This is a genomic window from uncultured Victivallis sp. (assembly GCF_944391105.1).
Classification (GTDB): Bacteria; Verrucomicrobiota; Lentisphaeria; order Victivallales; family Victivallaceae; genus Victivallis.
This window is the reverse complement of record NZ_CALXSK010000028.1, coordinates 1-49,629: the sequence shown is the minus strand read 5'-3', so window position 1 is coordinate 49,629 and position 49,629 is coordinate 1. Positions and strand designations below refer to the sequence as shown.

The window sequence follows — 49,629 nt, the reverse complement described above, 5'->3', positions numbered from 1 at the left end:
GCCACATAGTTAATATCCTTATATTTAATCAATTATAAATATTCTGTGGTGAGGTGGTGAGGTATATTGGAATAAAGTAGTATATATGGAGTATGCAATGTGCAGAGATTGCATACATAATTGATAAATACCAAAAGGTTTTAGAGAAGCCTCGCCACAGAATCGAATAGTTGATACGCCCCTCTGAGTGGAAAAGGCCGAAATCTGAAACAGTGTAATCCCGGCCTCGTAATACCTGTTTTAACAGCAGAACAACCCACTTCAATGCGGACAGAAACGGATAAACTTGAACGAACCAGTTTTTTTTATACCAGGGGCAACTTTTCTGAGATTTCTCCATGGTATTACAAGCTATCTCACTCTGTCTGATAATGAGCCAATTCTTTTCTTTCCATTTCAGCAAGTACAAGAAAATTTACTCCTTAATCGAAAGAATGGAGATGTGTTATTAGCTTGAAAAAGTTGAAAAAAAGTTTGGAAATCCTCTGTCAAAATCCAACCATAACAGGTACTTTATAGGTATAGCAGGCTCCTTTCTGGGGCACAAATGGGGCACAAATGGGTCACAATTGCGGGATTTTGGGACCTGAAAACAGGAAAAACAGCCGTAAAAAGAAATTTTTGAGGGAGAATTGAAGAAGAGGGTTCTCATCCCGATGGGGATGCCAATTTTTTCGTCTCTTCACCGGCTCTGGTCATAAACTCCGCTTCTTTCCCGCTTGAAATTTCAGGGGAGCAGATCGATTTTCAACTTGAGGCATTCACGATCTCGAACGTTTATTGTTGAATCCTTCCTTTCTGGCATTGCTGATATGCCGGAATGGCCAGAAACAGGTAATTGCGGCCGGTGCGGTCGGGCATGATGGCCTGATGAAAAACACCCGCAGAATGAACCCGGGCAGGGTGGGCGTTTTATGAGAAAGAGGATGATCCGGGAGTCAGGCGGACGGCAGCGCTCTTCCGCGTTCCGGGCAAAGGCGAAGTATTTCGTCAGATGTCACTTGCCGGAGGCTTCGCGGATCATGTCGGTGAATTCGTCGCGGGAGAGCTCGCCAAGCGTCTTGCCGCGGCGGGAGAGTTTCTCATTGAATTTGACCGCAGTCTCGGTCATCTTCTCGTGCGTCTCCTCCGAGCCGCCTACCAGGCAGAAGTTGTCGCCTTTCGTGATACGGCGATGGCCGTCTTTGCCGTCCAGTCCCAGCCCGAGCAGCAGCGCAGCGTTGTTGTTCGTTTCGTCGGTCATTCGGAAAAGCTCCTTTCGTTCTTCTACAATATAATGCTTTTCCGGAAAAAATCCACTCCGCCCGGAAACGTTACGGCTCCATCTCCCGGAGCTGCTTCTTTTTTCCATCCGCATCGACTGCCACAAACGTGCACTCTCCGCGCAACGCACGCTCTCCTCCAACCCGCGCCTCCAGGAAAAACGTCACGCTGCTCCTCCCCCGGCGCACCTTTTCCGCATAGAAGTCGAGAACCTCTCCCGCCTTCACCGGCCGCGTGAGGTAAAACTCCGAAAACCGGTAGCCGACCAGATGCCCCTCTCCCGTGCTCCTGGCGGCGTGAATCGCCCCCTGTTCGGCCGCCATCTCCAGCAGCCGCCCGCCGTAGAGATTCTCTCCAACACCCAGGTCCAGCACCTTTACCAGCCGCGAACCGAGAAAGACCATCTTCGTCTCCCCTGTCGGTTTTGTCTGCACTTCCACCATTTCGGGCCTCCTTTTTTCCCGGTAATATAGCGCAGAAGGCGTGGCGGAGCAACCGGTTTTCCCTCAAAAATGAAAAAAGTATAAAAATATAGATGTTTTTTTATCAAATAGACTTGATTTCTGTTTCCGGCAGATTATGTTGAATAACAGAAGATCGGAAATTCTATTCCCGGAGTTTCCGGAAACTTCTTTCCCTATTCCCTTTTTCCCGAGCCGGATGTTTTCCCAGCATCCGGCTTCCTTTTGCTCTCGTTACCGAAGTGGAGGTAAGCGGGATCGAGCAGATATTCCGCCTGAACGTTGCCGAGTGAACGGAGCATCTGGCTGCGGAGGTTCGGTATCCGTTCGGCAAGCTGGTCGAGCAATCGGCGGAAGTAGGCGCGGTCGCCGTCTGCAAGCCGTTCCTCGTAGCGGCATTTTCCGGCTTCCGGCAGTTCGCGTTCGTCACGGCAGCGGATGATGAGCGATTCGGGTGCGAGCGCGAGCGGACGGATGATCCGGATCTGCTCCTTCGCCTTCGCTGCGACGTTCGGTCCCATCGTGGTCAGGCCCTGCCCGCGGCAGAGGCTCATCAGAAATGAGACGGCGATGTCATCGAAATGCTGGCCGAGTGCGAGTTTCCCGCAATGTTCCTCTGCGGCGAGGCCGTAGAGTTTGCCGCGCCGCAGCCGGGAACAGAGGATGCACGGCGTCTCTTCGAACTGCTTTTCCGCAAGGAGCGCGGCGATGTCGAGCCGGATGATCCGGTGCTCCCATTTTCTTTCCCGGCAGTAGGCGGCGATTGCACCGGAGTTGAACTCCGGATACCCGGGGTCGAAAGTCGCCGCAATCAGGTCGAACCGGACCGGAGAACGGCGACGCAGAGCATGCAGCACGTGCAGCAGCAGAAAGCTGTCCTTACCGCCGGAGAGACCAACCAGAATCCGCTCCCCCTCCCCGATCATCCGGTAACGGGCAATCGCCTGGCCCGCGAGGCGGCAGAGTTCGCGGAATGCCGGAGTCCGGTCGGGATCACTCTTCATTGCGGTTCTCCAGTTGCAGATTCCGGGCTGCGCGCGTGAGCGAGCGGTTCAATTCGTCGATCATCAGATCCGCGTCGTCGGGACCGAGTTGCGTCGGTGTTTCATGGAACAGCCGCCGGAAGAACCCGAAGATCGAAAGGCGCTTGCGCTGCATTTCCTCCAGTTCCCGGCGGACACGGAGAAGTCTCTGGCTCGGGACCCGCCGCTTTCCGATTCCGATCGCCGCACGGTAGTGGCGGGCGGCTGCTCCGAATTTTTTCCGCACGGCGAGCGTGCGCGCGAGACAGACCCGGAACACCACATTCTGCGGCGCCGCCGCGACCACCTGCGCAAAACAGATCTCCGCATTTTCGAAACGGTTGTGGCGGAAGTGATCGCGTCCTTCGCGGTAGGCCATGAAGATCTCGGTTTTGCGCAGGTCGGCCAGCAAAGTTGCAAGCGAACTCTCCGGCGGGGTGTGGTTGCCGACGATCAGCTCCTCAAGGATGTCGTCCGCCTCGGAATCCATGATCGGTTCTTCGGGGCGGGTGCGGTCGCAATGGATCAGCTCCGAGTCGGAGAGCAGCGAGCGGTCGTACCGGCGCCGTTTTTCCGCATCGGAGAGCGTGTCGAAAGCGAGAGCGAGCATCTGGAACTCCCGGGTTTTTTCCGGAGCGTTGCGGAAGAGGTCCGGATGACATCGCTTCGCCTGCCGGTAGTAGGCGCGCTTGAGCTCGGCGAAACCGGCCCGGCTGTCGACGCCGAGGATTTGATAGTAAGTTAATGCCATTTTTCTCAATATAATGGTTCTCGTGCTTGCCATTCGTCGGGAAATCGAGTATAATATATACATGAATTTCCCATATCGCCAATGGGAGTCGGAAAGAAAGAGGATTTTTCCGGAATTGCCTGCCGGTGAACGGTCATGGAGTTGTTTCCCGATATCCGGCGCGACATGTTGTAAAGAGGAGTCAATTGAGTTCATGGATACGAAAATGAATGCCCTGCCGGGCGGGAACGAGACGATCCTGATCGTCGACGATCACGAAACGATCTGGGACTTTCTGATTGAGGCGCTGCAGAAACTCGGATATTCCGTGCTTCTGGCGGAGAACGGTCTTGACGCCGTGGAGATTTATGAGGCGAACCCGTCGGAGATCGACCTGGTTCTGCTCGACATGATCATGCCGAAACAGGGAGGGCATCAGACTTTCTTCCGGATTCGCGCGATCGATCCGAAGGCGAAGATCCTGCTTTCCAGCGGATTCGTCTCGGAGGCGGAGGTGCATGATCTGCTCAATCAGGGAGCTTGCGGATTCCTGCCGAAGCCGCACCGGCTGCCGACTGTGGCCAAAGCGATCCGCGAGGTTCTCGACACCGGGCGCATCGCCGGCTGACCGGATTCTCTTCGAGATTTGTGATTTTATGGACGACTGGGTTGAGATCAACCGCGATGAGCGGCACATCAAACGGGAGCGCGCCAAGGCGCGCGAACTGCGTAACACGCCCTATTTCCGCAACCTGTTTCAGCAGGGGATCTGTCACTACTGCCGGAAGAAATTTCCGCCGGAGGAGCTGACGCTCGATCATATCGTGCCGGTGGCGCGTGGCGGAAGGAGCACGCGCGGCAATCTCGTCGTCTGCTGTCGCGCCTGCAACCAGGCGAAAAAGTTCCTGACCCCCGCAGAGATGGTGCTCCGCCAGCTCGAACAGGAGGGGGAGGAAAACGGAGATTCGTGATTTCCCCGTTTTTTATCCGTCACATTTCCGCCGTTTTTTTGAGGGGAAATGGTCGGCTTTTTCGTGATTTCCCCGTTTTTTTGATCTTTATTTTCCGTGTGCCGAACGGTAACGGCCGGGGGCGATGCCGGTTTTCCGCTTGAACATTGCAGCGAAATAGTATTCGTCCGAAAAGCAGAGCTGCTCGGCGATTTTCTTGATCGCCATCGGCGAGCCGCGCAGGAGCATCCGGGCGGCTTCGAGTTTGCGTTCGATCAGGTACTGGACCGGGGTTTCGCCGTATTCGCTTTTGAAAATACGGATCGTCTGGCCGCGGGAACGCGAGATTTTTGCGGCCATTTCCTGCAGCGTGGGGGCGGGTGCGAATATCTGCGTATCAAGCCACTCCCGCAGAGCCGCGGCTTCAGGTGAGCAGTGGGACTTGCGGTTCGCGGCACGGAGATCGGCCGCCATGGTCACGACCAGCCCCATCAGGAATTCCGGCCCGATCCGGGTGTGCGCTTCCTGCGGGTGAAGCCGCAGCTGATGATGGGCGTTTTTGAAGAGTTCCGGCCGTGAAAAATTCGGGACATGACAGACTCCTTCAAGCCGGTAGAGCCGCACAAGTTCCGGCATCAGCGCTCCAGAGAAGTTGATCCAGTGTTTGACCCACGGTGACACCGCGCTGGAGGTGTAGGTGTGGTGACTCATCGGCGGAACGAGGTAGATATCGCCCGCGGAAGGGTGGCAGGTCACCCCTTCCACGGTCAGCGTTCCGGTGCCGGATTCGATGAATTCGGCGACCCAGAGGTCTGCTCCGTTCCGCTCAATCGAGTAACTGCCGTCGCACCAGCTGCTCCCGGCCAGCAGAATCGCTACCGGGGAGTCGGCCGGAGGTGTTCCGGAAAAGATGAACTCTTCTCTCATGCGTCGCGTCGTTTCAGTTGATTTCCCAGATGACGACCGCTGTGGCGTAGGCGGCTTCGTGACTCAGGGAAACGTGCAGTTTTCCGCCGCCATGGATTGCCGCGAACTCCGCGGCTTTCCCGCACAGTTTCAGCTGCGGCGCGCCCGAGGCGTCGTTTCGGATTTCCAGTTCCGTGAAAGCGCAGTGTTCGCCGATTCCGCAGCCGAGGGCCTTGGCGGCGGCCTCTTTTGCCGCCCATCGTCCGGCGTAGTAGGTCGGAGCGTGATTCCGGCGGGCTCCCTCGGCGAGTTCCGCGGGGGAGCAGATCCGTTCCCGGAATGCTTCGCCGAATTTCGCGAGCATTTTTTCGATACGCGCGATTTCGACGATGTCCGTGCCGACCCCGGCGATCACTTCGAAGCCTCTTCCGGTGCGGCCGGTGTTGCCTTTTCGGCCGTTCCAGCGGGCGCGGCGGCTTCCGGCGTCAGCGCCTGCCGCGCCTTTTCCGCTTCGATTCGTTTTCCCTCAAGCTCGTTCAGGAGGCGGCGCAGCTGTTCGAGTTCCTGTTGTCCCTGAGAGAGTTTTTCGCGGGCGTTTTTCGCTTCGTTTTCGGCCTGCTGGCGGAGAGAGTCGGACTTCGCGGTTGCGGCCTGCGCCTCCTTGAGTTTCTTCTCGTGGGCGTCGACGAGTTTCTGAAGTTCCTGCTGCTGTTTGCGGGCGAACTCCTCCTTGAGTTTGATGATCTGCGCCTCGGTGCGGGTGGCGGCATCCTTCTCCATCTCGCGGATTCGCGCTTCGAAGCTCTCACGCTGTCTGCCCATCTCATCCCGGAGCCGGGCGAGATTGGTGGTGAAATCCTCGCGCGACTTGTCGAGAATGACGGTCATCTCATCGAGTTTCTTCCCCGATTCGCGGGTTGCCTGCTGAGCTGCCTCGCGGTTGCGCTGCTCGATGCGGCTGAATGCCTGATACATCACCAGCGCGAGTATGAGAATGAATGCGACCAGCCCGAGCAGCAGTACGGTCATGATGATCCGCATGCGCTGCACCAGGCGCCGGCGCTGGTGTTCCGCCTCTTCAAGCCGGTCCGCGAGCTTCAGAAACTCCGTGTTGATCTGGACGCTCATCTGCTCGAACGCCGGGCGCAGAGCGGGGAGCGTCTCGCCGGACGGCTCTCCCGGAACGGTTGGAGCGGGGAGCGTTTCGCCGTTTTCGCGGACAGGGGCTGCCGGGGTGTGCGGCGCAACTTCCGGACGGATGCCGTAGCGGGAGGCGAGCAGCTGTTCGATTTCGAAGGAGCTCTTCCCCTCGTTGCGCATGCCGGAGATCTCCTTGAGAATCCGCAGGGATTTTTCCGAATAGACCTTGCGCTTGCCGCGGGTTTCGACTTCGAGGTAGTCGGCGTAGCGCATGAGCCAGTCGTTGATGGTGCTGCGCGGCAGCCCGAGTTCGCCCGCCAGATCGCTGGCCAGATAGGTTCTGCTCTCCATATTGAAAATCACCTTTTTGAGTTGGATGAATGTTGTTCGAAAAAACAGCGGATCTGCGTCACGTCCAGACTGATCTGTTTTTTGAGCGCTTCCGGATCGGGGAAGGTACGCTCCTCGCGCAGATAGCGCAGAAACTCCACGCCGAGCTCACAGCCGTAAAGATTCCCGGAGAAGCCCAGCAGGTGGATTTCGACCCGCCGGACGGCGTTCTCCCAGCCGAAGGTCGGGGCGAACCCGATGTTCACGGCGGCCGGATACGGGACGCCGTCGCGATACGCGGCCGCGGCATAGACTCCGTCCGGCGGCAGCACTCCTGCCGTGAACGCGAGATTCGCGGTCGGACAGTCGAGCCGGTCGCTCGCGGCGTGGTGACCCCGCTCCACCGTGCCGATGAGCCGGTAGGGGCGGCCGAGCATTTCGGCGGCCCGTTCCAGTTTCCCCGCGGAGACCGCGCGGCGGATCGCGCTCGAACTGACGGTTTCCCCGGCGAGTTCCAGTTCGGGGCAGCCCCGGAAGCGGATGTTGCGTTCGGAGGTATATCGTTCGAGGAAGGCGCAGTTGCCCGCGCCGCCGCGTCCGAATCTCCAGTGCCGGCCGACGCAGATTCCGGAGACGGTGATTTCGGGGCATCCGAGCAGCCGGTCCAGGAACTGTTCCGGTTCGAGTTGTGCGAACTCCGGCGTGAACGGCACGACCCAGACCAGTTCCGCCCCCGCTTCCTGCAGCAGCCGCACGCGTTCCCTGAGCGGCACGAGCAGCATCGGCGACTCATCCGGACGAAGCACGGCCCGCGGATGCGGGTCGAAAGTCATCGCCGCCGGAATCGAACCGGTCTCGCCCGCGGCGGCCAGCACTTCAGCAAGGATCAGGCGATGGCCGAGATGGACGCCGTCAAAGACGCCGATCCCGAGGGAAAGTTTCCGCTTTTGCCGGCTTTCTCCGGGCAGCCCGAGGTGTCCGGCCTCGGTGAATTTCAAAAGATTGTCCGCCATAAACTCAATCGAATCCGAAAGTAAAATCCGGTTCTCCCTTGCATAATGTCAAATTGTAACGTATATTAAGATACACTGACTATAACCGCTCGTCAACAACTCTACGACAGGAAATTCCGATGAAAACCGTATTATACCCCGGTTCTTTCGATCCGTTCACGAACGGCCATCTGGATCTGGTGGTTCGCGCGGGGCGATTGTTTGACCGGGTGATCGTTGCGATCGCCGTCAACTCCCAGAAGTCCCCGATGTTCACGATGGAGGAGCGCAAGGCGCTGATCGAGCTCTGCTGCCGGGAGATCCCGCATGTGCAGGTCGTGGCGTTTCGCGGGCTGCTCGTCGATGCGATTGAGGAGTTCGGCGCCAACGCGGTGCTGCGTGGACTGCGCGCCTTCTCCGACTTCGAATACGAGCTTCAGATGGCGCTCATGAACCGCAGTCTGCGCCACTCGTGCGAGACAATCTTCATGACGCCGACTCAGGAAAATTCGTTCGTGAGTTCCCACATGGTCAAGGAGGTCGCGATGCTCGGCGCGGATTTCAGCGCCTACGTTCCTCCGGCGGCGGTTCCTGTGATCGCCGCGAAGATCCGGGAAATGAAGAGGAAGGAGGAGGGAAAATGATCCGCTTTTCCGTTGCGCGCGTGGAGAAGGAGCCGGTCGAACTCGTCGGAGATGAGCCTGCGGAGTGGCTTGAAGTCGAACCCTCCGAACTGCTTTCCGTGACAGCTCCCGTCCACTACGACCTGCTGGCGAAGGCGGTCTCCGGCGGCGTGCTGGTCGAGGGGAAGGTGAGGACGGACGTTGCCGGGCTCTGCGGCCGTTGTCTTGAGCCGGTGGCGAAGAAGATAGAAAACTCCGGCGTCTGCCTCTTTTATGAGCAGCCGGAGGAGGATGAGCTCGACATCACCGAGGATGTCCGCGGCGAAATGCTGCTTGAACTGCCGATGAACCTCCTTTGTTCCGAAAGTTGCCGGGGGCTCTGCCCGCACTGCGGGAAAAACCTCAACCGGGGAAACTGCTCCTGCACCGACGACGACGAGACCGACGACCGCTGGTCCGCTCTCGACAACCTCAAGCTGTGACGCCCTCTGCGCGGGAGAGAAAAAGCGCGATCTGCAATCCCGCCCCGACGACGACCGGAATCGAAAAGTTGTCGTCGACGTGGAGCTGTCTCTCGAAGAGTTCCGCCGCACAGGCCGGAAAAAGCGCGATCGCTCCGCCGAGATAGAGTGCGGCGGGCGCTCCGATCAGTGCGAGATAGGTTCCGAGTGCGATTCCCGAGACGACAAGGAAGGCGGCGACCCCCTCCCAGCTCTTGTTGTTCGGAGCCTTGTGTCGTCCGAAGCGGCGGCCGATGAGTGCGGCGGCCGCGTCTCCGGTGAGCATGACGGTCATCGCGCCTCCGGCGGCCTCGCGTTCGTAAAGCACGGTCACGAGCAGCGCAGCCATGAGAACGTAGCTTCCGCCCGAGACGATCCAGGCTCCGGGCTCGGGTTTTTTGCGCAGCATGCGGCCGAAGAGGAATCCGTAGAGTGGTGCGAGTACGGGCCAGCCGCAGGCGTAGGCGTGTTCGGAGATGAGCGTCGCTGCGAGCAGGAACGCGAAGAGTCCCGCCGCGACCGGGCGGCTCGGGATCAGATACACCGCGAAAACCATCCAGAGCGATGAGAGGTGAATGAGCTTGCGCTTGAGTTCTTCACCATAGGTGATTTCAATACCGGGCACGGGAATTCCTCCATGGGGTGTGGTTTTCGGAAAAAATATCACGTGAACGGAAAATATGCAACCTGCGTGCGGCTTTTTCCTTGAAATTGTACGGGGTTGGCTGTATATTGTTCCCCTGTTGATGAAACCAGGGAAAGAGAGTGGGAGACATGAGCGAAAATACCGTTGACATAAACAGTTCCGCATCCGAATACAGCGCCAGTAAGATCACCGTTCTCGAAGGGCTTGAAGCCGTCCGGGTCCGGCCGTCGATGTATATCGGCGATACCGGTCAGCGCGGTCTGCACCATCTGGTCTACGAGGTCGTGGACAACTCGATCGATGAAGCGCTGGCGGGATATGCGAGTCACATTGCCGTGACGATTCACGCGGACAACTCGATCACGGTCGAGGACGACGGGCGCGGCATCCCGGTGGATCTGCATGAGAAGGAGGGGAAACCCGCCGTCGAAGTCGTGCTGACGATTCTGCATGCGGGCGGCAAGTTCGACCATAACGCCTACAAGGTTTCCGGCGGTCTGCACGGCGTCGGCGTCTCCTGCGTGAACGCGCTTTCCGACTGGATGGAGGTGGAGGTCTACCGCGGCGGGATCGCCTACCAGATCCGGTTCGAACGCGGCATTACGACCATGCCGCTGAAACAGCTCGGACCCACCGCGAAGCGCGGGACGAAGGTTTCGTTCAAGCCGGACGGGACGATTTTTTCCGACACGGTCTATGTGCGCGACATCCTTGCGCGGCGGCTGCGCGAACTTGCGTTTCTGAACAGCGGGATCCGGATTCTTTTTACCGACGAGCGGCTTGAGCCCGACAATCCGCAGCGCAGCGAAGTGTTCCATTACGAGGGCGGCATCCGCGAGTTCGTCGCCATGCTGAACGCCAACAAGACCGTCATCAATCCGGACGTGATCTACTTCCATCGCGAGCGCAACGGCATCGACGTCGAAGTGGCCATGCAGTACAATGACGGCAATACCGAGAACGTCTACAGCTACGCGAACAACATCAATACAGTCGAAGGCGGAACCCATTTGACCGGGTTTCAGATGGCGCTGACCCGCACGATCAACAACTACACCCGGGAACGCATGAAAAACGACACGACGCTCTCCGGCACGGACGTGCGCGAGGGGCTGTCGGCGGTCGTGAGCGTGAAGGTGCCCGATCCGCAGTTCGAAGGGCAGACCAAGACCAAGCTCGGGAACTCCGAAGTGCAGGGGATCGTGACATCGGTCATCAACGAGGAGCTCGGCGACTACCTCGAGGAGAATCCGCAGATCGCCCAGAACATCGGAAACAGCGCGATGCTGGCGGCGCGGGCCCGTGAGGCGGCCAAGAAGGCGCGCGAGAGCGTCCGCCGCAAGGGCGCGCTCGAAGGCCTCGGGCTGCCGGGCAAGCTCGCGGACTGCTCGAACCGCGATCCTTCGAAATGCGAACTCTACATCGTCGAGGGTGATTCGGCCGGCGGCTCGGCGAAATCCGGGCGGGACAGCAAGATTCAGGCGATTCTTCCGATCCGCGGCAAACTGCTGAACGTCGAGAAGGTGCGGATCGACAAGGTCTTTGCGAACAAGGAGATCCAGTCGCTGATCTACGCGATCGGCTGCGGGATCGGAGAGGAGTTCGACGTATCGAAGGCACGTTACCACCGCGTGGTCATCATGACCGATGCCGACGTCGACGGTTCGCATATCCGCACGTTGCTGCTGACCTTCTTCTTCCGGCAGATGAAGCCGCTCATCGAGGCGGGCTACGTCTACATCGCCAAGCCGCCGCTCTTCAAGGTTACGCGCAAAAAGAAGGAGCAGTACATCGATACCGAAGAGCAGCTCGACCGTTATCTGGTTCAGCTCGGAGAGGAGGATCTGACCGTGAAGAGCGCCGCCGGGACGCAGCTTGCGCCGGAGGAGCTCACTGCGCTCATCGAACTTTACACCCGGGCATCGCACGTGTCGCAGGGGTTGCGCCGCTGCGGTATCGATCCGCATGAGTATTTCGACGCGATCCGGGAGGACGGCAAGTGTCCGGTCAGCCATATCACGGTGCGCGAAGCGGACGGGACGAACACCCAGAAGTATCTCTACTCGCCGGAGGAGCAGCACGCGTTCCTGCATGAGGCCGAGGAGCGGCTCGCCGGGCCGGCTCCGGCGGTGGTTCCGGGCGACGCCGCGTCGGAAGCTGCTGCCGCAGAGCGTGCGACGGAGCTGGCTCGCCACTTCGACATCATCGACATTTTCGAGGCGGCGAACTGCGAGGAGCTCGTATCCGCACTGGCGGAGCACGGCCTCAAGCCGAACAATGTGTTCGACAAGGGAGAGGCGCTCTATTTCGTCTCGACCGGCGAGAATGTTGACGCGACTCCGGCGGAGTCGCTCGAAGAGCTTTTCCGGCAGGTTCGTGCGAACGGGCAGACCGGGCTGCGGATTCAGCGGTACAAAGGTCTCGGCGAAATGAACGCCGAACAGCTCTGGGAGACGACGATGGATCCCGAGACGCGCAAGATGATCCGGGTCACCATGGAGGATGCGATCGTTGCGGATCAGATGTTTACGCTGCTGATGGGCGACGTGGTCGAACCGCGCAGGGAGTACATCGAAAAGCATGCCGCCGGCGTGAAGGATCTTGATATTTAAATTGCAACACCATATTCATATAGGGAGTACGGAGCATGGCGGAAAAGGAAGCGAAGGCTGCCGACAAGGCGAAGACCGTCGATAAGGATACCGGCAGAGAGAAGAATCTCCAGATCGCGATCGGACAGATCGAGAAGAGTTTCGGCAAAGGTTCGATCATGCGTCTCGGGGATACCGGAGCGGCGCAGCGGGATGTTCCGGTCATCAGCACGGGTTCGCTGGCGCTGGACCTTGCGCTCGGGATCGGCGGGGTTCCGGCAGGGCGCATCGTGGAGATCTTCGGACCCGAGTCGAGCGGAAAAACCACGGTCTGTCTGCATGTGATTGCGAATGCTCAGGCGAAAGGGGGCAGGTGCGCGATCATCGACGCGGAACATGCGATCGACCCGGGATATGCGAAAAAAATCGGCGTGGACATCGATAATCTGCTCATTTCGCAGCCGGACTGCGGGGAAGATGCGCTGAATATCGCGGACATGCTTGTCCGCAGCGAGGCGATCGACGTTCTGGTGGTCGATTCGGTGGCGGCGCTGGTGCCGAAGGCGGAGATCGAGGGTCAGATGGGCGAATCGCACGTCGGGCTCCAGGCGCGTCTGATGTCTCAGGCGCTGCGGAAGCTGACCGGTGTGGTGGCGCGTACGGGCACGTGCATCATTTTCACGAACCAGATCCGTGAGAAGATCGGCGTGATGTTCGGCAATCCGGAGACCACGACGGGAGGCAATGCGCTGAAATTCTACGCGTCAATCCGGATGGACATCCGCAAAACCACGGGGATCAAGGATCCGGCCGGGAACATCATCGGCAACCGGGCGCGCGTGAAGGTCATCAAGAACAAGATGGCGCCCCCGTTCCGGCAGGCGGAATTCGACATCATGTACAACGAGGGAATTTCGAAGGCCGGTTCGATGCTTGACGTCGCGACCGACATGGGGATTCTCGAAAAGCGCGGAAGCTGGTTCAGCCTCGACGGCGAACAGCTCGGGCAGGGACGGGACCAGACGAAGGCGCTGATCGTGGCATCTCCCGAGCTTCAGCAGAAGCTTATGGAGAGGATTTACGCGAAGGTCCGGGGCGGCGAACCCGTGCCCGAAAATCTTTCCGGAGAGACCGGGGCGGAATCCGCTGCGGGAACCGGGGAGTAATCCGGCGGTGACAATTTGAGAAGAGGACTTTTCATTGCGGCGGCGGGGGTGCTGTTTTCGGCGCTCCTGCTGCCGCTTTGCGCGGATGAGGCGTCGGAGCGGCGTCTCGGCGAAGAGGCTTACGCGAAAAGCGACTACAAAAACGCCGCGCAATATTTTGACAACGCCCGGAAAGTCGCTGCGAACGATGTGGAGAAATGGGGCGCGAATACGCTCCGGATGGCCGACGCGAAGTTGCGGGAGGGAGAGGTCGGGGAGGCCAAACAACTGCTGGCCGAATACCGTTCCCGTCTGCCCGCGCACGGAGCCGGGATGCTGCCCGGCCGGATTCTGATGGCGGAAAAACGGTATGCGGAGGCGGAGGAGTTCTTTGCGTCGCTTGCCGCCGGGGCCTCAGATCCGGAGGCGGCCTGTGAAGCGGCGCTCGGTGTCGGCGAAGCGCGCCTCGGGCAGAAAAATTACAAAGGCGCGATCGAACAGTTTCAGCGGATTGAGAATGAGAATGCGGATCTTCCCTTGTGGGCACGGCGTGCGCTGGAAGCGAGGATCTATGCGCTGATCGAATCCGGTGACGTGAAAACGGCGGCCGGACTGCTGGCTGCGGGAAAATTCCGGAAGGAGAATCCTGCACACTGGCGCAGTCTCGATCTGCTTGCTGCGTTGCGGAACGGATCGTTCGATCGCTTTCAGGCGGACTGGACGACATTGCGCCGGGGGGACGAAGGGGAAGTTTCTCCGCCGATTCTGCATGAGCTTGCTGTCGGCGGAGCGCGCCTGGCGATGGAACGAAAACAAACGGCGGCGGCCGAGTCGCTCTGGGCGGATGCGTTTGAACTGGCCGACACCGATGCGGAGCGGCAGAATGCGTTGCGGGAGCTCATCAATCTGCAGTCCGGACACGATCCCGGGCGTGCGGCGAAGACCTTGCGGCGCTATTTGACCTTTTATCCGGAGGCGGCCGATCGCGTCGGCCTGCTGTTGCGCGGAGCGCGCCTGCTTGTGAAAGCCGGCGATGTCAAAGAGGCCATGGAGCTTTATTCGCGGATCACGGGGGACAACCGGGTTCCGGCAGCGGAGCGCCTGACGGCGGCGCGGGAGGCGGCGGTGGCGGCATCCGGGGCGAAGCTGTACGATCTTGCCGAGCCGATGTTCCGTTATCTGGTCGAGCAGTCTGAAACGCCTGCGCAGAAGGAGGAAGGGGAGCTGCTGTTGGGCGAGCACTGTTTCCGGCGGGGGAATTATGCGCAGACGGCGGAGCTGATGCGGTCGGTGGCGGATGTGAACGGTGCTCATGCGGAGGCGGCGCGCTTCTGGCTGCTGCAGTCGTTGATTGCGCTCGGGGAGTACGCCGAGGCGGTTCCGGTGGTGGAGAAACTGCGGGACGCGAAAAACCCGGAATATCGGGTCGCCGCGGAATATTTCCGTGCGTTTCTGCAGGAGAAGCGGGGGCAGTCCGGCGCGGCGCGCAGCGGTTATGAACGATTTCTGATTTTGCATCCGGATTCAGATTATGTTCCTGCCGCGATGCTGGCTGCGGCGGAACTGGCGCTGGCGCAGCGTGATTATCCGGCTGCGGCGGGTGGTTTTTTCCGTTATGCTGAGCTCGAACCGGTGCCGTCCGATGCAATGCGGGCGCTCTATCTGGCGATGCTTGCGGGGTGCTTTGGAGGAAGTCAGGAGGATGTCGACCGGGCTTTGAAACTGCTCGATGAAAAATTTCCCGGTTCTGCCGGCGGCGTGGAGGCGCGGTTGCAGCTGGCGGATTATCTGCTTGCCGGCGGCGACCCGATGGAGGCGGAGCGGCAGCTTGCCGAACTTGAAAGACGCGGTGTTGTGAAAGACCCCGAAGTTGCGGCGGAGCTGCTTTACCGGCGGGCGCAGATCGCCCTGGTAAAAAAGGATTTCCAGCAGGCGAGGATGCAGCTGGATGCGTTGCTGGCGGATTATCCGGCCAGTTCGTTTGCCGCGGATGCGGCGTTTCTGGCGGGGAATCTCGAATCCGATGCCGGACGGTACAAGACGGCGCTGGAGTTTTACCGGAAGGCGCGGGATCTCCGGCCGGATGGTTTGTTCGGCCGGATCGCGACGGGCCGCATCGCCGATGCGCGTTTCAGCGTTTATGCCGAGACGCTCGATCCGGCCGATCTGAAGGCGGCTGCGGAACTGTACGGGGAGCTGGCGGAGGATTCCGCAGATCCGAGATTGCGGCTTCAGAGTCTTTACAAGCTCGGCAAGTGTCGCGAACTTTTGAATGAATCCGGCGAAGCTCTGGCGGCGTATAACCGGGTGCTTTATCTTGCGCTCGATCAGAAGCGAGGCGGAGTGATGCCGGATCCGGTCTGGGTCGGCAAGGCGGGGTATGCCGCGGCGCTGGCCTATTTGAAGATGGGTACGCCCGCGGGGGCGCGCGAAGCGTTGCGGGTGATCGGAATCCTTGAAGATCTGCAACTGCCGACCGGCGAGGATTTCGATCGGATTGAGCAGGAGATTCGGCGAAAATACAATTTACAGGGGAAACAGTGAAATGTTACTGATCTTGAAGTTGATGGAGGACGGCGGTCCGATCATGTGGGTGATTCTCTTCTGCAGTCTGGTGGCGTTGTTCATCTTTCTGAAGAAGGTGTTTCAATTCCATCGGGAGGAGATCAATGTCGGCGAGGTGCTGCGGGGATTGTTCAATGTATTGCGGCGGGACGGGTTTGTGGAGGCGTTGACGCTCTGCGATCATACGCCGGGTCCCGCTGCCCGGCTTCTGGCGGCGGCGATCCGCGCCTATGAGCGAGGGGACAGCGATATCCGCAAGGCTGTGGACGATGCGGCGCTGGAGGAGATTCCGAAGCTTGAGCGTCATATCAATCTGCTCGGGACGCTTGGGTTTGTCCTGCCGTTGATCGGGTTTCTCGGAACGGTGCTCGGGATGATGCGGGTGTTTGAGGCGGCGCAGGGCAGTGAAATGTTTTCCGCCTCGGACATCGCGGGGGCGGTGAACATGGCGCTTCTGACGACGGCGGCTGCGCTTGCGGTGGCGATTCCCTGCTATCTGGCCTACAACTATCTGGTGGCACGGGTGGATTCGATTACATTGGACATGGAGAAGGCATCTCTTGAGATGCTCGGCTTCATGGAGCGGCGCCGTCGGGAGTCCGGCGCGAAACCGGAGGCGGAACGTGAATAATCCGTCATCGATCGGAGGGCGACGTTACAAGCCGGGACTCAAGCCGAAGAGCGGTTGGCCGGAGTTGACCGCGCTGATCGACGTGTTGTTCCTGGTGTTGTTGTTTCTGTTTTTGTCGAGTTCGTTCGTGCGGGTGACGGGAATCCGGGTAAATCTGCCGCGGGTGCGGCCGTCAAGTTCCGCGGATCTGGAGCGCTTTGTCGTAACGATCACGCGTGGCGAAGAGGGCGGGCGGTTGCTCTACTTCAACGACCGTCCGGTCACGCCGGAGGTTCTCAAGCAGCAGTTCAATGAAGTGCACGGTCGCAGCCGGAATGCGACGATCATCATTCTGGCGGACCGCGGGGTTTCACTTGAGCAGTGTGCCGAGGTGATGGCGCTGGCCGAGGCGGCCGAGTTGGCGAGTTTTCTGGTGACGGTTCCTCCCGGTGAGCGGCAGGAAACGGTGTTCGGGCAGTGAGCTTCGGGGATGAGGTGACGCATGGCGAGAATTCCGAACTATCTGCTGACGCGGCCGGTTACGCCGGGCTGGGTTTATACGGTCGAGGCGCTGGTGCTGGCGCTGCTCGTGCATGCGGCGTTGTTTTTTCTCGCCGGTTATCAGCCGGGGAAGCGTCCTCCGGATGCGCGGCGGAGCCCCGGAGTGACGCTTCTGACGCCCTCCGGGGTGTCGGAAGAGGAGTGGCGTGAGCTGCTCGCATGGACGCGGGTTCACGATTCTTCGCAGTTCATCCGCTCGAATGCGGGGTCCGGGTATGCGGCGCTGTTGGAAAAGCACCGTCCGCGTGCGGTCGGTCGTGCAGAGGATGAGCTGGCGGGGATTCTTTCCCGGCCCGGATTGCCGGTTCTGCCCGGATATACGCCGCTGTCCCGGGTGTCGGAGTCGGGTCCGGAACCCTATCGGGGCGGAGCTTTTGACGAGCGGACGCCGGTTCCGATCCCGGCGGTGAGGAATCCGTTTGTGATGGACGGGGAGGGAAAACCTCTCACGCTCGACCGGCTGCGACTGCCGGAATCGTTTGACGGCGGGATGATTTCCGGGCCTTCGATCGTGACCGTCCGGGGGAGTTCCGGCATGATGCGGAGCCATCTGGCCCGGTCTTGCGGGGTTCTGACGCTGGACAGGGCGGCGCTTGAAGCGGTGGCCGGAGAGCGGTTTGATTCGCCTCGGACGGTTGTCGTCTACTGGCCGGAGCCGGAGCGGAAGGAGGTGGCGCCATGATTGGACTCTCCTATGCCGAGGCGATCTTTGGATTTTTTGCGCTCTGGCTGATTTTCATCGGGATTCTCTGGTGGCGTGAGCTCTACCGGGTCAAGCGTTACAGTTGGAATTTGAGCAACAGTACGCTGTTTCACTGCGACAACTGCCACCACTCTTTCATCATCAAGGAGTCGGTGAACCTCACGCGCTGTCCGCGCTGCAACTCAATCTGCATCTGCCGGAAGCGGCGGGATCTGGAGTAGGGAGGATGGGATGAAGTGCGCCGCTGCCCTGTGGGGAACGCCTGCGCTGCTGCTGGTGGCAGGCTGCTGCTGGATGCTGCCGCCGGGAACGCCGCCGGATGGGGCGATCGTGACGGAGGAGGTCCCGGCGGCGCGTGATCTGCGCGGCGCGGAGAACGATCTGGTCACGTCTCTTTTTGCGTACACCTTGCAGAACTGCCCGGGCGCGGCGGTGGCGGTTGAGGCGGATGAACCGCTTCTGCCGCTCGCGCGCCGGGTGATTGAACGGACGGGGGCGATCAGCGGAATCTTTTTCGCTCCGGAAGGGCGCTATCTGCTTCGGGCACGCATGGAACGGAATCTCCTGCGCTGTTCTCTGACTGATTCGTCGACGGGCGCGACGGTCTGGAGTGAGAGTGTCGCAGTCGCACCGGAAACCCGCTGATTTCGTTCCGTTTTTCCCGCTTTGTGAAACCTGCATTTTCCCGGAGACGCTTGCATTTTCAGGGAAAAATGGTATATTATCCCGTTATGGTTGAACGGACAAAGGGAGGGAAACAGGAGATGGCGGAAGCGGCGGCGAAGTATGACGGCAGCTCGATTAAAACGCTGTTGCCGCTGGAGCATATCCGCCTTCGCCCCGGCATGTACATCGGCCGTCTCGGTGATGGAAGCCATCCCGAGGACGGAATTTACGTGCTTGTCAAGGAGATCATCGACAACTGCATCGATGAATTCACGATGGGGGTCGGCAAGCGCATCGAGATCACGCTGGACGCCGGAAGCGTCTCCGTTCGCGACTATGGGCGCGGAATTCCGCTCGACAAAGTTGTGGCGTGTGTTTCGGAAATGAATACAGGCGGCAAATATGAGGGGGGGGCGTTCGCCTTCTCCATCGGGCTCAACGGTGTCGGAACCAAGGCGGTGAATGCGCTGTCGGAGAAGTTCACGGTTCGTTCGTATCGCGACGGGAAGTTCCACGAGGCCCGGTTCGAACGCGGCGTCCTGCAGGGCGAAGAGGAGGGAGAAACCTCTGAGCGCAATGGGACGTTCGTGGCGTTCACTCCGGATTCGGAACTGTTTCCGGGTTACGCGTTCAAGCCGGAGTACCTCGAAAAACGGCTCTGGATGTACGCCTATTTGAACAGCGGGCTCTCGATCTATCTGAATGGCCAGCTCTATCTGTCGCGCCACGGGCTGGAGGATCTGCTGGAAAGTGAGATCGGCGAGGACAAGATCTATCCGATCATCGCACTGAAAACTCCGACGCTCGAATTTGCATTGACGCACAGCGACAACTACGGGGAAACCGCGTTCAGCTTTGTAAACGGGCAGTATACGAACGACGGGGGCACCCATCTCTCCGCTTTCAAGGAGGGCGTTCTGAAGGCGATCAACGAGTTTTCCGGCAAGAGCTACAAAGCCGATGACGTGCGTGACGGCATGGCCGGAGCGGTCGCGATCAAGCTGCGCGACCCGATTTTCGAGTCGCAGACCAAGAACAAGCTGGGAAACACGGATGTGCGTGGTCCGGTGGTTTCGGCCGTACGCGACGCGATCGTCGATTTTCTGCATAAGAACAAGGAGGTTGCCGAGATTGTTCTGGACAAGGTTTCGCGCAACGAGCAGATCCATCGGCAGGTTCATGCGATCCGGAAGAAGGGGGCGGCCGCGGCGGTCAAAAGCAAGCTGCGGATTCCGAAGCTCAAGGACTGCAAATTCCATCCGGGCGACAAGTGGCCGCGCGGTGTGACGCCTTCCGAGACGATGATTTTCCTGACCGAGGGCGACTCTGCCGCCGGTTCGCTTGAGGTGTGCCGGGATGTGAACTGTCAGGCGATCTTCGCACTGCGCGGCAAGCCGATGAACAGCTACGGCGAAAAATTTGAGAAGATCTACACGAACGAGGAGCTGACGTTTCTCATGCAGGCGCTCGGGATCGAGGAGTCGGTCGACAACCTGCGCTACGACAAGGTCGTGCTTGCGACCGATGCGGACGTGGACGGGCTGCACATCCGGAATCTGCTGATCACGTTTTTCCTGATGTTCTTCGACCAGCTTGTGCTTTCGGGACATTTGTACGTGCTTGAGACGCCGCTTTTCCGGGTGCAGGCTCCGAAGCAGTCGCCGGTTTACTGTTACAACGAGGCCGAACGCGATGCGGCGGCGCGAAAACTCGGAAAAAAGGCGGAAATCACCCGGTTCAAGGGGCTTGGAGAGATTTCTCCGAAGGAGTTCGGGCGGTTCATCGGCGAGGAGATGCGCATTCAGCCGGTCACGCTCGACAACATGAAGAACATTCCGGAGCTGCTCGGGTTCTTCATGGGCAACAATACCCCGAAGCGACGCGAATACATCATGAACAATCTGGAAGTATCGAAATATGAGTGACGAACCGGAAAAGCCCGAAACCGGAGAAATTGAGCCGGAAGAACCGGTCGTGAATGAGATGGCGGAGCCGGATGTCCCGGATGAGTCGGTCGTTACGGCGGTGCGCCATCGCGGAAACAACGAGTATTTCCGGAAGATGATGGATCAGAACTTCCTGGAATACGCGAGTTACGTCGTGAAGGACCGCGCGATTCCGGACGTGGACGACGGGTTGAAGCCTGTGCAGCGGCGCATTCTCTGGTCGCTCTACAAAATCGATGACGGGCGCACGCACAAGGCGGCAAACGTGATCGGCAATACGATGCATTTCCATCCGCATGGCGACGCCTCGATCGGAGACGCGCTTGTGGTGCTCGCGAACAAGGAGTATTTCATCACGAAGCAGGGGAACTTCGGCAATATTCTGACCGGAAGTCCCGCCGCGGCGCCGCGGTACATCGAGTGCAGTCTTTCTCCGATGGGTCGCGAGGTCCTCTTCAACAACGACATCACGGAGTTTGTCGACTCCTACGACGGGCGCAGCCAGGAGCCGGTTGTGCTGCCGGTGAAGATCCCGTCGCTTCTGATGCTCGGCAGTGACGGCATCGCGGTCGGGATGGCGACGAAAATCATGCCGCACAACTTCAACGAACTGCTTGAGGCACAGATCAGCGAACTGCGCGGTGAGCCGTTTGAGCTCTATCCGGACTTTCAGCAGGGCGGGCTCATGGATGTGAGCGACTATCAGGACGGCAACGGCAAGATCACGCTGCGCGCGAAGATCGACATCGAAGGGAGAAAACTCATTATCCGCGAGATTCCGGCGACGACGACGACCGAGAGTCTCATTGCATCGATCGAGAAGGCCGCCGAGAAGAACAAGATCAAGATCGCGAGTGTGAACGACTACACGACCGAGCATGTGGAGATCGAGATTGTTCCGACCCGCGGCTACGATCCGGAGCGGACGCGTCAGGCTCTCTACATGTACACGGACTGTTCGGTGTCGATTTCAGTGAATTTGACAGTGATCTGCGAAAGCCGCCCGGCGGTGATGAGCGTGACGGACGTCGTCCGGCGCAATACACATAAACTGCTTGAATATTTGAAGCGGGAGCTGGAGATCGAGCTGGGCAGGCTGGAGGATCAGTTTCACGCCAAGACGCTGGCGCAGATCTTCTTCGAAAACCGCATCTACAAGCGCATCGAGGAGTGCGGCAGCCAGGAGGAGGAGTACGCGGAGGTTCACGCCGGTCTTGTACCGTTCCGCCATCTGCTGCGGCGCGATGTAACCGACGAGGATGTGGACAAGCTGCTTGCGCTGCCCGTGCGCCGGATCTCCCGCTTCGACATCGAAAAGAATCAGCGCGAAATCGCCGAGGTGCTTGCGAAAATGGAGGAGATCAACAAGAATCTCGGCAGTCTCAAGCAGTATGCGATCCGCTATTTGAAAAAGCTGCTTGAGAAGTATGGGGACCGTTATCCGCGTCGGACTGAGATCGAACATCTTGAAAAGATCGACCGGACCGTGGCTGCGCTGAACAACATCAAAGTCGGCTGGGATCGTCGAAACGGTTATGTCGGCACTGCGATCAAGAGTGACGATACAATCGCCTGCAATGAGTTTGACCGTTTTCTCTGCGTGAGCAAGAACGGCAGTTATAAAGTCATTGCATTGCCGCCGGAGAAGCTGTTTGTCGGCAAACTCTATGATTTCCGGAAATACGATGCGTCGACGGAGTTCGGCGTGATCTACCGGGAGACCGCTTCCGGCAAGTATTACGGCAAACGAACCACGATCGGCGGGTTCATCCTCGACAAGGAGTATATGATCTGTCCGGAGAAGTGCAAGCTGGAACTTCTGACGCCGCGTTCGGATGCGGTTTATACGCTCCTGGAAACGAACGCCCGCGGGAAAACCGTGGAGCGGGAGCTGAATCTGATGGAATTGCCGATGCGTACACCGAAAGCGCGCGGTATTTTGATTTCTTCCCGGCAGCTTGCGAAGATCACGCACAAACGTTATCTGACCGAAGAGGAACTTGAGGCGCTGAAACTTGCCGCCTCCGGCAAGGAGGAATCGGGAAATGACGGACAAGTGCCGGGTGAAGTGACGGATCAATCCGTCATTTCCGCAGAAGATACAGCGGAAGAGTCCGCTGTTCAGCCGGGAATGGAGGAGAAACCGGAATCGGAAAAACCCGTGGACTCGGAGAAGGTTTCTGAGCCGGAGCCGGAAGAGAAGCCGGAGAAAAAGGAGATTGAATCCGGGACGGTGCCGGAATCGGTTGAATCCGGGAAGGGGGAATCCACTCCGGAAATGGCGGGTGAGCCGCTCGTGCTGGAGGATGACGGGCTGCCGCCGGTGAAGCCGAAGCGTTCCCGTCCCCGTTCCCGCCCCCGCCCGGAACCGGCGAAACCGGAGAAGAAGGAGCCGGAGAAACCTGCTCCGGACGAGGAGGACGAGTTTGGTATGGTACAGTCCGAATTCGGATTCTGATATCCGGCGGAAAATCTTCAACGATGATCAAGGAGAGGTGAGAAATGGCTTTTCTTCAATGTGAATTTCATTCGGATGTGCTTGGACGCGCCTGCAGCATGAATGTGCTGGTTCCGCAGAAGGCGGCGACGCAGATCGGCATGGTTTCTTCGGGAGAGACGGGACGCGCCGAATACCCGGTGCTCTATCTGCTGCACGGGCTTTCGGACAACCACACGATCTGGATGCGCCGCACTTCGATTGAGCGGTACGCGGCCGCTTACGGCATTGTCGTGGTGATGCCGGCGGGAGAGCGCGGATTTTATACGGATATGGCCGAGGGATACCGTTACTGGACGATGGTTTCGGAAGAGTTGCCGCAGATTGTCCGGAATCTGTTTCCGGTCAGTGCGAAACGGGAGGATACGTTTGCGGCGGGGCTGTCGATGGGCGGCTATGGCGCACTGAAACTTGCGCTGCGTTGCCCGGAACGGTTTGCCGGGGCGGTGGCGCTCTCGCCGGTGACGGATCCGCGCGGCTGGTTCATCGGCGGTGAGCGGCCGGAGATGCGTGAGGAACTGACCCGGATCTTCGGTTCTGCCGAACGGATCGTGGCGAACGGAGATGATCTCTTTGCGCTCGCCGACGCTCTTCTCAAATCTTCGAAACCGAAACCGCGCATTCTGCAGGTCTGCGGGACGGAAGACGGATTGCTGCGCGAGAATCACCGGTTCCGCGATTACATGGAGAAAGTTCATTTCCCCGGCTACTGCTACATTGAGGATGCCGGGACCCATAACTGGGAGTTCTGGGATCACTATATTCAGGACGGGCTGCGTTTCCTGTTCGGAACGGAGAAATGATGGGTGGAGCTTCCCGGCATTATTCGGAGATCGGTGTCTGGGAGAGGAGCTGGGTGCTCTTCTGGTCATACATCAAGATCACGAGTCTCGTGATCGGCGGAGGCTATGCGATCATAGCGGCGGCGCAGGAGGAGTTTGTGCGCCGCCGCGGGTGGCTGACCGATGACGACGTGTTGGAGATGATCACGATCACACAGACGGTTCCCGGGATTCTCGCCTGTAATTCGGCGATCTACATCGGCTGGCGGATCAACGGGCTGCCGGGGGCGCTTGCGGCGCTGCTCGGGTCGATTCTGCCGTCGCTGGTCATCATCATCTGCATAGCGGCGGCGATTTCATCGGTGGCTGAGATGATTCAGAATCCGTACATTCAGGGAGCATTCCGCGGTGTCATCGCCTGCATTGTGGGCATGGTGGTCGTGACCGCGCTTAAAATGCGCAAAAAGCCGGTGAAGGGATGGTTCGGCTGGCTGATCGCGGCGGGTTGTCTGGTCGGGATGAGCGTATTCGGGGTGAATCCGGCCTGGCTGATCGTCGGGGCGATCGTGCTCGGGATCTCACAGGTGACGATTCTGCGACTGAGGAAACAGGAAGAAGCGGGGGAGAAGAAATGACGTTCTGGGAGCTCTACGTCACGTTTTTCAAATTTGGACTGCTCTGCTTCGGAGGCGGCTACATGCTCGTTCCGCTGTTGTCGGCGGATCTGGTCGGGAACGCGCCCGGGGCGCCGCTGACGCCGGAGGCGTTTGCGAATCTCGTTTCGATCGCACAGGTGACGCCCGGGCCGATCGGGATCAACACGGCGACCTACGTGGGATTCACGCAGCAGGGGATTCTGGGGGCGTGCCTCGGCACGCTCGGGATCGTGACGCCGGCGTTGTTTCTGGTTATTCTCGCGATCAAGCTGCTGAAGCGGTATGAGACGAGTGTTCCGGTACAGGGATTCCTGGCGGGGATGCGTCCGGCGTCGTTCGGGCTGGTTTTGTCGGCGGCGGTGGTTTTTGCGGAGCTGTCGGTGTTCCGCACGGAGATTCCATGGGGGGAGTTCTGGAAGATGATAACCGGTGCGGGCGGCACGCTCGGTGGATTTGGGCTGAACTGGGGATGCGTGATTCTCGCTGCGGTGACGGTTCCGGTGCTGATGAAGACGAAATTTCCGTTTCTCTGGCTTTTGCTGCTTTCCGCGATTTTCGGAGCGTTTTTCTGTCAGCCGTGAGGTGGAAATTTCAGAAATGACGGATTGATCCGTTACTTTTCCGTTGTATTTTTCCGTTGTATTTTCCGTTGAAAACGGTTGAGTCTTCCAGTCCGGACGGATTTTTTTTGTTGCAGATTGCAGAAAGGAAAGCCTTGGAGGTGGCATCGATGGAGAAAAGAGTGATTGCGCTGGATATCGGAAATGTCTGCCTGGAGATTCATCCCGAGCGGTGTTTCGGGGCGCTCGGATTCCGGAGCGTGAGTGAAATTCCGCCCGAAGCGCTGTTTCTCGCAAGCGAACGGTTCGAGCGCGGGGAAGTCACTCCCGCGGAATTTCTCGCGGGATTCCGGAAGCTGACCGGAACGAAGTTCTCCGACGAAGAGCTCGAACGGGCGTTCCGGTCGATCATCGGACCGGTGGTTCCGGGGATGGCGGAGCTGGTTGCCGGACTCGATGCGCGGGGATTCCGGCCGGTGTTCTTCTCGGATACTTCGATCACCCATCTCGACGAGGTTCGGCGGAAGTTCCCGTCGGAAGCGGCGGTGCCGGACGGAATTTACAGTTGCGAAGTCCATGCGAAGAAGCCGGAAAAAGCGATGTTCGAGGCGTTTGAAGCGCGGTTCGGCGTCCCGGCATTTTATTTCGACGATCGCGCCGACCTGATCGAAGGAGCGCTCCGGCACGGTTGGAACGCCCATCGTTTTGTCTCCGCGGAAGAGATGGCGCGCATTCTCGGCTGAATCTGTTTTTTTTTCTCCGAATGGTATCGAGGCCTTTTTTCCGGGTTTTCGGCTCTAAGAGATTGCATTTGCGAAACCTTCGGTCTATATTACTCCGTTTGATTCTGTGTGGTTTCAAGAATACGGTGCATGATGGCTGATTCTGCGGTTACATCCCGGTCGGGCGGTGGGAGCGGTTTCCGGGTGCAATATATTTTTTATGTGGCGTTTCTGCTACTGGCGCTGCTGGCGATCTTTTCCTACTCGCCTGCGGACAGTGCGGCGATTTCAGGCGGGGTCGACGCCCCGCCGTCGAACTGGATCGGCAGTGCGGGAGCATATTTCGGTTTCTGGCTTTTCCATCTTTTCGGGCTGGCGACTTACGTGCTGGTGTTCGTGACACTGCTGCGCCTGCTTCGGGCGATCCTGCCCGGGAAGGGGAGGCCGGGACTCTTTTTCGCCGGGGAAGCGATGATTCTCCTCGGCTCGCTTCTGCTGCTTGCGCTTTCTCCTTATCCATTTGTGTCACTGACCGAACAGCTTGGTATCGGTCGCAGCGGAGTCCCCGAGCTCGCCCTCACGGGCGGAGTGATCGGTCAGGTGCTTGTCGCGCCGGCGGTCGAATCTCCGGAACTTTCCGAGGGAGTGCTTCGGCAGTTGATCGGTGCGGTCGGATGTACGATTTTCGGATGGGCGCTCGTGATGGGCGGGGCGATTGTCATTTATTTTTCAGACTGGCACGCACTGCTGCGGGATCGGGTTTTCGCGCCGCGCCCGTGGACGGAACCCGAATCGGACGACGTGCCGCGAAGCCGCCGCGCCGCCGCGATCGCCGCTGAACCGGAACCGGAGCTGGAGCTGGAGCCGGAGGACGGGAGTGGTCGTGAAGCCCCGGCGGATGAACCGGCACGGTCAACGGACGGCATGTTCAACCGGATGCGGGAGGCCCTCCGCGTTCTTCAGGGCAAAGGCAACGCCGTTCCGGCGGAGTCGGAAGAGGAGAATCCTGCTCCGAAAATTTCTCAGCCGGAGTTGCTTACCGCCGTTGCACCGGAACCGGAACCGGAGCCCGCTCCTGCTCCGGAACGGCCGAATGCTCCGGTTTCGCCCGCTTCCCGGCCGCAGACTTCTCCCGCCGCCGGCGTTCCGGCGGTCAGCACACGAGTGGTGGAACAGGGGGCGAAGGCGACTGCCGGCCATGAACGCGAATATATTCTGCCTCAGATTCCGATGTTGAGCAAGGGCTCCGATCTGGTCGGAGAAGCGCCGGAGGCGATCGCCCGGGCGCGCGAGATTCTGCAGCGGACACTCGACAGCTTCAAGGTTTCCGGCCGGGTGTCCGGATACATTTCCGGCCCGCGGATCACGCGGTACGAGATCTCCCTCGACGAGGGGGTCAACGTGAAGAAGGTCGAAGCGATTGCCGACAACATCGCGATGAATCTTTCCGCCAAGACGGTGCGCGTACTTGCGCCGATTCCCGGCCGGCCGGTCGTCGGCGTCGAAGTCCCGAACACGAAGACCGAGGCGGTGTTCATGCGGGCGGTGATGGAGTCCGATGCGTGGCAGAAGGGGCACGCCGCAATCCCGATCGTGCTGGGGAAGGATGTGGCGGGCAATCCGGTGATTCTCGACCTCGCGAAGGCGCCGCACCTTCTGATCGCCGGTTCGACCGGATCGGGCAAGTCGGTCTGCATGAATACGCTCATCATGAGCCTGCTGTTCAAATTCTCGCCGGATGAACTGCGACTCATCATGGTCGACCCGAAGATCGTGGAATTCGAGGATTACAAGCGTCTGCCGCATTTGATTACTCCCGTCATCAACGATTCAAAGAAGGTTCCGATCGCGCTGCGCTGGGCCGTGACCGAGATGGAGAAGCGCTATCATATCCTTGCGAAGGCGGGCGTGAAAAAACTCGCGGAGTACAACAGTCGGCCGAATCCGGTGCCGGTGATCGATGAGAACGGCGTTGAAGCGCCCGCGAAAATGCCTGTGCTGATCGTGATCATCGACGAGCTGGCCGAACTGATGATGACCGATGCGCGGAAGGATTCCGAGGCGTATATCACCCGGATCGCCCAGCTCGGGCGCGCGGCCGGGGTGCACATCGTGGTTGCGACGCAGCGTCCTTCGACGCAGATCATCACAGGCGTCATCAAGGCGAATCTGCCGACGCGAATCGCGTTCCGGGTCGGTCAGATGATCGACAGCCGGGTCATTCTCGATCAGAACGGAGCGGAAAAACTGCTCGGGTCGGGCGACATGCTCTTCCTCGCGCCGGGCGGGATGGACCTCGAACGTGTGCAGGGCGCCTGGGTCAAGGACGAAGACATCAAGCAGGTGGTGAAGTTCGTTTCCGACCAGGTTCCTCAGAGTTTCAATGCGCAGGTCGTCGCCGAGGAGGAGGCGATGGAGGAGGAAATCGACGAAAATGCGACCGATTACGACGATGACGATTACCGCGATATCGCCCCGGTCATCAAGAAATACATGCGTCCGGGGGACGACGACAACATCCGCCGGGCACTCGAAGTGGTGGTTCTCGACCGGAAGGCGAGCACGAGTTATCTCCAGCGGCGGCTGAAGATCGGTTACAACCGCGCCGCGGAGATCATGGATCTCTTTGAGGAGCGCGGCATTGTCGGGCCGGCGTCGGGCAGCGGCAACAAGCGGGAGATCCTGATTTTCGACGGAATGGACGAAGAGTAGTCTCGAAAGAATTGCAGAATGCACCGAAGTGCGCTATATTGATTAGGAAAAAGCAACCCAACATATAAGGGTCATGATATGGAAGAATTGAGACACGGGCTGCTGCCCGGCCGGAAAAACGAGGAAGAGCCGGAGCTGTTCCGCGATGAGCCGCCCGCGGCGAAGGGAGAAGAAGAGGAGGAGCCGATCGGACCGATCGATTCGGAAATACGCGAGGTTCCCGATTCTCCGGTAAAGCCGAAGACCTATTGCAGAATCGCCGGGGACGGTTCATTCGGGGAGTGTCTTGCGGAATTGCGGCAGCGCCACAACCTTACGATCCGGCAGTTGGCGGAAGAGACCAGGATTCGGGAGATCTATCTGGAGGCGTTGGAGGCGGAGGATTACAAGAATCTTCCGCAACTGGTCTATGTGATGGGTTACATCCGCAAACTTTGTGCGCTTTACGGCGTGAGCAAGGAGGATGCGGATGCGCTGACCGCGGGGTTGCGTGAACGGCTGCAGTATGAGCTGCCGGAAGACATCACCAAGGCGGTTATGGATCATGAGGTCAGCGAGGAGAATGAGCGCAAGCAGCGGCAGCTGATGCTTCTGGTTGCCGGAGGCGCGGCGCTGGTGGTGATTGCGTTCATTGTGGTGGGCGTGTTGATTCTGGTCGGGCTGCGGAGCTGTTCGTCTGCTGAGGCTTCCGGGGCGCCGTTCGACGAAAGCCGCCTGCTTGAATTGCAGTCGGCCCCGCGGATTGAGTTGCAGGAACTGAAATGAAAAAGGACCGTTTTCCGGGAGAAAATCTCCGGAAAACTGGAAAAATCCGGAAGTTGGTGCTATAGTAGTTGGTTATGAAAATATTACTGATCAATGGGCCGAATCTTCAGCTTCTTGGTTTTCGGGAGCCGGGGATCTACGGTCGCGACACGCTTGAATCGATTGTGTCGCATCTGCGTGAGCTTGCCGCCGGATTCGGCTGCGAGCTGATTGACTTTCAATCCAATCATGAGGGCGAGATCGTCGATCGGATCGGGAATTCCATTTCGGAGGGGATTTCCGGTATTGTGATGAATCCCGCGGCCTACACGCATACATCCGTGGCGATCCGGGACGCGATTGCCGCGGTGAAACTTCCGGTGGTGGAGGTGCACCTGAGCAATGTGCATGCCCGCGAGGAGTTTCGCAGCCGTTCCCTGACCGCCCCGGTCTGCATCGGCGTAGTTGCGGGGTTCGGAGCCGACTCTTACGAGCTGGCGCTCCGTGCCCTGTGTTCTCATTTGAAAAAGCGGAATCAACAGTAATGTAATCGAAACCCCAAATTCCAGGGAGAGCTTCTGCAATGAAAATCGAAGAAATCAAGACGATAGTCAAACTGATGAGCGACCATGATCTGACCGAGTTCAAGATCGAAGCCGAGGAGTACAATCTCTGCATTCGGCGGGGAGGGAGTGTTCCCGCCCAGATTGTGACCCAGGTTGCTCCGGCGGTTCCGGCCGTGGCGGCGATGCCCGCTCCGGCGGCGACTCAGGCGGCAGCTCCGGCCGTGGCTGCCGCGGAGGTTGCGGCGGCTCCGGCAGAGACGATCGATTCTCCGCTGGTCGGAACATTCTATCGTGCCTCTTCGCCGGAGGCGCAGCCGTTTGTGAAAGTCGGCGACAAGGTTACGCCGGATACGGTTGTCGGCATCATCGAAGCGATGAAGGTCATGAACGAGATCAAGGCGGAAAAGAGCGGCGTCATCAAAGAGATTGCCGTGGAAAACGGTCAGCCGGTCGAATACGGGGAAACGCTGTTCGTAATCGGATAACAAGGTGACGGTACACAATTATGTTCAATAAAATCCTGATAGCCAACCGCGGCGAAATCGCGCTTCGCGTGATCCGGGCGTGCCGGGAGCTCGGCATCCGGACCGTTGCGGTCTATTCCCAGGCGGACGCCGACAGTCTTCCGGTGCGGATGGCGGACGAAGCGGTCTGCATCGGGCCGGCGCATTCGAACCAGAGTTATCTTCTGATCGACCGGATTCTGTCGGTGGCGGCGATTTGTGATGTGGATGCGATTCATCCGGGTTACGGTTTTCTTTCGGAAAACGCATATTTCGCGGAGGCGTGCCGCAAGCACGGCATCACGTTTATCGGGCCGACGCCGGAGGCGATGCGTGCGCTTGGCGACAAGGCGGTCGCGCGTGATACGATGAAGAAGGCGGGGGTCCCGACCACGCCCGGCAGCGACGGGGTTCTGCTTTCCGAGCAGGAGGCGCTGAAGATGGCGCATCAGCTCAAGTACCCGGTCATCATCAAGGCGGTGGCCGGCGGCGGCGGCCGCGGCATGCGCATTGCGCGCAACGACGCGAGCCTTGTGCAGGGGTATCACGCGGCCCGGACCGAGGCGGAGAGCGCGTTTGCAAACGGGGCGCTCTACATGGAGAAGTACCTGGAAAATCCGCGCCATATCGAAATCCAGATCATCGCTGACAACTACGGCAATGTGGTGCATCTGGGCGAGCGCGACTGCAGTGTGCAGCGTCGCAATCAGAAGCTGATCGAGGAAGCTCCCTCTCCGGCGCTTTCGGCGCGCTTGCGGGAGCGGATCGGCGCGGCCGCCGTCAAAGCGGCGAAGGCGGCGGGTTACACGAGCGCCGGTACGATCGAATTCCTCTACACGGAGGACGGCAACTTCTATTTCATGGAGATGAATACGCGGATCCAGGTCGAACATCCGGTGACCGAAGCGGTGACCCGGATCGACTTGATCAAGGAGCAGATTCGGGTTGCTGCGGGCGAACGGCTGAGTTTCCGTCAGAAGGATGTGCAGATCAGCGGGCATGCGATCGAGTGCCGGATCAATGCGGAGGACCCGTTCAACAACTTCACGCCGAGCCCGGGACGGCTTGACCTTTACATTCCGGCCGGCGGGCCGAATGTGCGGGTGGATTCGCATGCGTACACCGGTTACCGGATTCCCTCCTACTATGACAGCATGATCGGGAAGCTGATCGTCTGGGGACACAACCGCGAGGAGGCGATTGCGACCATGCGCCGTGCGCTCGATGAGATGACGATCGAGGGGGTCAAGACCACGATACCGTTCCAGAAGCAGATCGTCTCCCACAAGAGCTTTAATCTTGGGAAATACGATACGGGGTTTGTGGAGCGCTTCATGCAGGAGAGCTCGAAACATAAGGAGGACGGAAAATGAAGGCGGCGGCAAACAACAGAAAGGCGGCAGTTCCGCAGACGGAAGCTGGAAACACTGCAGCGGCGGCTCTGGAAGGTTCCGAACTCGGCGAGGTGAAGGTTCACGAAAATGTGATCGCTTCCCTGGTTCGTAAAGCGGCTCTTTCCGTGGAAGGGGTTTCGCGCCTTGCGGGCAGCTCGCTGGTGGACAACATTGCGGAGTTTGTCGGGAACCGCAGAATGGCCCGGGCGATCACGATCGAGATGGACGACAACAACCGCGTGACGCTTGAGATCAAGCTGGTTTTGAAGAGCGGTTACAACATTCCCGAAATTGCGCCGCGGGTGCAGAAGGCGGTCATCGAGGAGGTTGAGAAGGTGACCGGGATGACCGTCACGAAAGTCGGCGTTCTGTTCCAGGACATCGACGATGCGGCTTCGGAGGAGGAGAGCGGCGACGACGATGCGGAGATCGATTCGATCCCGATGAACTGATGATCGAGCGGGGTGTGCCGGAATGCGGTGCGCCCCGAATGTTTCTGGAGGAGGTGCCGGAATGGTTTTTGAAGAGCTTTTTTCGAGCGAATTTTACCGGGAGTTGTTCAACAACGAATTTAATCTCGGATATGCGATGGGGATTGGCCTGGTCATCGGGCTTCTGATCCTTCTGGTGATTCTCCGGATCATTCTGCGGCTTTTGTTCCGTCGACACCGCTGCGGTTCGATTGTGGTGCCGGACGCCGCGGGAGAATTGATTATTTCCAGCGAGGCGGTGGAGAAGGCGGCGCGGTCGGTGCTCGGGAACTTCAAGGAACTCGATGTGCGCCGGATTCGGCTTTACCGGCAGGGAAAGAGCTATCAGCTGCTGTTGTTCTGCACGTTTGTCGGCGGCGGCAGAGGATTGCCGGAACTTTCCCGCGAAATCAGGCCGCAATTGATTGAGACGCTCGAGCGGTTGTTCGGAATTCATTCCATGCGCAAGGTGCAGTTCCGGATCGATACGCTTGACGAGGGCGCGGAGCCTGTGATCCAGCCCCCGGCGGTTCCCGCGAAGGAGGCGGCAAAGGCCGCGCCGGAGGAATGCTGATTCTTGCCTCGGGGTCGCCCCGTCGCCGGGAGTTGCTGGGGCGGATCGGCGTGCCGTTCGTGGTGGAGTCCGCCGAGGCGGGGGAGATCGATGTACTGCCTGATCCGCGACAGGTTCCGTTGTACAACGCGGAACTCAAGGCGTCGGCGGTTTCCGCAAAACATCCGGATGCTGTGGTGCTTGGGGCGGACACCGTGATTCTGTTCGAAGGGCGGGTGATCGGCAAGCCGCGCGACCCGGCGGATGCCCTTGCGACTTTGATGGCCCTTTCGGGGCGGACACCTGAAGTCGTTACCGGATTGGCGCTGTTGCGCGGGCTCCCGGAGTTCCGGCGCGTCTGGAGCGAAACGACGCGCGTGACTTTTCTGCCGTTCGATGTGGAGACGGCGAAGCGTTATCTTTCCCGCGTTCCCGTTCTGGACAAGGCGGGAGCCTATGCGATTCAGGAACACGGGGAACTGCTGGTCGCCTCGATCGACGGCGAGCTCGACAATGTGGTCGGGCTGCCGCTCGGGCGGCTGCAGCGCGAACTTGCCGCGCTGGGAAGCCGTTCAGATCATGCCTAGTTTTTTCCGTACCGGAACAAGATCGATTTCGCGCGGAGTGCGCTTTTGTCTGATGCACTCGGCTGCGGCGAATCCGGCGGCCCGTCCATACTCTCCGACGTGGCCGATCATGCGGATGGCGCTGAATGCCTCGTGGGTCGCGCCGATGCAGCGCGAACCGATGATGACGTTCGACAATCCGACCGGCAGCAGCGAGCGGAACGGAACTTCATAACCCTCCACGCCGGGCGGAAGCGGTTCAAACCGGGTCCCGCTGCCGGTGGGGCTGTGAATATCGACGTGCGAGGTGCTGCGCAGAATGCTGTCATCAAAGTGCGCGGCGCGATTCATATCTTCTTCGGAGAACATGTAATCGCAACGGATTCTGCGACTTTCACGGACGCCGATTTTCGAGCCGATCCGGCTGAGAAAAGCGTGCTCGAATCCGGGCAGCGTTTTCAGGAAGAGGCTCATTTCCGCGACCTGGCGGCGGGCGTCGATCATGGCCCGGGTCAGGGAGGCGGCGTCGGTTGGATCGTATCCGTTGAGCCGGGTGCTGTTGAAGAGCAGCGTGCCGGGAACCGGAAGCCGGAAGAAGAGCACATCCTCCCGCGGGTTGTGAAGCAGCCCCCTGGCCTTGGCGATGTTGTAGCGGAGATTGATCTCCTTCATCGGGGGTATGCGGTCGAAATCGACACCGCTCATGAAAAACGGCAGCGTCATCGGCTGACACAGCCCGTCTTTCCGGTTCCCGAGTTCAAATTCGGCACCTGCGGCGACGCAGAGGTTGCCGTCCCCGGTTCCGTCGATGAAGATGTCGGCGGAGATTTTCCGCCGGCCGGAGGCGTTGTACAGCGTGACGGACGAGACGTTTCCGTCGGCGGTTTCGACCTCGATCATCTCGGTTCCGAGCAGCAGCTCCGCGCCGGATTGCGTGAGGAGTTCGTCGAGGATCAGCGAGAGGGCGACGTCGTCGAATTCATCGCAGCTGAGAGCGCCACGGGCGGCGAGGCGGTTCATCAGGATGTCCTGAAAGGTCGGAGCCGTTTTTCCGGGCGGGATCGGCTGGGAGAAGCTCGCGATGAGCGAATTGACCGGGACTCCTCCGAAGCGCCAGCTTGATTCGACCAGCAGAGTGTGTGCTCCCGATTCGGCGGCGGAAACAGCCGCCGCCACTCCGCCGATTCCGCCGCCGATGATTGCGACGTCATAATGGTTGTGATTCATGTTTCACGATCCTTTCTGAAATGGGAATGAGTTCCGCGGTAAGTTCGCGCAGGCCCTGTCGGGCGAAGTGTTCGGGATCCTCGACCGGTCGGAGATCGATTCCCGTGCCGGAGAGCGCGCGAATGAGAGCTTCTCCGTATTCCGGCCAGTTGAGGCCGACAATCCGGAGCCCGAGTTCAAAGAAAAGTCCGGAGAGCACCCCGGCAATGACGGAGGCGGGCAGTCTCCCCTTCCCTGCGGCAATAGCGGCCGCAAAGCAGTCGCTGCGACCGCAGAAACAGAGGGGGGCGGCGACTCCGCAGGAGCGGTGTACGGCATTGCCGGGTGTCCCGCAACGTCCGAGTGCGATCTCTCCGAGTTCCATTGTGCCGATTTTCCAATGTGCAGCATTCCGACAGATCAGGAGGCCGATGTGATCCGGTTGTCTGGCTGCGGCGGCGAACCCCCGGGTGGCGGCGGCGATCTGCGTGAATACCCGCCGGATCGGGATCTCGCGCCAGGCCTCCAGCATTCCGACAGTTTCGCACGGTTCCCAGGCCCCGATTCCCGAGACGTGAAAGATCATGCCGGGATCCGGCGCCACAAGTCCATCGACGCAGAGGGTCGCCACCTGAACTGTTTTCCCGGCGATTCCCTCGCGGATCGTCCGATTGATGGTTTGCAGAAAGGCTGCCTGATTCTGTTCCGGAACGATTGAGCTGTACCGTTCGAGGACTCCCCCGTCACAGCCGAGAAGTTCCGCTTCGACCCGGGCGGGCGCAGCCATGACGGCCAGCGCCCGCTCTTTTCCCGGCAGCAGCCGCAGCCGTTCGATCGGCCGTTTGACGCCGGGGGCGCGAAAGCTTTCCCCCGCGACCATTCCGGTCTCGCGCATGACTCTGGAATAGTTGGTGATCGACGCAGGCGAGAGTCCGGTCCGGGCAGAGAGTTCTTCCCTGGTCAATTCTTTGAAGAACAGCAACTTTTTCCTCAGATCCGCGATCACATCCGTCGGGTTCATGCCGGCTCCTCCCGTTTATTAATAAATTTACTACAATAAAATTAATATTCAATCCCGGAGCCGGAAAAATCCGGGAAAAATCTGCCGTGAAGAATTTCCGTCTGTCCGGTCGCCGCTCGGTCATGCCGACTACGACCATTGAAATGTGTATTTTTTTTCAATACAGTCTTGACATGGAGATCAATTTGTGTCATAATATATACTGTATTTAAAATAAACACAGAAGGCATTATGGTTCAGAACAACATTCGGTTTAATCGTGCTGATCAGTTGACACAGCATTTGACGGCACGCTGCCTGCAATTCCGTGCCGGGGAGAAATTTCTTTCCGTCCGCCAGATCATGGATGAATTCAATGTCAGTCAGATCACGGTCAAGCAGGCGATGGAGCGGCTCTGCGAGACGGGGGTGCTGGAAGCGCAGGAGCGCCGCGGTTATTTTGTCCGGCGGGAGCCGCGTTACCGGAAAATAGTCTGTTTGACTCCGTCTGATATTGCAGATTATTCGGAAGAGCTCTCTTCTCTTCTGAAAGAAGAGGCGGAAAAGGCCGGTTTTGAATCGTCGCTGGTGGATATGCCGGACAATGCGTCGGGAGTGGCAATGCTGCCGGAGCTCAAAGCCGACGCGGTATTGTTCATTCCTTACGCGCACGAGGAGATTACTTCGGAACAGCTCAACCGGATCATGGCGCAGCCGATGCCGGTTATCATCATTTACGGGACAGTGAGCGTGGGTGGCTGTCGTTACGTGGATGGCGACAACGAGTTCAGCGGGGTGCTGGCCGCAACGTATCTGCTGATGAACGGCCACCGGAAATTGGGAATTCTGGTGTCTGAACCGGAAGTGACGGTGATCCGGCAACGGCTTGATGGTTTTCTGAAATGTGCCCGGGCGTGCGGGGTGGAAGTGGAAGTGCTGCATCCACATATTGAGATCGGGGAACCTTCGCCATTGCGCAGTTACGAGTTCTTCAAACAATATCTCTCTGAACATCCGAAGCCTGGTTTTACGGGATTGTTCGTGGTGTCGATGTTTCCGGCGCGGGAGGTCATCCGGGCGGCGAATGAGTGCGGTCTTGAGATTCCCCGTGATTTCAGTTTGATCTCGCTCGGCCGGGCGGGGCATAAAGCCGGAGAGGACATTACAAGAATCAATACCCGCCGCGATCTTGTGGTTTCCTATGCGGTGCGTCTGGTGAAAGAATATTTCGAGCATAAAGAAAACGCTCCGATATTCCATATTGTTCCGGCAGAGATCCACCAGGGCAACACCGTAAGAAATATCGGCTTTCCACAATAAAACGAAGGAGGAGAGATGAGACGTTATTGTACATGGATTGAATTTCTTATGGTAGAAACTTGTCAAATATACCATTCTTCCCTTGTTTGCACCCGGCAGTCAAGAGAGGGGTTCGGGGGAGAGAAAGCGGCAGGGAAAGCCGCGTCTCTCCCCGTACCGAACGACCATCAAACTCCTCATCGGCCAGTTATCGCCCCGCAACAGAGTTTCCGCTCGCGTTTTTGCGGCTCTTTCTCCTCGCGCCGGCCGACCGCAGCCGTGTCCGAGACCGCCCCGTACGCGGCACCGGCACCTTGCCGGACGCAAGGGGTGCGGGGGGCGGCGGACACGCCCCCTGCCTCCCACGACCATGCAACGGTTAAGGCGGCATTTACACTTATCGAACTTCTTGTAGTGATTGCGATCATCGCGATTCTGGCGTCGATGCTGCTGCCTGCATTGAATCTGGCGCGTGACCGGGCGAAAGAGACGAAATGCGTTGGCAATCACAAGCAGGTGATCGCCGCACAGCTCATGTATTCAAACGACAACAACGGGCGGATGGTGGTCAATACGATGGGACGTCCTTTCTCGGAGGCGCTCATGGGGGTGAGGTTGAATGCGTCACCGAACTGGGATTACACGCTGGACAGCAAGTTTGCGAGTTACATTTCACCCGGCAGCAAGAAGATTTTCGTCTGTCCGTTTCATATGGAGGCGGACAGCGGTCACTTTGACGCATGGCAGACCAACGGCATGTACGTGGGCACCTGGGATTCGAGTTATACGAACAATACGGACCGCACAGGAGTCTATATGAATTTCATCAATTCCTCAAACCTGTTTTACATGCTGAACAAGGCGCGCTGCCCGAGCCAGCTGCATGTGTATGCCGACACCGCACAGTACGGTTCGGGGGACTGGTTCAAGGTTCCGCGCGGGATCAATCAGTACAGTCACACCAGCAATGGAGTCGGGGTGCCGAGCGGCGGTCAGAATTCCGGAATCTGGCTCGGGCACCGTAACCGGGCGAACCTCTCGTTCATGGACGGGCATACCGAATCGATGAATTCGACGGAATTGCGCGACAGCGTCATGCAGGTCCGGAAGGTGGTTACGCAGCAGCTTGAGCTGCGCAGTTTGTGACGGCAGAATTCCGGGAGAAATTTTCGAATGAAAACATGGAAGACATTAGCCGCTGCGGTTTTGCTGGGCACAGCTGTGATTTGCGCCGGGACGGATTCTCCGTGGGGGATCGCCGCCCATCCGCATGCCGCGAAAGAGTGGGAGAACATCGACCGCCAGCTCGGGATGATGCGGGACGCAGGGATGACTTCGCTGCGGCACGACATGAAATTTTCGCGAATCGCCGCGAAAAAGGGACAGTACGATTTCAGCAGCTACGATGAGCTCCTGGAGAAACTCGATCAATATGGGATGGAATATCTGCCGATCCTCGAGGGGTATGACTGGGAGATCAGCAAAAGCCGCCCGGATGCGGTTCCGCTTTACAGGCATCCGGAAGAGTGGCGTGCCTTCGTCCGCGCCTGCGCCCGGCACTACAGGGGGAAGTTGAAAGTCTGGGAGATCTGGAACGAACCGGACGGCGGATTCTGGAAACCTGATCCGAACGCCGCGCAGTTCGTACCGCTGCTGAAAATCGCATACGAGGAGCTCAAGGCGGCTGATCCGGAGAACGTCGTGATGGTCGGCGGCCTGTGCGGTTGGAACGTCGGATATCTGCGCGACATGTATGCCGCAGGCGCAAAGGGGTATTTCGATGCGATCGCGGTTCACCCCTACGGATGGGGAGTCGACCGCAGCGCGTTTCAGCGGAAACGCATGGAGGAGTTCAAGACGGTTCTGGCCGAGCATGGCGATGAGGAGAGTGCGCTCTGGATCACGGAGTGCGGCGGGGCAACCAACCGCAGCAATCTGATCGCGCAACAGCCCGATGTGCTCATCAGGGCGATCGGCGCGGTGGCGCGGAAGATCGGGCGGAAGCTGCCGCCGCAGCTGGTCGTCGGGGCGCCGGTTTCCCGGGAGCATCCGGATCGCGATTTCGAGCCGTCCCGCAACTGGCTGCCGAATGCGAAACTCATTCCGGTCACACCGGAGGAACTGGCAGAAGCCGATCCGGAGAAACTGCCGGTTTTTCTCGGCTGCGAACACACCGCCATCGAGGAGTCTTACAAAGAGCCGATGCTGGAATATGTGAGAAAAGGCGGGATTCTGCTCGCATTCGGCGAAGTGCCGTTCTATTACGTCCGCTATCGCAATGAGCAGGGGAACTGGTCAAGCCGCAGTGCGGCCGGAGAACTCCACCCTTATTACGGGATCGGTTATCAGGCGTGGTGGACGAAACCCGGCATCCCGAAATCCGCCAGTCGAACCCTTACGACCGCCACCGGGAAAGAGGCCGGAATCGGGGAACTCAAAAATGTCTATGTCACCCGGTTTCTCAACGCCGCGAATGTCGCGGAAGGGGATGAATACACCCCGCTGGTTCAGGTTCTCGATCACACCGGAAAAGCCGTCGGTGACGGAATCGCACTCTATACGTTTCGCGAACGACGCGGCGCGATTCTCGGCTGCACCATCCAGTTTGCGGGCGGATTTGCCGAGGCGGAGCAGGCACATCTGCTGCAGACGCTCTATCTCTCCTACCTCGCCGCTGGAGTTGAGAGAGTCTACTTCTACGATTTCCACAGCGATGGCGACAACCCGTCTGAACGAGAGGACAACTTCGGCATCGTACGCTGGAATTATGAACCGAAACCCGCTTATTTCGCCTACCGGGAAATGAGTGCCGCCCTCGGCCGCGCCCCCCGGTTCTCGGGACAGATTGCCGATGTTCCGCCTTCTGTGCAGGCGCTGCTGTTCGACCGGGAGGAGGGCGGACGGGTGCTTGCCTTCTGGAGCACTTCCGGCGAAACGGTCTCCTTCCCATATCTTGGGGAGACTTACGAGGCCGCGCCGGCGGTCCGGTTCGCCAAGTTGCCGGCCGGACACTGACCCGTCGGAAAAGAGCGCCCTCCCGCGGATGCCGAAAATGCAGAAAAAAGCATCCGAAGGAGGGCCGATGGAAAAGAGTGCCCGTTTCTTTTCCGGAGAACACCATTACTATATCACCGCAAACGAGGAATGCAAGCCGGGAAATTAGTTTTGGCTAACTTTTTTTGAAAAAATTTTTCCGTTTACGGTTTGCAAGGGGAGGCCGGTCAGATTTTGCCGTCATCCCGGTGGCGGTAGACGGACTGCATGAGTCCGCACGCGATCATGAGCATGAGAAAGAAGGAGCCGCCGTAACTGATAAAGGGCAGCGAGAGGCCGGTGACGGGGGTGATGCCGATGCTCATGCCGATGTTGATGAAGCAGTGGGCGAAGATGATCGATCCTACGCCGATGCAGAGATAACGGCCGAACGGGTCGTCGGTCAGGAACGCGGTTCGGAGGATCGAGTAGAGCAGCAGCAGATAGGCGAGGAAAATCAGCAGACAGCCGATGAATCCGGTTTCCTCGGCAATGATCGCGAAGATGAAGTCGTTGTTGGCGGCCATCTGGGGGAGAAAGCCGAGAGAGTTCTGGGTTCCGGCGCCGATCCCTTTGCCGAAGAGCCCGCCGGAGGCGACGGCAAGTCCCGCCTGGTAGGGCTGGTATCCGGCGGAGGCGAGAAAATCCTCCGGATGGAGGAATGCGAGGATGCGGTTCAGCTGGTATCCCTTCAGGAAGGGGTGGATGCGCAGAACCTCGTTCGCGACAACGAGCGCGAGGGCGCAGATGGAGGTGATGCTGACCGTGATGATGAACCGCCATTTGAGTCCCGCGCAGAAGACGATCGCCAGATAGATGGGGATCAGGATCAGCGCACTGCCGAAATCCGGTTCCTTCAGGATCAGGACCAGCGGGATTGCGACCGTAACTCCCGAGAGCAGCAGACAGAAGAATTTGTTCACCGAGAATATCGCAGTGGAGAACATCGCCGCTAGCAGCATGATGAGTGCGAGTTTTGCGAATTCCGAGGGCTGGAGGCGGAATCCCACGCCGGGGATGTTCAGCCAGCTGACCGCTCCGTTGACCTTCTGGCCGATGAACGGCAGAAGCAGCAGCAGAACCAGCGTGATAAGGTAGAAGACCAGGGAGAATACCTTGTATTCCGTGCGGCGCAGATTGACCGACGAGGCCGCAAGCCAGAGAATGAGTCCTCCGCCGACCCAGAGCAGCTGTCGGTTGAACGCCTGCAGCGAAAGAGTCGTGCCGATCTGAACCCCGGTGGAGTAGATGAAAACCAGCCCTGTACAGATCAGGAACAAAAGCGCAGTGATCTGGATGAAATCATATCCGCCGAGATAGCTCAGGATACGGATCAGCCATCGGCCTTCGCTTTTTTTCTTCGCCTTTCGCATTCCTCAAATCACCTGGCGTTTGGATGAAAACGGGGGGCGAAAAGAAGCGAACTTCCCCTCTCCCCCCCGTCGATTTGCCGCTGTTCGGCATCCCTTTGTTCAGACTTCGAAAGTCTGGTCGCGGCGGGGGCCGACGGAGATGATGGCGAGTTCGGAGTCGACAAGCTCGGCGATGCGGGCGAGATACTTCTTCGCGTTGTCGGGGAGTTTGTCATAGCATGTGACGGCGCTGATGTCCTGTTTCCAGCCGGGAAGCCACTCGATGACCGGTTTGACGGCGGCGAGTTCCTCGGCGGAAGCGGGGAACTCCTTCGTGACCCGCCCGTTGATTTCATAAGCGACGCAGACGCCGATCTGGTCGAACTGGTCGAGCACGTCGAGTTTCGTGACGGCGAGCTTGTTCACGCCGTCAACCATGCAGGCGTAGCGGCTTGCGACCGCGTCGAACCAGCCACAGCGGCGCGGACGGCCCGTGGTCGCGCCGAACTCATGGCCGATTTTGCGAAACGTTTCGCCGTTTTCATCGAAGAGTTCGGTCGGGAACGGGCCTTCGCCGACGCGGGTCGTATAAGCCTTGATGACGCCCCAGGTGTCACGGATCTTCTGCGGGGCGATGCCCGCGCCGGTGCAGGCGCCGCCGGAGACGGTGTTGCTGCTCGTGACGAAGGGATAGGTGCCGTGGTCGATGTCGAGCAGTGCGGCCTGCGCGCCTTCGCAGAGGACGTTTTTACCGGCCTTGATCACATCGTTCACAAGGTAGACCGTGTCGCAGACATAGGGGCTGAGAAAGGCGGCCGCTTCGCGGACGAGAGCCCACTCCTCATCGATGTTGAGCGGGGCGATGTTGTGTTCGGCAAAGGTTTTGTTGTACCGTTCGGCCTCGGCGCGGAACTGCTCCTCAAGCCGGGCGGGATTCTTGAGATCGATGCCGCGGATGCCGGTGCGGTTCATCTTGTCGGCGTAAGCCGGGCCGATGCCGCGTTTGGTGGTTCCGATCTTCTTGTTTCCGGCATTGGACTCCCTGAGCGCGTCTGCGCGTTTGTGATACTCGAAAATAAGCTGGGCGCGGTTCGAAAGGCGGATGTTGTCGATGGAGAATCCCCGGGCGGCAATGCCCTTCATTTCCTCGACAAGTCCGAGGACGTCGACGACGAGTCCGTTGCCGATGACGTTGATCACGTTCGGACGGAAGATCCCGGATGGAACAAGGTGAAGCACATAGTGTTCGTCGCCGATTTCGACGGTATGGCCCGCGTTGTTGCCGCCCTGAAAGCGAACGACCATGTCGACGTCGCGGGTGAGCACGTCGATGAGTTTGCCCTTTCCTTCATCGCCCCACTGGGTTCCGACCAAAATGTCAACCGGCATATTTCCCCCCTGCATCAAGGTATTGATAACTCGTCTGAAACAAAGGTAATAACATAGCGCTTTTTGCCGGAATTTCAAATCGCATGAGTCAATTTCGCAGCATAATTTTTTCCTGTCGAAACGGGTTTCCGGCGGTCGGCCGCGAAAAAAAACGTTTTTTTTCGGGGAAACTTGCGATTGATCTTTAAAAAATGGGCGCGGAAATTTGAAAGTTGACGAAAAGGGAGGTATTTTAATACATGATTTGTGGATAAACGGGACGAACCGAGGGAGAGTGGTCAAGTGGGCGATTCGATCGATGTCGGAGTGATGACGCAGGTTCTGCGTGAGATGGGGGAAAAGGCTGTAGTTGCATCCCGTGCGCTGGCCGTGCTCCCGTCCGAGGCGAAGAACCGCTGCCTGCGGCGGATGGCCGAGGCGATTGAAGTGGCGGTTCCGGCGATCAAGGCGGCCAACGAGGAGGATCTCAAGGCGGCGAAGGCTGCGGGTCTCTCCGCGGCGATGATCGATCGGCTGACTCTGACCGACCGGCGCATCGCGGAGATGGCGGAAGGACTCCGGGTGGTCGCGTCGCAGGCTGATCCGGTCGGCCGCGTGCTTTCCGGAACAACCCGTCCGAACGGTCTTTTCATTGAAAAGGTCAGTGTGCCGCTCGGAGTGATCGGCATCATTTACGAATCGCGGCCGAATGTGACGGTCGACGCTGCCGGGATCTGCCTGAAGGCCGGCAATGCGGTGATTCTGCGCGGTGGCAGCGAGGCGTTCCATTCGAATATGGCGCTCGCGCGGCTGCTGGACGAGGCCGCAGTCGATTGCGGGCTGCCGGACGGAACCGTGCAGCTTGTGCCGTGGACCGACCATGCGGCGGTACCGATTCTGCTGAAGATGGACAAGTATCTCGATCTCATCATTCCGCGCGGCGGCGAGCGGCTGATCCGGCTGGTCTGCGCCGAGGCGACGATGCCGGTGCTGAAACATTACAAGGGTGTCTGTCATTTGTATGTCGACGCCGAATGCGATGTGGAGAAGGCGGTTGCGATCGTGGAGAATGCGAAGTGCCAGCGGCCGAGCGCCTGCAATGCGCTTGAGACTTTGCTGATTGACCGCAGGATTGCGGAAAAGTTCATCCCGCCGTTCCTCGCGACGATGAAGGCGCGCGGGGTGGAGTTGCGCGGAGACGCGGAGTTCCGCAAATTTGATCCATCGGCGGTTCCGGCGACGGAGGAGGACTGGTTTGCGGAGTATCTGGACCTGATTCTGGCGGTGAAGATGGTCGGATCGGTTGAGGAGGCGGTTGCGCATATCAACCACTACGGGTCGCGTCACAGCGACGGAATCATCAGTTCGATTCCGGCGGATATCGATTATTTCTTTGCGAACGTGGATTCGGCGACGCTGTACTGCAACGCTTCGACGCGTTTCACGGACGGCGGCGAGTTCGGGATGGGTGCGGAGATCGGCATCAGTACCGATAAGCTGCATGCGCGCGGCCCGATGGGGGCCGATGAGTTGACCAGCTACAAGTATCTCGTTCGCGGTGACGGGCAGATCCGCTCGTAATTTGAGCGGAGAGAGAGGGGAATCATGATTGTTCCGATGAAAAAGGTCACGCTGCTGGCGTTGAGTTCCGAGGAGAGTTCGGCGCTCAGTTCGCTGCGTTCCCTCGGTGTGATGCAGGTTGAGATGACAAGGGGGGCGGAGTCCGGCCGGAGCCAGCAGCTTTCGGAGTGCCACGACACGGCCCGCCGGGTTCTGACAGCACTGGAGAAGTACCGGAAAGAGCGCGAGAAGAGCGGGGCTGAGGAGAGCCGGAGCGCGAAAGTGCGTTCGGGAGCCGAAGCGGTTGATCAGGCCGCGCAGCTGTTCGACTCGCGGGAGAAGATTTCGGCGGAGCTGGCTTCTGTCCAGCAACGGCTGAAGAGTCTCTCTGTCTGGGGGGATTTTGACCGGGCGGAGATCGATGCGCTTCGTGCGAAGGGGGTGTACATCTACCTCTGCTTCGGGCGGGATACGGCGTTTGAGGCGGCCGAGTCGCTGGAAAATGCCGATGCGCAGCTGATTGCCGAGGAGAGTGGGCGCTACTATTTTGTGGTGTTTTCGACCGGACCGATTGAAGACGGCGTTCTGCCGGAAGTGCGTCTCGGCAGCGAGGACAATCCGTCGTCTCTGCGCCGTCGTGAAGGCGAACTTGGGAATGAGCTGCGGGCGGTCGAGGAGGAGATCGGAGAACTGTTTGCGTCGATTCCGGCGATGTCGAAGCGGGTGTCGCAGCTTTCGAGCGAGCTGGAGTTCTCGCTGGTCAGCGATTCGCTTTCGGAACATGGCGAGATCATGTCACTTTCCGGTTATGTTCCGGTTCCGGCGGTTCCGGCGCTTGAGAAGGCTGCGGATGAGAACGGCTGGGGGCTTCTCATTGAGGATCCGGAGCCGGGCGACCGGGTTCCGACTCTCATCAAAACACCGAAATGGGTGAAGACCATCGAGCCGCTGTTCGGATTTCTCGGGATTGAGCCGGGATACGATGAAATTGATGTCTCGGCCGGGGTATTGATTTTCTTCACGATCTTCTACGCGATGATTGTCGGAGACGCGGGTTACGGGCTTGTCTTTCTGCTTGGGACGTTGTTTGCCGCGTGGAAGTTCCGCGGCAATCCGGCGGCCGTGCAGCCGGTGAGGTTGTTTACGCTGTTGTCGGTTGCGACGATTGTATGGGGGGTGATGACCTCGAACATCTTCGGCATGGCGAACCCCTCGTGGCTGAAGTGGACGGAGGTTCCGCAGCTGACGGATGAGGCGGTCAAGAACCAGTATACACAGTTGATCTGCTTTACGCTGGCGCTTGTGCAACTCTCGCTGGGGCGGATCTGGAAAGCGCTGCACGACGGGACGGTTCGCAGCGTGGTCGGGAATCTCGGTTGGGTGTTTTTCCTGTTGGGCAATTTTATTCTGACGATCCGGCTGCTGGTATTTCCCGCGGCGTTTCCGCAGATCATGTTCTGGTTCTACGGGATCGGGCTGGTGATGGTGGCCGTTGCGGATGTGAATTGGAAAGATGTCGCTCAGGTGTTTCAGTTCCCGTTCAGCATCATCAACAGTTTCGTGGATGTTTTGTCCTACATCCGTCTGTTTGCGGTTGGTCTGGCCGGTTACTACATCGCATCGAGTTTCAACGACATGGGAAAGAGCGTGTTTGAGCTCGGGCCGGCATGGGTGACCGTGTTGCCTGCGGCGGTTGTGATACTTTTCGGTCATGTCCTCAACATTGCGCTCTGTCTGATGAGCGTGATGGTTCACGGGGTGCGGTTGAATACGCTGGAGTTTTCGAACCACGTGGGGCTGACCTGGGCCGGATCAAAATTCAAACCTTTTTGTAACAGCAAGAAAATGGAGGAAAATTAGGCATGGAACAGGAATTGATGATGGCGCTGGCGAAGGCCGGTGGATATGCGGCGGTCGGTCTTGCCGCGATCGGTTCGTCGATGGGTGCCGGTATGGCCGGAGCCGCGGCGATCGGCGCCTGGAAGAAGTGCTATCAGCAGGATAAGCCCGCTCCGTTCCTGCTGCTTGCGATGGCGGGCGCGCCGCTTTCGCAGACGATTTACGGTATGATCATGATGATTCTGATCAACGGAGCGGCGGCGGAGAATCCGCAGAACTGGCCGCTTTACCTGACGATCGGCATCTTCGGTGGACTTGCGCAGATGTTTTCCGCGACTTTCCAGGGGAAAGCGGCGGCGGGCGGCTGCAATTCGTTCGCGGAAACGAACCAGGGGTTTGCGAACGACCTGATGATCCTCGGTGTGATTGAGACCTGTGCGATTTTTGCTCTGGTCTTCTCGATCATGGCGATGTAATCGGAAGCCGGTAAAGACAGCAGGCACCCTTCGGGCAGATTCCCGCGGGGTGCTTTTTTCTTTGATGAGGGGGGAGAATGGCTACGACGGAAATTTACCTTGTGCGGCATGGCGAAACAGCGGCGAACAGCCGGAACATCGTGCAGGGACAGAGCGATGTTCCGCTGAATGAAAGAGGATTGGCTCAGGCGGCGCGGCTCGCGGAACGGTTGAAGGATATGAGATTCGATGCGGTTTACGCGAGCGATCTCGACCGGGCGATGCGGACCGCCCGGATTGTGGCGCCTCACGTCGAAGTGATTCCGTCGAAGGAGTTGCGGGAATGGGATCTCGGCGACTGGGTCGGCCGTCCGTTCGAAGAGGTGAAACGGCTCTATCCGGATGAGGTTGATGCGTTTCTGCATGATCACTCTCCCTGCCCGATTACGGGTGGCGAGTCGAAGGAGGCGGCTTACGATCGGGTGAACCGTTTTCTCGACGAGCTTGTCGTACGCGAGAATGGAAAGAGGATTCTGGTTGTGACGCATTGCGGGGTGATGCGCGGAATGCTCAAGCACATCCTCGGCATCACGGAACCACTGCCGCGCCAGCCTCAGGTCGGGAACGTCTCTTTGAGCAGGATTCTTCACGCAGACGGCTGCTGGCAGCTCGGAACCTGGAACGATATCAGCCATCTAGACGGGCTGCTCTCGCGTGCCGGAGGCTATTGAAGAGGAGGAATTACGCTTCCGCCGGCGGCAGAAAGCGGGCCGCGATTCTGCTTACTCCGCCGCGCGGGCCGGAAATGATTTTGAGGGCAGGTCCGTTTTTTTCCGGATAGGGCGGGATTGGGAGTTGGAGGTGTGGAGATCCTTCTTCGACCCGTTCTCCGCTCAATGTTCCGGGAAATTCCGCATTTTCCCGCCAGCGGGTCAGCAGATTCAGAAGGTCCGGCAGCTGATTGATGCCCGGTCCCGGGCCGTGACTCATTCCCGGGATCAGATAGAAGAGGCAGAATTTCCGGAGGTGTTCGAGTGATCCGGCTTTTTCCGCAGCTTGTTCATAGTAGTTGAGGGTCGCATGATAAGGAACGCACGAGTCCGCTGAACCGGAGGTGATGATCAGTTTTCCTCCATGTTGCTCAAATCGGCTCAGATCCGGATTTTCTGCATTCAGCCAGGGGCCGAGTTCTGCGGTATAGGTGTCGATGTCTCCCGCGAAGTTGATGGTCATCAAATCCCGCTCTTTCCCGAATACCCAGCGGAACAAATAGAGGTTTCCGCGGGCGATGTCGAACGTGCTTCCGAACGGGAGGCCGTCGAAGATGCGCTCCCCGGTCGTCGCATGGACGGGGCCGCCGAAGAGAAGGCGCAGCGCCTCCGCGTGTTCGGGGGTCAAGGAGGCATCCTTTTTCATCGCAAGCGCAACGACCGCCTCGATATCTGCCGGCGTACAGCGCGGATCGGAGATGAATTTTCCCGCAATGGTCGGTATTTCCCGGGGAGCCATGTATTCGTTTCCGGCGGCGATTACGTTCGCTTCCTGTTCCGCGGAGAATGGACATTTCTGAAGAATCTGGAAGTTCCAGAGGAAGTATGCATGCAACGGAGTGCGACAGTGAGCGGGTAGCTGGGCGAGAATGCCGTCGTAATCCTCCGGATACCGTTGCGCCTCCTGAAGCGCCTGCTGCCCCCCGGTGGAACTGCCGCTGAAATAGGAAAACGCAGGTTCGCGTCCGTAAAAGGCCCGGATCACTTCTTTTGCAGCCAGGGTCATCAAATGAGTGGCGCGAAAGCCGAAATCCTTCCAAACCTCCCTGTTCCCGATTCCGGAGTCGGGATTGGGGGATGTTCCGAGGTCGGTCGATGCCGCCGCGTAACCGTCGCGGAGCGGTTTTGTGAAGATGGCTGGATTGATGCTGCCTGCAGCCCCGCCGTTTCCGAGTCCGAGGAAGCGCCCATTCCAGTGTTGCGGCTCCGGCAGATGGATTTCAACGAAGATATTTGAACAGACAGCAGGTTTCAGCAGGATTTTGACGAGGGTGTGACAAGGCGGTGTGTCCGGAGTTGCGGATGCGGAGGAGGATTTCTCGATCAGAAGAATTTTTCCGTTTTGCAGTTTCAGATTCCGGACCGCCTGCAGGCCGGATGGGGTGGAAATCATGGACATGAGACCGTTCCTTTTCGTTTCCGATGGTAAAATCCGGAGTACTTTACCTTCTTCCGTTCTGATTTACAAGTGTTCCGGCGGTTCGACTGCAAAAAAAAACGCCCCCGACACCATAAAGGCATCGGAGGCGTCCCAGGGAGCTTTCTTTATTTTTCATGCCGCGAGAGATATGCGGAAATGCCCTCTGCGGTAGGTTTGAGCCCTTCGGCACCGTCGCTCCAGTTGGCAGGACAGACTTCTCCGTATTTCTCGGTGAACTGCAGCGCCTTGACGATGCGGAGCGCCTCTTCGACATTGCGTCCGAGCGGAAGGTCATTGATTGTCTCATGACGGACGATTCCTTCCTTGTCGATCAGGAAAAGACCGCGCAGAGCGACCGCCTCATCGACGAGGACGCCGTAATCGCGTGAAATCTTCTTTGTGAAGTCCGAGACCATCGGAAATCGCAGGTTGCCGACGCCGCCCTTGCTGCGTTCGGTCTGCTTCCAGGCGTAGTGACTGTATTCCGAGTCGACGGAAACGGAAACAAGTTCGGTGTTGAGCTCTTTGAAACGGTTGATCGCATTGTCGAATGCGATGAGCTCAGTCGGACAGACGAAAGTGAAGTCCATCGGGTAGAAGAAAAGGACTACATATTTTCCGCGCAAACTCGAGAGTTGAAACGGTTCAATCGAATTGTCCGGCATGACGGCATTGGCCCGGAAATCGGGCGCTGCTTTGGTGACCAGTGACATGATTACTCCTCCTTGCGTTGACTCCTTATCAGGAAACCTGAATATTTTGCTCAACGTTACTATATATCCGTTTTTTTAAATTACAAGAATAATAATCAAAATTATATTGATTTTTCGACCGGGTTTGAAGTTTCGACCAGGCGATTTGATCTTATTTTGAAAAAAGGGATGAGGTTGGAACTGACGGATGGTTTCCCGTTGCGATTGAGGTGGTTGGTCGCGATTTTCTGCGATTTGCCGGATATCTGACGGGTTATTTCAAATCAATTCGCATATTTTCCGTCACTTTTCCGTTACTTTGCGATCCTTTGAAAGAATCTCTCTGCGATCTCATGATTTACGACAAAAGAAAGTATTCCGAATATCCGATGGACGGGTTTCGGTGACTGGGAAATGCGGTACGCTTTGGGGGGATCTGCTTTACTCCTGGTTGCGAATCGATACAAGGCGTCAATTGTGGAGAAAAGTTGCGAAAAAGTTGTAATTTGAGCTTGAAAAGAGAGGGATGGTGGATTATTTTAAAAATCTGTTGCGTCCCT

General features: G+C 58.7%; 48 protein-coding genes. 33 read left to right on the top strand and 15 right to left on the bottom strand.

The window, feature by feature from the left end:
• Positions 1 to 997: 997 nt before the first annotated feature.
• The 4 genes from Q0K10_RS09815 to Q0K10_RS09800 form a co-directional block, all read right to left on the bottom strand.
• Positions 998 to 1,243, bottom strand: a complete 246-nt coding sequence (locus Q0K10_RS09815; protein ID WP_294506447.1) for a hypothetical protein — start codon at positions 1,241 to 1,243, stop codon at positions 998 to 1,000.
• Positions 1,244 to 1,313: 70 nt separating this feature from the next.
• The gene (locus tag Q0K10_RS09810; RefSeq protein WP_294506445.1) at positions 1,314 to 1,706 is read right to left on the bottom strand and encodes a hotdog domain-containing protein; all 393 of its coding nucleotides are present in this window, start codon (positions 1,704 to 1,706) and stop codon (positions 1,314 to 1,316) included.
• Positions 1,707 to 1,900: 194 nt separating this feature from the next.
• Positions 1,901 to 2,728, bottom strand: a complete 828-nt coding sequence (locus Q0K10_RS09805) for an ATP-binding protein (protein ID WP_294506443.1) — start codon at positions 2,726 to 2,728, stop codon at positions 1,901 to 1,903.
• Positions 2,718 to 3,497, bottom strand: a complete 780-nt coding sequence (locus Q0K10_RS09800) for a J domain-containing protein (protein ID WP_294506441.1) — start codon at positions 3,495 to 3,497, stop codon at positions 2,718 to 2,720. Before Q0K10_RS09800 ends, Q0K10_RS09805 begins: the two co-directional genes overlap by 11 nt.
• Before the next feature lie 193 nt (positions 3,498 to 3,690).
• On the opposite strand from Q0K10_RS09800, the gene Q0K10_RS09795 reads away from it, so the two are divergent.
• Both Q0K10_RS09795 and Q0K10_RS09790 read left to right on the top strand, forming a co-directional pair.
• Positions 3,691 to 4,104 (top strand): response regulator, encoded by a 414-nt coding sequence (locus Q0K10_RS09795; RefSeq protein WP_294506439.1) that lies wholly within the window; start codon positions 3,691 to 3,693, stop codon positions 4,102 to 4,104.
• Positions 4,105 to 4,132: 28 nt separating this feature from the next.
• Positions 4,133 to 4,447 carry an HNH endonuclease gene (locus tag Q0K10_RS09790; protein ID WP_294506437.1) on the top strand — a complete coding sequence of 105 codons (315 nt, stop codon included), beginning with the start codon at positions 4,133 to 4,135 and terminating at the stop codon, positions 4,445 to 4,447.
• Between the two features lie 87 nt (positions 4,448 to 4,534).
• Here Q0K10_RS09790 and Q0K10_RS09785 read toward each other — a convergent pair whose 3' ends face one another.
• Genes Q0K10_RS09785 through ribF form a run of 4 tightly spaced genes read right to left on the bottom strand, consistent with a single transcriptional unit; the run spans position 4,535 to position 7,815 of the window.
• Entirely contained in the window at positions 4,535 to 5,353 is an 819-nt protein-coding gene (locus Q0K10_RS09785; protein ID WP_294506435.1) for an AraC family transcriptional regulator, read from the bottom strand.
• A 13-nt stretch (positions 5,354 to 5,366) separates the two neighbouring features.
• Positions 5,367 to 5,747 carry a holo-ACP synthase gene (gene acpS, locus Q0K10_RS09780; RefSeq protein WP_294506433.1) on the bottom strand — a complete coding sequence of 127 codons (381 nt, stop codon included), beginning with the start codon at positions 5,745 to 5,747 and terminating at the stop codon, positions 5,367 to 5,369.
• Entirely contained in the window at positions 5,744 to 6,823 is a 1,080-nt protein-coding gene (locus Q0K10_RS09775; RefSeq protein ID WP_294506430.1) for a MerR family transcriptional regulator, read from the bottom strand. The genes acpS and Q0K10_RS09775 overlap by 4 nt, the downstream gene beginning before the upstream one ends.
• An 8-nt stretch (positions 6,824 to 6,831) precedes the next feature.
• Positions 6,832 to 7,815 (bottom strand): riboflavin biosynthesis protein RibF, encoded by a 984-nt coding sequence (gene ribF / locus Q0K10_RS09770; RefSeq protein WP_294506428.1) that lies wholly within the window; start codon positions 7,813 to 7,815, stop codon positions 6,832 to 6,834.
• A gap of 119 nt (positions 7,816 to 7,934) precedes the next feature.
• On the opposite strand from ribF, the gene coaD reads away from it, so the two are divergent.
• Both coaD and Q0K10_RS09760 read left to right on the top strand, forming a co-directional pair.
• Positions 7,935 to 8,438 (top strand): pantetheine-phosphate adenylyltransferase, encoded by a 504-nt coding sequence (coaD, locus tag Q0K10_RS09765; RefSeq protein ID WP_294506426.1) that lies wholly within the window; start codon positions 7,935 to 7,937, stop codon positions 8,436 to 8,438.
• Positions 8,435 to 8,899, top strand: a complete 465-nt coding sequence (locus Q0K10_RS09760) for a DUF177 domain-containing protein (protein ID WP_294506424.1) — start codon at positions 8,435 to 8,437, stop codon at positions 8,897 to 8,899. The genes coaD and Q0K10_RS09760 overlap by 4 nt, the downstream gene beginning before the upstream one ends.
• Here Q0K10_RS09760 and Q0K10_RS09755 read toward each other — a convergent pair.
• Entirely contained in the window at positions 8,889 to 9,542 is a 654-nt protein-coding gene (locus tag Q0K10_RS09755; protein ID WP_294506422.1) for a diacylglycerol/polyprenol kinase family protein, read from the bottom strand. The genes Q0K10_RS09760 and Q0K10_RS09755 overlap by 11 nt on opposite strands.
• 149 nt (positions 9,543 to 9,691) lie before the next feature.
• Here Q0K10_RS09755 and gyrB point away from each other — a divergent pair, with 149 nt between their 5' ends.
• The 22 genes from gyrB (at position 9,692) to Q0K10_RS09645 (ending at position 33,096) form a co-directional block, all read left to right on the top strand.
• Positions 9,692 to 12,175 carry a DNA topoisomerase (ATP-hydrolyzing) subunit B gene (gene gyrB, locus Q0K10_RS09750; RefSeq protein ID WP_294506420.1) on the top strand — a complete coding sequence of 828 codons (2,484 nt, stop codon included), beginning with the start codon at positions 9,692 to 9,694 and terminating at the stop codon, positions 12,173 to 12,175.
• Between the two features lie 35 nt (positions 12,176 to 12,210).
• Positions 12,211 to 13,320 carry a recombinase RecA gene (gene recA, locus Q0K10_RS09745; protein ID WP_294506418.1) on the top strand — a complete coding sequence of 370 codons (1,110 nt, stop codon included), beginning with the start codon at positions 12,211 to 12,213 and terminating at the stop codon, positions 13,318 to 13,320.
• Positions 13,321 to 13,335: 15 nt separating this feature from the next.
• The gene (locus Q0K10_RS09740) at positions 13,336 to 15,843 is read left to right on the top strand and encodes a tetratricopeptide repeat protein (protein WP_294506416.1); all 2,508 of its coding nucleotides are present in this window, start codon (positions 13,336 to 13,338) and stop codon (positions 15,841 to 15,843) included.
• A 1-nt stretch (position 15,844) separates the two neighbouring features.
• Positions 15,845 to 16,495, top strand: coding sequence for a MotA/TolQ/ExbB proton channel family protein (locus Q0K10_RS09735; RefSeq protein ID WP_294506414.1), 651 nt, complete (start codon positions 15,845 to 15,847; stop codon positions 16,493 to 16,495).
• Positions 16,488 to 16,955, top strand: a complete 468-nt coding sequence (locus Q0K10_RS09730) for a biopolymer transporter ExbD (protein ID WP_294506412.1) — start codon at positions 16,488 to 16,490, stop codon at positions 16,953 to 16,955. Before Q0K10_RS09735 ends, Q0K10_RS09730 begins: the two co-directional genes overlap by 8 nt.
• Before the next feature lie 21 nt (positions 16,956 to 16,976).
• A complete protein-coding gene (locus tag Q0K10_RS09725) occupies positions 16,977 to 17,717 on the top strand; it encodes a hypothetical protein (protein ID WP_294506411.1) in 741 nt (246 codons plus the stop codon).
• Positions 17,714 to 17,959, top strand: a complete 246-nt coding sequence (locus tag Q0K10_RS09720; protein ID WP_294506409.1) for a hypothetical protein — start codon at positions 17,714 to 17,716, stop codon at positions 17,957 to 17,959. Before Q0K10_RS09725 ends, Q0K10_RS09720 begins: the two co-directional genes overlap by 4 nt.
• Positions 17,960 to 17,969: 10 nt before the next feature.
• Positions 17,970 to 18,383, top strand: a complete 414-nt coding sequence (locus Q0K10_RS09715; protein WP_294506407.1) for a hypothetical protein — start codon at positions 17,970 to 17,972, stop codon at positions 18,381 to 18,383.
• Between the two features lie 119 nt (positions 18,384 to 18,502).
• Positions 18,503 to 20,329 carry a DNA topoisomerase IV subunit B gene (locus Q0K10_RS09710; RefSeq protein WP_294506404.1) on the top strand — a complete coding sequence of 609 codons (1,827 nt, stop codon included), beginning with the start codon at positions 18,503 to 18,505 and terminating at the stop codon, positions 20,327 to 20,329.
• Complete coding sequence (locus Q0K10_RS09705) at positions 20,322 to 22,808, top strand: DNA topoisomerase IV subunit A (RefSeq protein WP_294506403.1); 2,487 nt, start codon at positions 20,322 to 20,324, stop codon at positions 22,806 to 22,808. The genes Q0K10_RS09710 and Q0K10_RS09705 overlap by 8 nt, the downstream gene beginning before the upstream one ends.
• Before the next feature lie 44 nt (positions 22,809 to 22,852).
• The gene (locus tag Q0K10_RS09700) at positions 22,853 to 23,650 is read left to right on the top strand and encodes an alpha/beta hydrolase family protein (RefSeq protein WP_294506402.1); all 798 of its coding nucleotides are present in this window, start codon (positions 22,853 to 22,855) and stop codon (positions 23,648 to 23,650) included.
• The gene (locus Q0K10_RS09695) at positions 23,647 to 24,264 is read left to right on the top strand and encodes a chromate transporter (protein ID WP_294506400.1); all 618 of its coding nucleotides are present in this window, start codon (positions 23,647 to 23,649) and stop codon (positions 24,262 to 24,264) included. Before Q0K10_RS09700 ends, Q0K10_RS09695 begins: the two co-directional genes overlap by 4 nt.
• Positions 24,261 to 24,866, top strand: coding sequence for a chromate transporter (locus tag Q0K10_RS09690; RefSeq protein WP_294506399.1), 606 nt, complete (start codon positions 24,261 to 24,263; stop codon positions 24,864 to 24,866). Before Q0K10_RS09695 ends, Q0K10_RS09690 begins: the two co-directional genes overlap by 4 nt.
• A 149-nt stretch (positions 24,867 to 25,015) precedes the next feature.
• On the top strand, positions 25,016 to 25,588 hold the full coding sequence (locus Q0K10_RS09685) for a hypothetical protein (protein WP_294506397.1): 573 nt from the start codon (positions 25,016 to 25,018) through the stop codon (positions 25,586 to 25,588).
• Between the two features lie 129 nt (positions 25,589 to 25,717).
• Positions 25,718 to 28,279, top strand: coding sequence for a DNA translocase FtsK (locus Q0K10_RS09680; RefSeq protein ID WP_294506395.1), 2,562 nt, complete (start codon positions 25,718 to 25,720; stop codon positions 28,277 to 28,279).
• Between the two features lie 78 nt (positions 28,280 to 28,357).
• The gene (locus Q0K10_RS09675; RefSeq protein WP_294506392.1) at positions 28,358 to 29,044 is read left to right on the top strand and encodes a helix-turn-helix domain-containing protein; all 687 of its coding nucleotides are present in this window, start codon (positions 28,358 to 28,360) and stop codon (positions 29,042 to 29,044) included.
• A gap of 74 nt (positions 29,045 to 29,118) precedes the next feature.
• The gene (gene aroQ, locus Q0K10_RS09670) at positions 29,119 to 29,568 is read left to right on the top strand and encodes a type II 3-dehydroquinate dehydratase (RefSeq protein ID WP_294506390.1); all 450 of its coding nucleotides are present in this window, start codon (positions 29,119 to 29,121) and stop codon (positions 29,566 to 29,568) included.
• 38 nt (positions 29,569 to 29,606) lie between these two features.
• The gene (gene accB, locus Q0K10_RS09665) at positions 29,607 to 30,074 is read left to right on the top strand and encodes an acetyl-CoA carboxylase biotin carboxyl carrier protein (RefSeq protein WP_294506388.1); all 468 of its coding nucleotides are present in this window, start codon (positions 29,607 to 29,609) and stop codon (positions 30,072 to 30,074) included.
• Between the two features lie 20 nt (positions 30,075 to 30,094).
• A complete protein-coding gene (gene accC / locus Q0K10_RS09660) occupies positions 30,095 to 31,465 on the top strand; it encodes an acetyl-CoA carboxylase biotin carboxylase subunit (protein WP_294506386.1) in 1,371 nt (456 codons plus the stop codon).
• On the top strand, positions 31,462 to 31,938 hold the full coding sequence (locus Q0K10_RS09655) for an Asp23/Gls24 family envelope stress response protein (RefSeq protein ID WP_294506384.1): 477 nt from the start codon (positions 31,462 to 31,464) through the stop codon (positions 31,936 to 31,938). The genes accC and Q0K10_RS09655 overlap by 4 nt, the downstream gene beginning before the upstream one ends.
• A 61-nt stretch (positions 31,939 to 31,999) precedes the next feature.
• Positions 32,000 to 32,530, top strand: coding sequence for a hypothetical protein (locus Q0K10_RS09650; RefSeq protein WP_294506382.1), 531 nt, complete (start codon positions 32,000 to 32,002; stop codon positions 32,528 to 32,530).
• Positions 32,524 to 33,096, top strand: coding sequence for a nucleoside triphosphate pyrophosphatase (locus Q0K10_RS09645; RefSeq protein WP_294506380.1), 573 nt, complete (start codon positions 32,524 to 32,526; stop codon positions 33,094 to 33,096). The genes Q0K10_RS09650 and Q0K10_RS09645 overlap by 7 nt, the downstream gene beginning before the upstream one ends.
• On the opposite strand, the gene Q0K10_RS09640 is transcribed toward Q0K10_RS09645, so the two are convergent.
• Both Q0K10_RS09640 and Q0K10_RS09635 read right to left on the bottom strand, forming a co-directional pair.
• Positions 33,082 to 34,302, bottom strand: a complete 1,221-nt coding sequence (locus tag Q0K10_RS09640; protein ID WP_294506378.1) for an FAD-dependent oxidoreductase — start codon at positions 34,300 to 34,302, stop codon at positions 33,082 to 33,084. The genes Q0K10_RS09645 and Q0K10_RS09640 overlap by 15 nt on opposite strands.
• Positions 34,283 to 35,302, bottom strand: a complete 1,020-nt coding sequence (locus Q0K10_RS09635) for a hypothetical protein (RefSeq protein ID WP_294506377.1) — start codon at positions 35,300 to 35,302, stop codon at positions 34,283 to 34,285. The genes Q0K10_RS09640 and Q0K10_RS09635 overlap by 20 nt, the downstream gene beginning before the upstream one ends.
• A 231-nt stretch (positions 35,303 to 35,533) precedes the next feature.
• Here Q0K10_RS09635 and Q0K10_RS09630 point away from each other — a divergent pair, with 231 nt between their 5' ends.
• From Q0K10_RS09630 to Q0K10_RS09620, 3 genes are all read left to right on the top strand, one after another.
• On the top strand, positions 35,534 to 36,601 hold the full coding sequence (locus Q0K10_RS09630; RefSeq protein WP_294506374.1) for a GntR family transcriptional regulator: 1,068 nt from the start codon (positions 35,534 to 35,536) through the stop codon (positions 36,599 to 36,601).
• 258 nt (positions 36,602 to 36,859) lie between these two features.
• Positions 36,860 to 37,726 carry a type II secretion system protein gene (locus Q0K10_RS09625; RefSeq protein WP_294506372.1) on the top strand — a complete coding sequence of 289 codons (867 nt, stop codon included), beginning with the start codon at positions 36,860 to 36,862 and terminating at the stop codon, positions 37,724 to 37,726.
• 27 nt (positions 37,727 to 37,753) lie between these two features.
• A complete protein-coding gene (locus tag Q0K10_RS09620) occupies positions 37,754 to 39,595 on the top strand; it encodes a hypothetical protein (RefSeq protein WP_294506370.1) in 1,842 nt (613 codons plus the stop codon).
• Positions 39,596 to 39,801: 206 nt separating this feature from the next.
• On the opposite strand, the gene Q0K10_RS09615 is transcribed toward Q0K10_RS09620, so the two are convergent.
• Entirely contained in the window at positions 39,802 to 40,986 is a 1,185-nt protein-coding gene (locus Q0K10_RS09615) for an FtsW/RodA/SpoVE family cell cycle protein (RefSeq protein ID WP_294506368.1), read from the bottom strand.
• A 99-nt stretch (positions 40,987 to 41,085) separates the two neighbouring features.
• The gene (locus Q0K10_RS09610; RefSeq protein ID WP_294506365.1) at positions 41,086 to 42,354 is read right to left on the bottom strand and encodes an adenylosuccinate synthase; all 1,269 of its coding nucleotides are present in this window, start codon (positions 42,352 to 42,354) and stop codon (positions 41,086 to 41,088) included.
• A 282-nt stretch (positions 42,355 to 42,636) separates the two neighbouring features.
• Here Q0K10_RS09610 and Q0K10_RS09605 point away from each other — a divergent pair, with 282 nt between their 5' ends.
• From Q0K10_RS09605 to Q0K10_RS09590, 4 genes are all read left to right on the top strand, one after another.
• Entirely contained in the window at positions 42,637 to 43,914 is a 1,278-nt protein-coding gene (locus Q0K10_RS09605; protein WP_294506362.1) for a glutamate-5-semialdehyde dehydrogenase, read from the top strand.
• Between the two features lie 24 nt (positions 43,915 to 43,938).
• Positions 43,939 to 45,753, top strand: a complete 1,815-nt coding sequence (locus Q0K10_RS09600; RefSeq protein ID WP_294506360.1) for a hypothetical protein — start codon at positions 43,939 to 43,941, stop codon at positions 45,751 to 45,753.
• 2 nt (positions 45,754 to 45,755) lie between these two features.
• On the top strand, positions 45,756 to 46,208 hold the full coding sequence (locus Q0K10_RS09595; RefSeq protein WP_294506357.1) for a hypothetical protein: 453 nt from the start codon (positions 45,756 to 45,758) through the stop codon (positions 46,206 to 46,208).
• 77 nt (positions 46,209 to 46,285) lie between these two features.
• Positions 46,286 to 46,918 (top strand): histidine phosphatase family protein, encoded by a 633-nt coding sequence (locus tag Q0K10_RS09590; RefSeq protein WP_294506354.1) that lies wholly within the window; start codon positions 46,286 to 46,288, stop codon positions 46,916 to 46,918.
• A 10-nt stretch (positions 46,919 to 46,928) separates the two neighbouring features.
• Here the strand turns inward: Q0K10_RS09590 and Q0K10_RS09585 are convergent, their stop codons facing one another.
• Both Q0K10_RS09585 and Q0K10_RS09580 read right to left on the bottom strand, forming a co-directional pair.
• A complete protein-coding gene (locus Q0K10_RS09585; RefSeq protein WP_294506351.1) occupies positions 46,929 to 48,356 on the bottom strand; it encodes a tannase/feruloyl esterase family alpha/beta hydrolase in 1,428 nt (475 codons plus the stop codon).
• Positions 48,357 to 48,502: 146 nt separating this feature from the next.
• A complete protein-coding gene (locus Q0K10_RS09580) occupies positions 48,503 to 49,093 on the bottom strand; it encodes a peroxiredoxin (protein WP_366942991.1) in 591 nt (196 codons plus the stop codon).
• Positions 49,094 to 49,629 lie beyond the last annotated feature (536 nt).

Bases quoted from the DNA above. Each gene is read 5' to 3' on its own strand.
- Q0K10_RS09610 (WP_294506365.1), bottom strand. From the start codon at position 42,354: ATGCCGGTTGACATTTTGGTCGGAACCCAGTGGGGCGATGAAGGAAAG.
- Q0K10_RS09690 (WP_294506399.1), top strand. From the start codon at position 24,261: ATGACGTTCTGGGAGCTCTACGTCACGTTTTTCAAATTTGGACTGCTC.
- accB (WP_294506388.1), top strand. From the start codon at position 29,607: ATGAAAATCGAAGAAATCAAGACGATAGTCAAACTGATGAGCGACCAT.
- Q0K10_RS09685 (WP_294506397.1), top strand. From the start codon at position 25,016: ATGGAGAAAAGAGTGATTGCGCTGGATATCGGAAATGTCTGCCTGGAG.
- Q0K10_RS09590 (WP_294506354.1), top strand. From the start codon at position 46,286: ATGGCTACGACGGAAATTTACCTTGTGCGGCATGGCGAAACAGCGGCG.
- Q0K10_RS09630 (WP_294506374.1), top strand. From the start codon at position 35,534: ATGGTTCAGAACAACATTCGGTTTAATCGTGCTGATCAGTTGACACAG.
- Q0K10_RS09735 (WP_294506414.1), top strand. From the start codon at position 15,845: ATGTTACTGATCTTGAAGTTGATGGAGGACGGCGGTCCGATCATGTGG.
- Q0K10_RS09600 (WP_294506360.1), top strand. From the start codon at position 43,939: ATGATTGTTCCGATGAAAAAGGTCACGCTGCTGGCGTTGAGTTCCGAG.
- Q0K10_RS09760 (WP_294506424.1), top strand. From the start codon at position 8,435: ATGATCCGCTTTTCCGTTGCGCGCGTGGAGAAGGAGCCGGTCGAACTC.
- Q0K10_RS09725 (WP_294506411.1), top strand. From the start codon at position 16,977: ATGGCGAGAATTCCGAACTATCTGCTGACGCGGCCGGTTACGCCGGGC.
- Q0K10_RS09675 (WP_294506392.1), top strand. From the start codon at position 28,358: ATGGAAGAATTGAGACACGGGCTGCTGCCCGGCCGGAAAAACGAGGAA.
- Q0K10_RS09815 (WP_294506447.1), bottom strand. From the start codon at position 1,243: ATGACCGACGAAACGAACAACAACGCTGCGCTGCTGCTCGGGCTGGGA.
- Q0K10_RS09615 (WP_294506368.1), bottom strand. From the start codon at position 40,986: ATGCGAAAGGCGAAGAAAAAAAGCGAAGGCCGATGGCTGATCCGTATC.
- Q0K10_RS09805 (WP_294506443.1), bottom strand. From the start codon at position 2,728: ATGAAGAGTGATCCCGACCGGACTCCGGCATTCCGCGAACTCTGCCGC.
- Q0K10_RS09635 (WP_294506377.1), bottom strand. From the start codon at position 35,302: ATGAACCCGACGGATGTGATCGCGGATCTGAGGAAAAAGTTGCTGTTC.
- gyrB (WP_294506420.1), top strand. From the start codon at position 9,692: ATGAGCGAAAATACCGTTGACATAAACAGTTCCGCATCCGAATACAGC.
- Q0K10_RS09720 (WP_294506409.1), top strand. From the start codon at position 17,714: ATGATTGGACTCTCCTATGCCGAGGCGATCTTTGGATTTTTTGCGCTC.
- Q0K10_RS09715 (WP_294506407.1), top strand. From the start codon at position 17,970: ATGAAGTGCGCCGCTGCCCTGTGGGGAACGCCTGCGCTGCTGCTGGTG.
- Q0K10_RS09790 (WP_294506437.1), top strand. From the start codon at position 4,133: ATGGACGACTGGGTTGAGATCAACCGCGATGAGCGGCACATCAAACGG.
- Q0K10_RS09640 (WP_294506378.1), bottom strand. From the start codon at position 34,302: ATGAATCACAACCATTATGACGTCGCAATCATCGGCGGCGGAATCGGC.
- Q0K10_RS09655 (WP_294506384.1), top strand. From the start codon at position 31,462: ATGAAGGCGGCGGCAAACAACAGAAAGGCGGCAGTTCCGCAGACGGAA.
- Q0K10_RS09800 (WP_294506441.1), bottom strand. From the start codon at position 3,497: ATGGCATTAACTTACTATCAAATCCTCGGCGTCGACAGCCGGGCCGGT.
- recA (WP_294506418.1), top strand. From the start codon at position 12,211: ATGGCGGAAAAGGAAGCGAAGGCTGCCGACAAGGCGAAGACCGTCGAT.
- aroQ (WP_294506390.1), top strand. From the start codon at position 29,119: ATGAAAATATTACTGATCAATGGGCCGAATCTTCAGCTTCTTGGTTTT.
- Q0K10_RS09705 (WP_294506403.1), top strand. From the start codon at position 20,322: ATGAGTGACGAACCGGAAAAGCCCGAAACCGGAGAAATTGAGCCGGAA.
- Q0K10_RS09700 (WP_294506402.1), top strand. From the start codon at position 22,853: ATGGCTTTTCTTCAATGTGAATTTCATTCGGATGTGCTTGGACGCGCC.
- Q0K10_RS09810 (WP_294506445.1), bottom strand. From the start codon at position 1,706: ATGGTGGAAGTGCAGACAAAACCGACAGGGGAGACGAAGATGGTCTTT.
- Q0K10_RS09585 (WP_294506351.1), bottom strand. From the start codon at position 48,356: ATGTCCATGATTTCCACCCCATCCGGCCTGCAGGCGGTCCGGAATCTG.
- Q0K10_RS09775 (WP_294506430.1), bottom strand. From the start codon at position 6,823: ATGGAGAGCAGAACCTATCTGGCCAGCGATCTGGCGGGCGAACTCGGG.
- Q0K10_RS09595 (WP_294506357.1), top strand. From the start codon at position 45,756: ATGGAACAGGAATTGATGATGGCGCTGGCGAAGGCCGGTGGATATGCG.
- Q0K10_RS09620 (WP_294506370.1), top strand. From the start codon at position 37,754: ATGAAAACATGGAAGACATTAGCCGCTGCGGTTTTGCTGGGCACAGCT.
- Q0K10_RS09645 (WP_294506380.1), top strand. From the start codon at position 32,524: ATGCTGATTCTTGCCTCGGGGTCGCCCCGTCGCCGGGAGTTGCTGGGG.
- Q0K10_RS09680 (WP_294506395.1), top strand. From the start codon at position 25,718: ATGATGGCTGATTCTGCGGTTACATCCCGGTCGGGCGGTGGGAGCGGT.
- Q0K10_RS09710 (WP_294506404.1), top strand. From the start codon at position 18,503: ATGGCGGAAGCGGCGGCGAAGTATGACGGCAGCTCGATTAAAACGCTG.
- Q0K10_RS09650 (WP_294506382.1), top strand. From the start codon at position 32,000: ATGGTTTTTGAAGAGCTTTTTTCGAGCGAATTTTACCGGGAGTTGTTC.
- accC (WP_294506386.1), top strand. From the start codon at position 30,095: ATGTTCAATAAAATCCTGATAGCCAACCGCGGCGAAATCGCGCTTCGC.
- Q0K10_RS09785 (WP_294506435.1), bottom strand. From the start codon at position 5,353: ATGAGAGAAGAGTTCATCTTTTCCGGAACACCTCCGGCCGACTCCCCG.
- ribF (WP_294506428.1), bottom strand. From the start codon at position 7,815: ATGGCGGACAATCTTTTGAAATTCACCGAGGCCGGACACCTCGGGCTG.
- Q0K10_RS09795 (WP_294506439.1), top strand. From the start codon at position 3,691: ATGGATACGAAAATGAATGCCCTGCCGGGCGGGAACGAGACGATCCTG.
- Q0K10_RS09695 (WP_294506400.1), top strand. From the start codon at position 23,647: ATGATGGGTGGAGCTTCCCGGCATTATTCGGAGATCGGTGTCTGGGAG.
- coaD (WP_294506426.1), top strand. From the start codon at position 7,935: ATGAAAACCGTATTATACCCCGGTTCTTTCGATCCGTTCACGAACGGC.